The 56,873-nt window shown below is 61.2% G+C and carries 53 protein-coding genes and 1 pseudogene (2 of these 54 running past the window's edge); 33 read left to right on the top strand and 21 right to left on the bottom strand.

Annotation, left to right across the window (positions count from 1 at the left end):
* Positions 1–544: the 5' portion of a flagellar basal body P-ring formation chaperone FlgA gene (gene flgA, locus F8N66_RS25950; RefSeq protein ID WP_150772857.1), read on the bottom strand. Its footprint begins 218 nt before the window's first position; 544 of the gene's 762 nt are visible here — the first part of the coding sequence; its start codon is at positions 542–544; the stop codon falls past the left edge of the window.
* A gap of 83 nt (positions 545–627) precedes the next feature.
* Here flgA and F8N66_RS25945 point away from each other — a divergent pair, with 83 nt between their 5' ends.
* The 6 genes from F8N66_RS25945 to flgE all read left to right on the top strand — a co-directional run bounded on the left by F8N66_RS25945 (position 628) and on the right by flgE (position 5,705).
* Positions 628–1,560 (top strand): chemotaxis protein CheV, encoded by a 933-nt coding sequence (locus tag F8N66_RS25945; protein ID WP_150772856.1) that lies wholly within the window; start codon positions 628–630, stop codon positions 1,558–1,560.
* Between the two features lie 46 nt (positions 1,561–1,606).
* A complete protein-coding gene (cheR, locus tag F8N66_RS25940) occupies positions 1,607–2,434 on the top strand; it encodes a protein-glutamate O-methyltransferase CheR (RefSeq protein ID WP_150772855.1) in 828 nt (275 codons plus the stop codon).
* A 351-nt stretch (positions 2,435–2,785) separates the two neighbouring features.
* Positions 2,786–3,193, top strand: a complete 408-nt coding sequence (flgB, locus tag F8N66_RS25930) for a flagellar basal body rod protein FlgB (protein WP_150772853.1) — start codon at positions 2,786–2,788, stop codon at positions 3,191–3,193.
* 3 nt (positions 3,194–3,196) lie between these two features.
* On the top strand, positions 3,197–3,640 hold the full coding sequence (gene flgC, locus F8N66_RS25925) for a flagellar basal body rod protein FlgC (RefSeq protein WP_150772852.1): 444 nt from the start codon (positions 3,197–3,199) through the stop codon (positions 3,638–3,640).
* 15 nt (positions 3,641–3,655) lie between these two features.
* Entirely contained in the window at positions 3,656–4,375 is a 720-nt protein-coding gene (flgD, locus tag F8N66_RS25920) for a flagellar hook assembly protein FlgD (protein WP_150772851.1), read from the top strand.
* A 31-nt stretch (positions 4,376–4,406) separates the two neighbouring features.
* The gene (gene flgE / locus F8N66_RS25915; RefSeq protein ID WP_150772850.1) at positions 4,407–5,705 is read left to right on the top strand and encodes a flagellar hook protein FlgE; all 1,299 of its coding nucleotides are present in this window, start codon (positions 4,407–4,409) and stop codon (positions 5,703–5,705) included.
* Between the two features lie 245 nt (positions 5,706–5,950).
* On the opposite strand, the gene F8N66_RS25910 is transcribed toward flgE, so the two are convergent.
* Positions 5,951–8,845 (bottom strand): ribonucleoside-diphosphate reductase subunit alpha, encoded by a 2,895-nt coding sequence (locus F8N66_RS25910; RefSeq protein ID WP_150772849.1) that lies wholly within the window; start codon positions 8,843–8,845, stop codon positions 5,951–5,953.
* A gap of 732 nt (positions 8,846–9,577) precedes the next feature.
* Between F8N66_RS25910 and F8N66_RS25905 the strand changes: the two genes are divergently transcribed.
* Positions 9,578–10,300 (top strand): response regulator, encoded by a 723-nt coding sequence (locus F8N66_RS25905; RefSeq protein WP_150772848.1) that lies wholly within the window; start codon positions 9,578–9,580, stop codon positions 10,298–10,300.
* Positions 10,297–11,907, top strand: a complete 1,611-nt coding sequence (locus tag F8N66_RS25900) for an ATP-binding protein (RefSeq protein ID WP_150772847.1) — start codon at positions 10,297–10,299, stop codon at positions 11,905–11,907. Before F8N66_RS25905 ends, F8N66_RS25900 begins: the two co-directional genes overlap by 4 nt.
* A 121-nt stretch (positions 11,908–12,028) precedes the next feature.
* On the opposite strand, the gene F8N66_RS25895 is transcribed toward F8N66_RS25900, so the two are convergent.
* A complete protein-coding gene (locus tag F8N66_RS25895) occupies positions 12,029–12,754 on the bottom strand; it encodes a 4'-phosphopantetheinyl transferase family protein (protein WP_224790520.1) in 726 nt (241 codons plus the stop codon).
* Positions 12,755–12,857: 103 nt separating this feature from the next.
* Positions 12,858–13,649, bottom strand: coding sequence for a dienelactone hydrolase family protein (locus F8N66_RS25890; RefSeq protein ID WP_150772845.1), 792 nt, complete (start codon positions 13,647–13,649; stop codon positions 12,858–12,860).
* A gap of 142 nt (positions 13,650–13,791) precedes the next feature.
* Between F8N66_RS25890 and F8N66_RS25885 the strand changes: the two are divergent.
* From F8N66_RS25885 to F8N66_RS25875, 3 genes and pseudogenes are all read left to right on the top strand, one after another.
* Positions 13,792–14,091, top strand: a pseudogene (locus tag F8N66_RS25885) (hypothetical protein); the annotation flags it as partial.
* A 98-nt stretch (positions 14,092–14,189) separates the two neighbouring features.
* A complete protein-coding gene (locus F8N66_RS25880; protein ID WP_150772843.1) occupies positions 14,190–14,867 on the top strand; it encodes a response regulator transcription factor in 678 nt (225 codons plus the stop codon).
* Positions 14,864–16,210, top strand: coding sequence for an ATP-binding protein (locus F8N66_RS25875; RefSeq protein ID WP_150772842.1), 1,347 nt, complete (start codon positions 14,864–14,866; stop codon positions 16,208–16,210). Before F8N66_RS25880 ends, F8N66_RS25875 begins: the two co-directional genes overlap by 4 nt.
* A 130-nt stretch (positions 16,211–16,340) precedes the next feature.
* Here the strand turns inward: F8N66_RS25875 and F8N66_RS25870 are convergent, their stop codons facing one another.
* The gene (locus F8N66_RS25870) at positions 16,341–17,354 is read right to left on the bottom strand and encodes an AraC family transcriptional regulator (protein ID WP_150772841.1); all 1,014 of its coding nucleotides are present in this window, start codon (positions 17,352–17,354) and stop codon (positions 16,341–16,343) included.
* Between the two features lie 339 nt (positions 17,355–17,693).
* On the opposite strand from F8N66_RS25870, the gene F8N66_RS25865 reads away from it, so the two are divergent.
* Together F8N66_RS25865 and F8N66_RS25860 are read left to right on the top strand one after the other, a co-directional pair.
* On the top strand, positions 17,694–19,028 hold the full coding sequence (locus F8N66_RS25865; RefSeq protein ID WP_150772840.1) for a dicarboxylate/amino acid:cation symporter: 1,335 nt from the start codon (positions 17,694–17,696) through the stop codon (positions 19,026–19,028).
* A gap of 143 nt (positions 19,029–19,171) precedes the next feature.
* Positions 19,172–20,353: a CaiB/BaiF CoA transferase family protein gene (locus F8N66_RS25860; RefSeq protein WP_150772839.1), complete on the top strand. Its 1,182-nt coding sequence runs from the start codon at positions 19,172–19,174 to the stop codon at positions 20,351–20,353.
* A gap of 120 nt (positions 20,354–20,473) precedes the next feature.
* On the opposite strand, the gene F8N66_RS25855 is transcribed toward F8N66_RS25860, so the two are convergent.
* Positions 20,474–20,968 carry a SprT family zinc-dependent metalloprotease gene (locus F8N66_RS25855; RefSeq protein WP_030131101.1) on the bottom strand — a complete coding sequence of 165 codons (495 nt, stop codon included), beginning with the start codon at positions 20,966–20,968 and terminating at the stop codon, positions 20,474–20,476.
* A gap of 158 nt (positions 20,969–21,126) precedes the next feature.
* Positions 21,127–21,729 carry a Yip1 family protein gene (locus F8N66_RS25850; protein ID WP_150772838.1) on the bottom strand — a complete coding sequence of 201 codons (603 nt, stop codon included), beginning with the start codon at positions 21,727–21,729 and terminating at the stop codon, positions 21,127–21,129.
* Between the two features lie 374 nt (positions 21,730–22,103).
* On the opposite strand from F8N66_RS25850, the gene ttcA reads away from it, so the two are divergent.
* Both ttcA and F8N66_RS25830 read left to right on the top strand, forming a co-directional pair.
* Entirely contained in the window at positions 22,104–22,928 is an 825-nt protein-coding gene (gene ttcA / locus F8N66_RS25840) for a tRNA 2-thiocytidine(32) synthetase TtcA (RefSeq protein ID WP_015096458.1), read from the top strand.
* Positions 22,929–23,058: 130 nt separating this feature from the next.
* On the top strand, positions 23,059–23,733 hold the full coding sequence (locus F8N66_RS25830; RefSeq protein WP_150772837.1) for a DNA-3-methyladenine glycosylase I: 675 nt from the start codon (positions 23,059–23,061) through the stop codon (positions 23,731–23,733).
* Positions 23,734–23,821: 88 nt separating this feature from the next.
* Here F8N66_RS25830 and F8N66_RS25825 read toward each other — a convergent pair whose 3' ends face one another.
* The 3 genes from F8N66_RS25825 to arsC are packed head-to-tail and all read right to left on the bottom strand — an operon-like array spanning position 23,822 to position 25,196.
* Entirely contained in the window at positions 23,822–24,247 is a 426-nt protein-coding gene (locus F8N66_RS25825) for a DUF2069 domain-containing protein (protein WP_150772836.1), read from the bottom strand.
* Positions 24,248–24,249: 2 nt separating this feature from the next.
* Complete coding sequence (wrbA, locus tag F8N66_RS25820) at positions 24,250–24,846, bottom strand: NAD(P)H:quinone oxidoreductase (protein ID WP_008054817.1); 597 nt, start codon at positions 24,844–24,846, stop codon at positions 24,250–24,252.
* Positions 24,843–25,196, bottom strand: coding sequence for an arsenate reductase (glutaredoxin) (gene arsC, locus F8N66_RS25815; protein ID WP_150772835.1), 354 nt, complete (start codon positions 25,194–25,196; stop codon positions 24,843–24,845). Before arsC ends, wrbA begins: the two co-directional genes overlap by 4 nt.
* Before the next feature lie 114 nt (positions 25,197–25,310).
* Between arsC and F8N66_RS25810 the strand changes: the two genes are divergently transcribed.
* On the top strand, positions 25,311–25,778 hold the full coding sequence (locus tag F8N66_RS25810; protein ID WP_150772834.1) for a TlpA family protein disulfide reductase: 468 nt from the start codon (positions 25,311–25,313) through the stop codon (positions 25,776–25,778).
* 87 nt (positions 25,779–25,865) lie between these two features.
* Here F8N66_RS25810 and F8N66_RS25805 read toward each other — a convergent pair whose 3' ends face one another.
* The 4 genes from F8N66_RS25805 to F8N66_RS25790 form a co-directional block, all read right to left on the bottom strand.
* The gene (locus F8N66_RS25805; RefSeq protein WP_150772833.1) at positions 25,866–26,270 is read right to left on the bottom strand and encodes an META domain-containing protein; all 405 of its coding nucleotides are present in this window, start codon (positions 26,268–26,270) and stop codon (positions 25,866–25,868) included.
* On the bottom strand, positions 26,270–26,704 hold the full coding sequence (locus F8N66_RS25800) for a hypothetical protein (RefSeq protein ID WP_084321985.1): 435 nt from the start codon (positions 26,702–26,704) through the stop codon (positions 26,270–26,272). The genes F8N66_RS25805 and F8N66_RS25800 overlap by 1 nt, the downstream gene beginning before the upstream one ends.
* 77 nt (positions 26,705–26,781) lie before the next feature.
* Entirely contained in the window at positions 26,782–27,774 is a 993-nt protein-coding gene (locus F8N66_RS25795; RefSeq protein WP_150772832.1) for a 2-hydroxyacid dehydrogenase, read from the bottom strand.
* Between the two features lie 169 nt (positions 27,775–27,943).
* Positions 27,944–30,697 (bottom strand): response regulator, encoded by a 2,754-nt coding sequence (locus F8N66_RS25790; protein ID WP_150772831.1) that lies wholly within the window; start codon positions 30,695–30,697, stop codon positions 27,944–27,946.
* A 217-nt stretch (positions 30,698–30,914) separates the two neighbouring features.
* Here F8N66_RS25790 and F8N66_RS25785 point away from each other — a divergent pair, with 217 nt between their 5' ends.
* The 8 genes from F8N66_RS25785 to F8N66_RS25745 all read left to right on the top strand — a co-directional run bounded on the left by F8N66_RS25785 (position 30,915) and on the right by F8N66_RS25745 (position 40,514).
* Positions 30,915–31,634 carry a response regulator transcription factor gene (locus F8N66_RS25785; RefSeq protein ID WP_150772830.1) on the top strand — a complete coding sequence of 240 codons (720 nt, stop codon included), beginning with the start codon at positions 30,915–30,917 and terminating at the stop codon, positions 31,632–31,634.
* Positions 31,624–33,045 (top strand): sensor histidine kinase, encoded by a 1,422-nt coding sequence (locus tag F8N66_RS25780; protein WP_150772829.1) that lies wholly within the window; start codon positions 31,624–31,626, stop codon positions 33,043–33,045. Before F8N66_RS25785 ends, F8N66_RS25780 begins: the two co-directional genes overlap by 11 nt.
* Before the next feature lie 182 nt (positions 33,046–33,227).
* A complete protein-coding gene (locus F8N66_RS25775) occupies positions 33,228–34,250 on the top strand; it encodes a PDDEXK nuclease domain-containing protein (protein ID WP_150772828.1) in 1,023 nt (340 codons plus the stop codon).
* A gap of 109 nt (positions 34,251–34,359) precedes the next feature.
* Positions 34,360–35,262: a cysteine synthase CysM gene (gene cysM / locus F8N66_RS25770; RefSeq protein ID WP_150772827.1), complete on the top strand. Its 903-nt coding sequence runs from the start codon at positions 34,360–34,362 to the stop codon at positions 35,260–35,262.
* Positions 35,262–36,614 carry a 23S rRNA (uracil(1939)-C(5))-methyltransferase RlmD gene (rlmD, locus tag F8N66_RS25765; protein ID WP_150772826.1) on the top strand — a complete coding sequence of 451 codons (1,353 nt, stop codon included), beginning with the start codon at positions 35,262–35,264 and terminating at the stop codon, positions 36,612–36,614. The genes cysM and rlmD overlap by 1 nt, the downstream gene beginning before the upstream one ends.
* A 122-nt stretch (positions 36,615–36,736) precedes the next feature.
* Positions 36,737–38,980: a GTP diphosphokinase gene (gene relA, locus F8N66_RS25760; protein WP_150772825.1), complete on the top strand. Its 2,244-nt coding sequence runs from the start codon at positions 36,737–36,739 to the stop codon at positions 38,978–38,980.
* Positions 38,981–39,109: 129 nt separating this feature from the next.
* The gene (gene mazG, locus F8N66_RS25750) at positions 39,110–39,943 is read left to right on the top strand and encodes a nucleoside triphosphate pyrophosphohydrolase (RefSeq protein ID WP_150772823.1); all 834 of its coding nucleotides are present in this window, start codon (positions 39,110–39,112) and stop codon (positions 39,941–39,943) included.
* Positions 39,944–39,971: 28 nt separating this feature from the next.
* Complete coding sequence (locus F8N66_RS25745) at positions 39,972–40,514, top strand: DUF2058 domain-containing protein (RefSeq protein ID WP_020799705.1); 543 nt, start codon at positions 39,972–39,974, stop codon at positions 40,512–40,514.
* A 70-nt stretch (positions 40,515–40,584) separates the two neighbouring features.
* Here the strand turns inward: F8N66_RS25745 and F8N66_RS25740 are convergent, their stop codons facing one another.
* The 6 genes from F8N66_RS25740 to F8N66_RS25715 form a co-directional block, all read right to left on the bottom strand.
* Positions 40,585–40,773, bottom strand: coding sequence for a hypothetical protein (locus F8N66_RS25740; RefSeq protein WP_150772822.1), 189 nt, complete (start codon positions 40,771–40,773; stop codon positions 40,585–40,587).
* 392 nt (positions 40,774–41,165) lie between these two features.
* Positions 41,166–42,386, bottom strand: coding sequence for a beta-ketoacyl-ACP synthase I (fabB, locus tag F8N66_RS25735; RefSeq protein WP_015096439.1), 1,221 nt, complete (start codon positions 42,384–42,386; stop codon positions 41,166–41,168).
* Between the two features lie 11 nt (positions 42,387–42,397).
* Entirely contained in the window at positions 42,398–42,913 is a 516-nt protein-coding gene (gene fabA / locus F8N66_RS25730; protein ID WP_003179264.1) for a 3-hydroxyacyl-[acyl-carrier-protein] dehydratase FabA, read from the bottom strand.
* Positions 42,914–43,160: 247 nt separating this feature from the next.
* Positions 43,161–45,062 (bottom strand): ATP-binding protein, encoded by a 1,902-nt coding sequence (locus F8N66_RS25725; RefSeq protein WP_150772821.1) that lies wholly within the window; start codon positions 45,060–45,062, stop codon positions 43,161–43,163.
* The gene (locus tag F8N66_RS25720) at positions 45,059–45,991 is read right to left on the bottom strand and encodes an ABC transporter substrate-binding protein (protein WP_150772820.1); all 933 of its coding nucleotides are present in this window, start codon (positions 45,989–45,991) and stop codon (positions 45,059–45,061) included. Before F8N66_RS25720 ends, F8N66_RS25725 begins: the two co-directional genes overlap by 4 nt.
* 1 nt (position 45,992) lies before the next feature.
* A complete protein-coding gene (locus F8N66_RS25715) occupies positions 45,993–48,116 on the bottom strand; it encodes a TonB-dependent receptor plug domain-containing protein (RefSeq protein ID WP_150772819.1) in 2,124 nt (707 codons plus the stop codon).
* 195 nt (positions 48,117–48,311) lie between these two features.
* On the opposite strand from F8N66_RS25715, the gene F8N66_RS25710 reads away from it, so the two are divergent.
* The 9 genes from F8N66_RS25710 to F8N66_RS25670 all read left to right on the top strand — a co-directional run bounded on the left by F8N66_RS25710 (position 48,312) and on the right by F8N66_RS25670 (position 56,446).
* A complete protein-coding gene (locus F8N66_RS25710) occupies positions 48,312–49,337 on the top strand; it encodes an NAD(P)H-dependent glycerol-3-phosphate dehydrogenase (protein WP_150772818.1) in 1,026 nt (341 codons plus the stop codon).
* A 30-nt stretch (positions 49,338–49,367) separates the two neighbouring features.
* Positions 49,368–49,715, top strand: a complete 348-nt coding sequence (locus F8N66_RS25705) for a DUF4389 domain-containing protein (RefSeq protein ID WP_096509505.1) — start codon at positions 49,368–49,370, stop codon at positions 49,713–49,715.
* Positions 49,712–50,167: a phosphohistidine phosphatase SixA gene (gene sixA, locus F8N66_RS25700; protein WP_150772817.1), complete on the top strand. Its 456-nt coding sequence runs from the start codon at positions 49,712–49,714 to the stop codon at positions 50,165–50,167. Before F8N66_RS25705 ends, sixA begins: the two co-directional genes overlap by 4 nt.
* Before the next feature lie 168 nt (positions 50,168–50,335).
* A complete protein-coding gene (locus tag F8N66_RS25695; protein WP_150772816.1) occupies positions 50,336–52,003 on the top strand; it encodes an AMP-binding protein in 1,668 nt (555 codons plus the stop codon).
* Positions 52,004–52,035: 32 nt separating this feature from the next.
* The gene (locus tag F8N66_RS25690; RefSeq protein WP_150772815.1) at positions 52,036–52,479 is read left to right on the top strand and encodes a hotdog fold thioesterase; all 444 of its coding nucleotides are present in this window, start codon (positions 52,036–52,038) and stop codon (positions 52,477–52,479) included.
* Between the two features lie 229 nt (positions 52,480–52,708).
* On the top strand, positions 52,709–53,512 hold the full coding sequence (locus tag F8N66_RS25685; RefSeq protein WP_150772814.1) for an alpha/beta fold hydrolase: 804 nt from the start codon (positions 52,709–52,711) through the stop codon (positions 53,510–53,512).
* Positions 53,509–54,363 carry an alpha/beta hydrolase gene (locus F8N66_RS25680; RefSeq protein WP_150772813.1) on the top strand — a complete coding sequence of 285 codons (855 nt, stop codon included), beginning with the start codon at positions 53,509–53,511 and terminating at the stop codon, positions 54,361–54,363. The genes F8N66_RS25685 and F8N66_RS25680 overlap by 4 nt, the downstream gene beginning before the upstream one ends.
* A 166-nt stretch (positions 54,364–54,529) precedes the next feature.
* Complete coding sequence (locus F8N66_RS25675; RefSeq protein WP_150772812.1) at positions 54,530–55,336, top strand: DUF4892 domain-containing protein; 807 nt, start codon at positions 54,530–54,532, stop codon at positions 55,334–55,336.
* A 69-nt stretch (positions 55,337–55,405) separates the two neighbouring features.
* The gene (locus F8N66_RS25670) at positions 55,406–56,446 is read left to right on the top strand and encodes an AI-2E family transporter (RefSeq protein ID WP_150772811.1); all 1,041 of its coding nucleotides are present in this window, start codon (positions 55,406–55,408) and stop codon (positions 56,444–56,446) included.
* A gap of 148 nt (positions 56,447–56,594) precedes the next feature.
* On the opposite strand, the gene F8N66_RS25665 is transcribed toward F8N66_RS25670, so the two are convergent.
* Positions 56,595–56,873, bottom strand: partial view of a putative porin gene (locus F8N66_RS25665; protein ID WP_150772810.1) — the 3' end only. 1,038 nt of this gene lie beyond the right edge of the window; 279 of the gene's 1,317 nt are visible here — the last part of the coding sequence; the start codon falls outside the window, past its right edge — the gene reads right to left on this strand; its stop codon occupies positions 56,595–56,597.

The raw sequence follows: 56,873 nt of genomic DNA, 5'->3' as shown, positions 1-56,873 counted from the left end.
GATCGGCGACCATTGGTCGGGTAAGTCGTTGCCCGATCGCCTGGTCCAGGGAGGTCAGGTAGCCCTGGTTGATGACGCTGATATCGCGCTCGCGCAGGGTGACATCGCCAGGCTCGACAATGCCCGCGCGGCGCAGGGGCCGCGAGGTCGTCACGACGTCGCGAAACAGGCGGACTTGAGCGGGTACGAAGACGGTCCACGGCGATGATCCCTCGCAACGAACCTTGACTGTCACCCGCCCCAATGGCTTGGCCGGGCTCTCCAAACTGGCTGTCAATTCCTTGTCGCACATGGGCATGCGCAGGCGCGGGTCGAGCTGGTTGACCTGGATTTCGTAGCGACCCTCCGTTTGACTGGTGGCCAGATAGTCTTCTACGGTGAACTCAAGAAAGCCCTGGGTGACGCCGATAAGCATGTCAGGCAAGGTAACCGTGTCCGCGAGGGCAGGGTTGCCAGTGTTGAACAGGCACACAGCCGCCATCACGCCGAGGATTCTGCGGTAGGGTGTGACGGGGCGTCGGAAAAATGTCGGTTCTGTGTTCATGGAAAGATAAAAAGCAAGCGCCGTGCCGTTTAGAGATGAATGTGCGTCGCAACAACACTTAGCGTTGGTGTAGGAGTCTGGGCATGGCGGGTGTAATGGATTCGGTGAACCAGCGCACGCAACTGGTGGGACAGAATCGTCTTGAGCTGTTGTTGTTCCGTCTCGACGGCCAGCAGCTGTATGGGATCAACGTCTTCAAGGTTCGGGAGGTGCTGCAATGCCCCCAACTGACGCTGATGCCCAAGTCCAGTCCTGTCGTGTGCGGCGTGGCAAATATTCGGGGCGCGACCATACCGATCCTTGATCTGGCAATGGCAACCGGCTCCGGAGCCTTGAAGGACAAGAACAATCCCTTCGTGATCATCACGGAGTACAACACCAAGACCCAGGGTTTCCTGGTGCGCTCGGTGGAACGCATCGTCAACATGAACTGGGAAGAGATTCATCCGCCACCCAAGGGCACCGGCCGCGATCATTACCTGACGGCTGTGACTCGGGTCGACAATCAGTTAGTCGAAATCATCGACGTCGAGAAGGTGCTGGCGGAAGTGGCGCCGACACCGGAAGCGATTTCCGTCGGCGTGGTGGATGTCGAAACCCAGCACAAGGCGCTTTCGCTGCGTGTGCTGACGGTCGATGACTCATCGGTGGCGCGCAAGCAGGTCACGCGTTGCCTGCAAACCGTGGGTGTCGAGGTGGTGGCGTTGAACGACGGCCGGCAAGCGCTGGAATACCTGCGCAAACTGGTCGATGAGGGCAAGAAGCCGGAAGAAGAGTTCCTGATGATGATCTCCGACATCGAGATGCCGGAGATGGACGGGTACACCCTGACGGCCGAGATCCGCAACGACCCTCGCATGCAAAAGCTTCATATCATCCTGCATACTTCGTTGTCGGGCGTATTCAATCAGGCGATGGTCAAGAAAGTCGGTGCCGATGACTTCCTGGCCAAATTCCGTCCTGATGACCTGGCATCCCGGGTAGTCGACCGGATCAAAGCAGCAGACATCAGCTAGGGGCGTCCGGTCCCTGGCAGTCAACACGATTTAAGAGGCGGCAGCATTGTCTACGGGTAATTTGGATTTCGAACAGTTCCGGGTATTCCTGGAAAAAGCCTGTGGCATTTTGCTGGGTGAAAACAAGCAGTATCTGGTCTCGAGCCGTCTCAACAAGCTGATGGAGCAGCAAGGCATCAAGTCCCTGGGTGAGTTGGTCCAGCGCATCCAGACCCAGCCGCGCAGCGGGTTGCGCGAGATGGTGGTGGACGCGATGACCACCAACGAAACCCTGTGGTTTCGTGATACCTATCCCTTTGAAGTCTTGAAGAACAAGGTGCTGCCTGAATCGATCAAGGCCAGTCCCGGCCAGCGTCTGCGGATCTGGTCGGCGGCGTGCTCGTCGGGCCAGGAACCGTACTCGCTGTCGATGTCCATCGACGAGTTCGAGCGGGTCAACATGGGCCAGTTGAAGATGGGGGTGCAGATTGTGGCCACCGACCTTTCCGGCACCATGCTGAATAATTGCAAGACGGGCGAGTACGACAGCCTGGCCATCGGCCGCGGCCTGTCGCCCGAGCGCTTGCAGCGTTATTTCGACCCGAAAGGGCCGGGACGCTGGGCGATCAAGGCGCCGATCAAGAGTCGGGTGGAGTTCCGTTCCTTCAACCTGCTGGACAGCTACGCCAGCCTCGGCAAGTTCGACATCGTGTTTTGTCGCAACGTCCTGATCTACTTCTCTGCCGAAGTGAAGAAGGACATTCTGCTGCGCATTCACAGCACGTTGAAGCCGGGCGGGTATCTGTTCCTCGGCGCGTCCGAAGCGCTGAATGGATTGCCGGATCATTACCAGATGGTCCAGTGCAGCCCGGGGATTATTTACCAGGCTAAATGACGGGTGGGTGTGATCGAAGAGCGGGAGTCCTCAAGGGGCTCCCGTTTTTTTATGCCTGTCAAAATTCATGGTGGGAGCGGGCTTGCTCGCGAATGCAGTGCTTCAGTCAATGTGGATGTCGACTGACACACCGCATTCGCGAGCAAGCCCGCTCCCACGGGGTCAGGTGGTGTTCTTGAAAATGGAGTTGAGCGGCAGAAAAGCGGCATCCAGCGGAAGCCGGTTGCCGCTTTTCTGGCATTGCCGCCTTGCCGTTGCCCGCAAAGCCCCGGTTTACGGGCTTTTTTGAATTGGCATGACGCTTGCTATGTCCATGTTACGAAAAATCAGGTCACCCGAAGGTTTCCCGACATGAGCATCAGCTTCGATAACGCGCTCGGCATTCACGAAAAGGCACTGGGCTTCCGCGCCCAGCGTGCCGAAGTCCTGGCCAACAACATTGCCAACGCCGACACCCCGAACTACAAGGCCCGGGACCTGGAGTTCTCGAAAGTGCTCGAGGCGCAGAGCGATAAAGCCAAAAACGGCACGTTCGCCTTGAACATGACCAACAGCCGGCATATCGAAGCCGAAGGCCTGGGCAATGGCGACGAGTCGCTGATGTACCGCACGCCGATGCAACCCTCGATCGACCAGAACACCGTGGACGCCCAGCTGGAACAGTCGAACTACGCGGAAAACGCGGTCAACTTCCAGGCCAGCTTCACCCTGCTCAACAGCAAATTCAAAGGGCTGGTTTCAGCCCTGCGCGGAGAGTAAGCCATGTCTCTATCCAGTGTTTTCAACATTGCCGGTAGCGGCATGAGTGCCCAGACCACTCGCTTGAATACCGTCGCGTCGAACATCGCCAACGCCGAGACGGTCTCGTCGAGCATCGACCAGACCTACCGCGCGCGTCACCCGGTATTCGCCACCATGTTCCAGGGCAGCCAGAGCGGCGGCAGCGATTCGCTGTTCCAGAACCAGGACGCGGCGGGTCAGGGCGTACAGGTGCTGGGCGTGGTCGAAGACCAGAGCAACCTCGAAGCGCGCTACGAACCGAACCACCCGGCGGCCGATGCCAAGGGCTACGTCTACTACCCGAACGTCAACGTGGTGGAAGAAATGGCCGACATGATTTCCGCGAGCCGTTCGTTCCAGACCAACGCCGAAATGATGAACACCGCCAAAACCATGATGCAGAAAGTCCTGACCCTCGGTCAGTGATAAGGGGCGACTCAGATGAGTGTTTCCGATACCACCAGTGGCTTGAGCCTCAACGACATCCTGGCCAACTCCGCAGTCAAGACCAAGACCGATGACAGCCTGGCCTCGGCGGCTGGCAGTGCGACCGGCAAAAAGGCCTTGGGCAAGGATGCGTTCCTGCAACTGCTGGTGACGCAACTGAAAAACCAGAACCCGCTGGAGCCCCAGGGCAATGGCGAGTTCGTGGCGCAGCTGGCGCAGTTCAGCAGCCTGGAAGGCATCACCACGCTCAACAGCACCGTGAGCGGCATCGCCAGCAACTACAACTCGTCTCAGGCCTTGCAGGCTTCCTCCCTGGTGGGCCGTTCGGTCATTGCGCCGGGTGACAAGGCCGTGGTCGAAAGCGGCAAGAGCTTGACCGGTTCGATCGTGATCCCGCAATCGGTGGCCTCGACCACCCTGAAGATCACCGACAAAGACGGCAAGGTCGTTCGCACCCTCGAGCTGACCGACCAGAAAGCCGGCAATGCCAGCTTCACCTGGGATGGCAAGGACGAAGCCGGCAACGCGGTGGCATCGGGCACTTACACCTTCACGGCGAACACCACCATCGATGACCAGGCCGTGGCGCTGGTCACCAACCTGCCGGCGACCGTCAACAGCGTCACCATCAGCCAGACCGGCGGCGAGTTGATGCTCAATCTGGCCGGGCTGGGCAGCATCGCCCTGTCCAAAGTGCAAACCATTGGTATATAGAGCCGACTAATACGGCACAAAGGAGTGGAATATGTCTTTCAATATCGGCCTTAGCGGTCTCTATGCAGCCAACAAACAACTGGACGTGACCGGCAACAACATCGCCAACGTGGCGACGGTCGGCTTCAAATCGTCCCGCGCGGAATTCGAAGATGTGTACTCGGCAACCAAGCTGGGTACAGGCAAGAACACGGTCGGCAGCGGTGTGCGCCTGGCCAGTGTTTCCCAGCAGTTTACCCAGGGCGATATCACCAGCGGCACCGGTAACGTGCTGGACATGGGTATCAACGGCTCCGGCTTCTTCGTGCTGAACAACAACGGCTCGCTGTCCTACACCCGTGCCGGTACGTTCAAGGTCGACAAGGAAGGTTACGTCACCAACTCCGACGGCTCGTCGCGCGTGCAGGGTTACGGCGTGGATGCCAATGGCAAGATCGTCAATGGTGTGTTGAAAGACCTGCGGATCGACACCTCCAACCTGGCACCGAAAACAACGACCACGGTTTCGTCGACGATCAACCTGAATTCTTCGGAGCCGGTTATCGACCAGACTGTGGCTGCCAACAAGTTCGATCCGACCAAGGCGGCGACATTCACCAAGCAGTTCAGTACCCCGATTTACGACACTCAGGGTAATGAGCACAGCTTGGATCAATTCATGGTCAAGACGGGCCCGAACACGTGGGATACCTATACCCTGATTGACGGGCGCAACCCGAATGGCACCGACCCTACTGTCGTCGCGCCGGTTGCTTCGGTCCTGAAATTCGACACGAGCGGCAAGCTGGTGACGCCCGTTGGCGTAAGCCCTGATTTGACAATCACGGGATGGATACCGGGTAAAATGACCAACGGTGTGTGGGCGACAAACGGCGCCGCAGCTGACCCGAAAGGCATCACCATCGCCATGTCCAATACCACCCAGTTCAACGCCGATACCGCACGTTCGATTCCTGCGCAGAACGGCTACGCCACTGGCCAAATCAGCAACCTGACCATCGACGGCAGCGGTGTGATGCTGGCCAACTTCAGCAACTACCAGACCAAGCCGATCGGCCAGCTCGCGCTCGCCAGCTTCACCAACGAACAAGGTCTGCAGCAAGTGGGCGGCACCAGCTGGAAAGAAACCTATTCTTCGGGTATTCCAGGCTACGATGCACCGGAAACCGGCACCCTGGGCTCGATCCGCTCCAACTCCCTGGAAGAGTCCAACGTCAACGTGACCAATGAACTGGTCGAGCTGATCAAGGCGCAAAGCAACTACCAGGCGAACGCCAAGACCATCTCCACCCAGAGCACCATCATGCAGACCATCATTCAGATGACCTGATATTGGGTACTGCTGCATAAAGAACCCCTCGCAAGAGGGGTTTTTTTATGGCTGTTAAAGATCGAAAGATCGCAGCCTCGTTTCACTCGGCAGCTCCTACAGGGAATCGCATTCCAAGGTAGGAGCTGTCGAGTGAAACGAGGCTGCGATCTCTTGATTTGAGGGGGCAAAAGAAAACCCCCGACCCATCCAGAGGATTGATCGGGGGTTTCAAGTAAGCGCCTTTCAGCGCCTACCGGCTCAGCTTATTGGCAAGCTTCGCAATCCGGCTCGTCGATGGCGCAGGCCTTCGGCACTGGAGCAGGGCCGGCCGGTGCTGCCAGGACCGAATCGTCACCGTGGTTGCCGCCGCTGGAAACAGCGTTCAGCTTGCCGGTGTTGATGGTCGACTTCTCGGTGCTGGTCGCGGCCAGGGCACGGAGGTAGTAAGTGGTTTTCAGGCCACGGTACCAGGCCATGCGGTAGGTCACGTCCAGCTTCTTGCCCGAAGCGCCAGCGATGTACAGGTTCAGCGACTGAGCCTGGTCGATCCACTTCTGGCGACGGCTTGCCGCATCGACGATCCACTTGGTGTCCACTTCGAAGGCAGTCGCGTAGAGCTCCTTGAGTTCTTGCGGGATGCGCTCGATCTGCTGCACGGAACCGTCGTAGTACTTCAGGTCGTTGATCATCACCGAGTCCCACAGGCCGCGCGCCTTGAGGTCGCGAACCAGGTACGGGTTGATCACGGTGAATTCGCCCGACAGGTTCGATTTCACATAGAGGTTCTGGTAGGTCGGTTCGATCGACTGCGACACGCCGGTGATGTTGGCGATGGTTGCGGTCGGTGCGATGGCCATGATGTTGGAGTTACGAATACCTTTCTGCACACGGGCGCGCACCGGTGCCCAGTCCAGGGTTTCGTTCAGGTCAACGTCGATGTACTTCTGGCCACGGGCTTCGATCAGGATCTGTTGCGAATCCAGCGGCAGGATGCCTTTGGACCACAGCGAACCCTGGAACGTCTCGTAGGCGCCACGCTCGTCCGCCAGGTCGCAGGAAGCCTGGATCGCGTAGTAGCTGACCGCTTCCATCGACTTGTCGGCGAACTCGACGGCAGCGTCGGAACCGTAAGGGATGTGTTGCAGGTACAGCGCGTCCTGGAAGCCCATGATGCCCAGGCCGACCGGACGGTGCTTGAAGTTGGAGTTCTTCGCTTGCGGCACCGAGTAGTAGTTGATGTCGATCACGTTATCGAGCATGCGTACGGCGGTGTTGACGGTGCGCTCCAGCTTGGCGGTGTCCAGCTTGCCGTTGACGATGTGGTTCGGCAGGTTGATCGAGCCCAGGTTGCAAACGGCGATCTCGTCCTTGTTGGTGTTCAAGGTGATCTCGGTGCACAGGTTCGAGCTGTGGACCACGCCGACGTGCTGCTGCGGGCTGCGCAGGTTGCACGGGTCCTTGAAGGTCAGCCACGGGTGGCCGGTTTCGAACAGCATGGACAGCATTTTACGCCACAGGTCTTTGGCCTGTATGGTCTTGAACAGCTTGACCTTGCCCGGGTACTCGGTCAGGGCTTCGTAGTACTCGTAGCGCTCTTCGAAGGCCTTGCCGGTCAGGTCGTGCAGGTCCGGTACTTCGGATGGCGAGAACAGGGTCCACTTGCCGTCATCGAAGACACGCTTCATGAACAGGTCAGGGATCCAGTTGGCAGTGTTCATGTCGTGGGTACGACGACGGTCATCACCGGTGTTCTTGCGCAGCTCGATGAACTCTTCGATGTCCATGTGCCAGGTTTCCAGGTAGGCACAGACAGCGCCCTTGCGCTTGCCACCCTGGTTGACGGCAACGGCAGTGTCGTTCACCACTTTCAGGAACGGTACGACGCCCTGGGACTTGCCGTTGGTGCCCTTGATGTACGAACCCAGCGCACGCACCGGGGTCCAGTCGTTGCCCAGGCCGCCGGCGAATTTCGACAACATGGCGTTGTCGTGGATCGCGTGGTAGATGCCCGACAGGTCATCCGGCACGGTGGTCAGGTAGCAGCTCGACAGCTGTGGACGCAGGGTACCGGCGTTGAACAGGGTCGGGGTCGACGACATGTAGTCGAAGGACGACAGCAGGTTGTAGAACTCGATCGCACGGTCTTCTTTCTGCTTCTCTTCGATCGCCAGGCCCATGGCCACGCGCATGAAGAAGATCTGCGGCAGTTCGAAACGCACGCCATCCTTGTGGATGAAATAACGGTCGTACAGGGTTTGCAGGCCCAGGTAGGTGAACTGCTGGTCGCGCTCGTGGTTGATCGCCTTGCCCAGTTTTTCCAGGTCGAAGTCGGCCAGGACCGGGTTCAGCAATTCGAATTCGATACCCTTGGCGATGTAGGCAGGCAAGGCCTTGGCATACAGCTCGACCATTTCGTGGTGAGTGGCGCTCTCGGCGACGCCGAGGAAGCCCAGGCCTTCGGCACGCAGGGTGTCCATCAGCAGGCGGGCGGTCACGAACGAGTAGTTGGGCTCGCGCTCAACCAGGGTACGGGCGGTCATCACCAGCGCGGTGTTGACGTCGGTCAGGGCCACGCCGTCGTACAGGTTCTTCAGGGTTTCGCGCTGGATCAGGTCGCCGTCGACCTCTTCCAGGCCTTCGCACGCTTCGGTGACGATGGTGTTCAGGCGACCCATGTCCAGCGGAGCAAAGGTGCCATCGGCGCGGGTGATGCGGATCGACGGATGAGCGTTGACCGCTTCCTCGGCCGGTGCGTGGGCTGCGCGTTCCTTGGAACGAGCGTCACGGTAGATCACGTAGTCGCGAGCGACTTTCTGCTCGCCGGCACGCATCAGGGCCAGTTCGACCTGGTCCTGGATTTCTTCGATGTGGATGGTGCCGCCCGATGGCATGCGACGCTTGAAGGTTGCAGTGACTTGTTCGGTCAGGCGGGCAACGGTGTCGTGGATTCGCGACGAAGCGGCAGCGGTGCCGCCCTCAACTGCGAGGAACGCTTTGGTGATGGCGACGGTGATCTTGTCATCGGTGTAAGGAACGACAGTGCCGTTACGCTTGATCACGCGCAGCTGGCCAGGCGCGGTGGCGGACAGATCCGAAGTCGAATCAGCGGCCTGCGGCAAGGCGCCCTGCGGGTTCTCGCGAGTTGTGTCGGTTTGCATGGGTGTCTCCACGTTCTCTATGTTTGTTTGGGCACCTTAACGGTGCCCACCGTTCCGTCCTGAAGCACTACAACCGGCGAAGGCCGGGCATAACAACTTCGGGACAGTAGGAAGGGTGCTATTGGGCGCCGCTTCCATGCCGAAGTCTTTGGTCGCACGCCATGAGGCCTGAAACCCTGGTCCTTTGAGGTGACAGTTGGGACTGCAACACCCGTACCGTTTCCACCGCTTTGGGCCGAAATACAGTAGCCATCCGCGTGCGCGGTTTGGTCTTTTGAAAATACGTTTGGTTCAACCGGACAGAGGCAAGAAAAGCGCTTGAAATTGGTGTCCGGTTTGTGTTTGGTTTTTTGCGTAAAACCCTACATCTAGGGTTTTTTTTGCGCTGGGCTACAAGATAATGCGTTTTAGGGGGGGATTGCAACGTACTACCTGTGGATAAACCTGTGCGTAAATTGTGTGTGAAAGAGCGAATCGGCGTGTAGGCCGCGATGCTGCTGGACCGCGCTTTTTTTCATCGATTTTCAACGATCGAAAACGGCCGGGCAGATTTTTAAGGGCGCGAACCCTATCACAAAAAACCGCCCTGGCCGAACGCATTTAGCGGCTTGTGTTCTGTGCGGGCGACGTTTATACAATCGGCCAGCCCGTAGGAGATTTAACCTCTCAAAACATTACAAAAAGACGGGCAGATCCTTCCTTATTAGCGTTCTTGGCAAGTAGAGGTCACCCGTGGAGCAACAAGCCTGGCAGGTACTGATTGTGGAGGACGACCAGCGTCTGGCCGAACTGACCCGCGATTACCTGGAAGCCAATGGCCTGCGTGTGTCGATCGAGGGCAATGGCGCCCTGGCGGCGGCGCGTATTCTCAAGGAACAGCCGGACCTGGTGATCCTCGATTTGATGCTCCCTGGTGAAGATGGCCTGAGCATCTGCCGCAAGGTTCGCGACCGCTATGAGGGGCCGATCCTGATGCTCACCGCGCGCACCGACGACACCGACCAGATTCTCGGACTGGACCTGGGCGCCGACGACTACGTGTGCAAGCCGGTGCGCCCACGCTTGCTGCTGGCGCGCATCCAGGCGTTGCTGCGACGCAGTGAAGCCCCGGAGGTCGCCCCGGAAAAACAACGCCGGCTGCAATTCGGCCCGCTGGTGGTGGACAACGCATTGCGTGAAGCCTGGTTGCACGACAACGGAATCGAACTGACCAGCGCCGAGTTTGATTTGCTCTGGCTGCTGGTGGCCAACGCCGGGCGCATTCTGTCCCGGGAAGAAATTTTCACCGCGTTGCGCGGTATTGGCTATGACGGCCAGGATCGCTCCATCGACGTGCGCATATCGCGCATCCGCCCGAAAATCGGCGATGACCCGGAGCACCCGCGGCTGATCAAGACCATCCGCAGCAAAGGCTATCTGTTCGTGCCCGAGGCCTGCGTAGACCCGTCCCTGTGAACTCGATCTTCCTGCGCATTTACGGTGGCATGTGCGCCGCGCTGATTCTGGTGGCGGTGCTCGGTGTGCTGGCCTTGCACATGCTCAATCAGGTGCGCAGCGAGCAGTACCGTGAACGTCTGGCCCACGGCACGTTTTCGCTGATGGCCGACAACCTGCAACCGATGAACCCGACCGAACGCCACCGTTCGCTATTGGTGTGGGAGCGGCTGCTGGGGATTCCGCTGGCGCTGAAAACCTTCAACGAGACCGACCTCGACCTCACCCAGCGCACCCGCGTGCTGCGCGGCCAGGCACTGGTGGAACAGACCGGCCCGCATGCGGCGAAGGTTTACCGCCTGGTCAGCGACAAGGAACAGTTGGTGCTCACCGGGGAAGTCCAGCAGATCAGCGAGCAATTGGCCCGGGCGACCATTTATTTGCTGGCCGACGAATTGGTGCGCTACCCGGTGGGCGAGCAACCGGTGCGCCTGGCGCAATTGAAGCAGGACAAGGGCTTTGGCTTTGACTTGCGGCTGGTCACGGTGGAAGACGCCGACATGGACGAGGACCAGAGTCGTCGGGTGTCGGAAGGCGACACGGTGATGGCGCTGGGCAAGGGCGGTGATTCGATCCGGGTGTTCGCCGGCATGGTCGGCACGCCGTGGGTGCTGGAGATCGGCCCGTTGTATCAGATGAATCCCTATCCGCCGGAATGGCTGGTGCTGATCGCCGCGCTGGGCCTGACCCTGATCGGGCTGATCGTCTATTTACTGGTGCGCCAGTTGGAGCGCCGCCTGCGCGGCCTGGAGGCGGCGGCCACGCGCATCGCCAAGGGCAGCCTGGAAACGCGGGTGCCGACCCGAGGTGCGGACTCCGTGGGACGCCTGGCGTCGGCGTTCAACGGCATGGCCGAACACCTGCAACAACTGTTGGCGATCCAGCGTGAACTGGTGCGCGCGGTGTCCCACGAGTTGCGCACACCGGTGGCGCGCCTGCGCTTTGGCCTGGAAATGATCGGCTCGGCCACCACCCCGCAAGCCCTGGAAAAATACTGCGAGGGCATGGACCACGACATCGAGGACCTCGACCGCCTGGTGGACGAGATGCTGACCTATGCGCGACTGGAGCAAGGTTCGCCGGCCCTGATTTTTCAACGCATCGACCTGGACGCGCTGGTCAATCAGGTGATCGAGGAGCTGGCACCGTTGCGCGCCGATGTCACGGTGCAGCGGGGCTTGTGCCTGTCGGCCGCCGATTGTGACGACGCCTGGGTCGAAGCCGAGCCGCGCTACCTGCATCGCGCGCTGCAGAACCTGGTCAGCAACGCCATGCGCCACGCGCAATCACGGGTGACGATCAGCTATCAGGTGGGACAACAGCGCTGCCGGGTGGATGTCGAGGATGACGGGCCGGGCGTGCCGGAGATCGCCTGGGAGAAAATCTTCACCCCGTTCCTGCGCCTCGATGACAGCCGCACCCGCGCATCCGGTGGGCATGGCCTGGGGTTGTCGATTGTCCGGCGCATTATCCATTGGCATGACGGGCGGGCGTTGATCGGCAAGAGCAAAAGTCTGGGCGGGGCTTGCTTCAGTTTGAGCTGGCCGAGGAATCAGGAGAAGCGTTGAAATAGTGTGTTGTCTTTGGGGCCTCATCGCGGGCAAGCCCGCTCCCACAGTTTTGTGAGCGACACCAAACCTGTGGAAGCGGGCTTGCCCGCGAAGAGGCCATGACAGGCACCGAAGGGCTTCAGGCCCTGATACTGACCAGACTCAACAACTGCCCCTCCTTGACCCCGAACTGCGCCTCCAGCTCTGTGCCGTTGCGCCATTCACTGGACAGGTCGGTCAGCAACCGCAACCGCACTTCGCCGGCCTCGGTCCACTCCAGCACTTCGGCGTGTTCAAAGTAGAAACGTTGCCGGACGATCGGATAGAGCGCCTTGAACAGGCTTTCTTTCACCGAAAAGGTCAGGGTCACCAGCAGCGCCAGATGCTCGCGACGGCCCGCAGCCATGCGCCGCAATTCGGGCGGGGTGAGGATTTCCCCGGCCAGTCGTTCGGCGCGTTCGGCGTTGAGCAGGTTTTCCAGGTCCATGCCCAACCCGCGCCAATGGCTTTTGTTCGCGACAATGGCTGCCGCACGGCCGGTGCTGTGGGTAATCGAACCGGTGATATGCGCCGGCCACACAGGCGCCCGGTCCTCGCCGATGGCCGGGCTGAAGCTCAGGCCTTCCAGTTGCTGCAAAGCGGCTCGTGCGCAAATGCGTCCGGCGAGAAATTCCGCCTGACGCTTGGCGACGGAGCGCTGGATGCTGGCGGGCGCTTCGATGGCGCTGCGCTGGAAATCGTCGCTGAGCAGTCGGGAGGTATCGAAGTGGGTACTCAACAGCACCGTCTGCGGCAACACAAACGGCAGCGGCCAGTGGGCATCGAGGGGCGTGCAGCAGGCGGGCAGGGCGGGGAGGGAAGTCATGTCGGGCATTTTGCCGGGTTGCCTTGATGCTGGGTAGTGCAAAGGTGCGGATCGGCGGCGCAGCCGTTCGCGAGCAGGCTCACGAAGGCCGCGCCACGGTTGATCAGCTGAATATCTTCTTGAAAAACGCCTGCATATCCGCCCACGACGATTCATCCGCCGCTTTGTTGTAGCCAATGTCCGGCCCGCCATGATCGCCGTGGCTCAAGCGGTCGGCGTCAGGATTGCTGAAGCCGTGCTTGGCGCCTTCGAGGCTGACGAACTGGTAGTCGGCGCCGGCCTTGTCCATCTCGGCCTTGAAGGCGGCGACGTTTTCCGGCGTCACCATGCTGTCCAGCGCGCCGTGCTCGACCAGGATTTTGGCTTTCACGCTGCCGGGCCGGGCAGGCGAATTGGTCGCCAGGGCACCGTGGAAACTGACCACGCCGGCCAGCGGCACACCCTGGCGCGCGGCATTGAGCACGACGGCGCCGCCGAAGCAGTAACCGATCGCGGCGACCTTGTTCGGGTCGGTTTGCGGCTGCTTCTTCAACACGTCGAGCCCGGCCTGAAAGCGTGCGCTGGACGCGGCGCTGTCTTTGATCGCGGCCTGCATGAACGCCATGGCGTCCTTGGGATGCTCGGTGTTCTTGCCACCGCCATACATGTCGATGGCCAGCGCGCTGTAGCCAAGGCCGGCGAGGTCGCGGGCGCGGCGTTTGGTGTAGTCATTGAGCCCCCACCATTCATGCACCACCACGACACCGGGGCGCGGGCCCTTGATCGCGTCGTCGTAGGCGTAATAACCGATCAGTTTCGTACCGTCGGCGCTCTGGTAGGGGATTTCCTGGGTCTTGATGGCGGCCTGGCTGAGTCCGCTCAAGGCCAGCAAGAGGCAAGCGAGGTAAAGGCGCATGGTCAATCTCCTGTCGAAATTCATCGGAACTGTTGAATCGGGTCGATTCAGCTTAGGTTCAGAATGCGTTCAGGGGGAGTTCAGGGCGGGGTGATTAACCTTGCCGCTACCAAAACGCGAACCGCGCATGAGGAAACTCCCGATGACCGGCTTTAAACAACTGCTTCTGGCGTTCACCGTCCTGGGCGTGAGTGCCGCCGCCCATGCTTCCAACGATCACTTCACCAGGGTTACTTCTGGACAGACCAGCAACAAGGTCAAAAAGTCCGGTGTGCTGAACTGTTCCAATGTCGTCGCTGTGGTCGGCAATGAAAGTGCCTGGGGGGCGCAACTGGCCCGACCAGGCAGCCAGAATGATTATTACGCCACATACGACAACGTGTCGGTCTCGCACAATGGCATTAGACTTCGTCAAGAGGACCTCATGGGCCGTTACGATTTAACGGGTGTCAGCCGCCCGTCGTGATACCCGCCAGCGCAATGCGCGCCCCCTTGATGCAGAGTCGTGCCTCTGGAGCTGTTGATGTGCAGGAGAGCGTTATGAAATTGCTGGTCGTCGAAGATGAAGCGCTGTTGCGCCATCACCTGCAAACCCGCCTGACGGAAAGCGGCCATGTGGTCGAGTCCGTGGCCAATGCCGAAGAGGCGTTGTACCAGACCGAGCAGTTCAACCATGACCTGGCGGTGATCGACCTCGGCCTGCCGGGCATGAGTGGCCTGGACCTGATCCGTCAGCTGCGCTCGCGGGGCAAGGCCTTTCCGATCCTGATCCTCACCGCACGCGGCAACTGGCAGGACAAGGTTGAAGGCCTCGCCGCCGGGGCCGACGATTATGTGGTCAAGCCGTTCCAGTTCGAAGAGCTCGATGCCCGGCTCAATGCGTTATTGCGCCGCTCCAGCGGTTTCACCCAGTCGACCATCGTCGCCGGGCCGCTGGTCCTCGACCTCAATCGCAAGCAGGCAGCCCTCGACGACCAGCCGCTGGCGCTGACGGCCTACGAATACCGCATCCTCGAATACCTGATGCGCCATCACCAGCAAGTGGTGGCCAAGGATCGCTTGATGGAACAGTTGTATCCGGATGACGACGAGCGTGATCCGAACGTGATCGAAGTGCTGGTCGGCCGCCTGCGGCGCAAGCTCGAGGGGCCGGCCGGGTTCAAGCCGATCGATACGGTTCGCGGCCTCGGCTACCTGTTCAATGAGCGCTGCACTTGATTCGTTCGCTTCGTGTACGCCTGATGCTCGCCGCCACCCTCCTGGCGGTGTTGTTCATGCTGGCGCTGTTGCCCGCGATGCAGGGCGCGTTCAGCCTGGCGTTGCAGGATTCCATCGAGCAGCGCCTGGCGTCCGACGTGACGACATTGATCTCCGCCGCCCGGGTGGAGAACAACCGCCTGCAGATGCCGGCGCAATTACCCGACGAACGATTCAATCTCACCGACAGCCGATTGCTCGGTTACATCTACGACCGTGAAGGTCACCTGGTCTGGCGTTCCAAGGCCACCCAGGAAGAAAACATCAATTACCAGCCGCGGTATGACGGGCGTGGCAACGAGTTCGCCAGGATCAGCGAAGCCAATGGCCAGGAGTTCTTCGTCTATGACGTCGAGGTCAAGTTGCTGGGCGGCAAAAGCGCGGCATTCAGCATCGTCGCGCTGCAACCGGTTCGCGAGTACGAGCAGACCGTCGAAGGCCTGCGGGAAAATCTCTATCTGGGTTTCGGCGCGGCCTTGCTGGTGCTGCTGGCGTTGCTGTGGATCGGCCTGACCTGGGGCTTGCAGGCGTTGCGCCGGCTCAGCCAGGAACTGGACGAAATTGAAAGTGGCGCCCGCGAAAGCCTCAGCGAGCAACACCCCCGCGAGCTGTTGCGCCTGACCGGCTCGCTGAACCGCTTGTTGTACAGCGAGCGCGAGCAGCGCAGCCGCTACCGTGATTCCCTAGACGACCTGGCACACAGCCTGAAAACCCCGCTGGCGGTGCTGCAAGGGGTCAGCGAGGACATGGCGCAACGCCCCGAAGACCGGGATCAGGCATGGGTGCTGCAAACCCAGATCGAACGCATGAGCCAGCAGATCAGCTACCAATTGCAACGCGCCAGCCTGCGTAAAAGCGGTCTGGTGCGTCATCAGGTGCGCCTGCGTCCGGTGGTGCAAAGCCTGTGCGACACGCTGGACAAGGTCTACCGCGACAAGCGCGTGCGGGTGGCGCTGGATGTGCCTGACGAGTGTCATGTGCCGATCGAGCAGGGCGCCTTGCTGGAAATGATGGGTAACCTGCTGGAGAACGCTTACCGCCTGTGCCTGGGCGAAGTGCGCGTCAGCGTGCGGCAGACACTGAGCGGTATCGAGTTGTGCGTCGAGGACGATGGCCCCGGTGTACCGCCCGACCAGCGTGCGCGCATCCTGCAGCGCGGCGAACGCCTGGACCGCCAGCATCCGGGGCAGGGCATTGGCCTGGCGGTGGTCAAGGACATCATCGAAAGCTACAACGCCAGACTGACCCTGGGCGATTCACCCATGGGCGGTGCGGCGTTCAGGATTCTGTTTGCGGTGGTTTGATCCTGAAGGGATTGTGGTTTCACTGGCCTCTTCGCGAGCAAGCCCGCTCCCACATGGAGTCTGTGTCGTACACAAAACCCATGTGGGAGCGGGCTTGCTCGTGAAAGGGCCAGTCAACCCACCGCAAATCTCACTGCTCCTGCGCCCGATAAGCCCCCGGCGTCAGCCCCGTCCACTTCTTGAACGCCCGATGAAACGCAGACGGTTCGGAAAACCCCAGCGCCTCGGCGATCTGCTGCAAGGGCAGGTCGTTGCGGCTCAGGTGGTAGATCGCAATGTCGCGGCGCAGCTGGTCCTTCAATTCCTGGAAACTGGTGCCTTCTTCGCGCAGATGCCGACGCAGCGTCTGCGGGCTGATGTGCAGGTGCGCGGCCACGGCTTCCAGGTCCGGCCAGTGTGAACTGTCGCGACTGAGCAAGCGCCGCAACCGGCTGCTCAGGCTGTGGCCGTCATCCGGTTTTGACAGCAGGTCCGCAGGCGAGCGCTCAAGGTAATGCTTGAGGGTGCGTTCGTCCTGCAGCAGCGGCATCGCAAGATAACGACCGTGAAACAGCAGACTGCTCTGCGCTGTGGTGCTCGTTGATGTGGAAAAACCGAGCGGGCAAGAGAACAGCAAATCGTATTCGGCCCCGTGTTCCGGTCGCGGGTAGCTGAACGAGGCCTGCTCCAGGCGGATGCGCTGGCCGATCAGCCAACTGCCGAACCGATGCCAGATCACCAGCAGGTATTCGCTGAGAAAATGGTCCGGGTCCCACAGCGACGAATCGTCCAGGCTCAGGCGAATCATTTCGTCTTCGCGCGTCAGCGTCAGGCGCGGGGCGCCGGGGAATAGGCTATAAAACAATAAGCCGCGGTTGAGCGCCCTCTCCAGATTGCGGCTGTGGATCACGGCATGGCACATCATCGCGAAGCTGCCCGGTTTGCTCGCAGCGTGTCCGAATCCCAGGTATTCGTCGCCCAACGCCAGCCACAGTGCCTGGATCAGTTGGGTGAACTGCTCCGGCGCGATGCGCGCCCGTGGCTCGTCGAGCAGCTCGGGGCTGATCCCCAACTGCTGTAACAGGCCCGAATAGTCGTAGCCCTGCCGTTGCGCACCCCGCAGGGCGGCACGGGCGAAATGACTGGCGATGGTGCGTTCGCGCATGACAGGCAAATCCATCCATTGAGCGACGGATGGTAGCCGCGGTTTCAATCAGTGAACAAGGCGGATATCCGCCAATTTGCAGGACCGGTCTTGAGCAATGGGCGGAAATCCGCCACTGAGTCGCAAGGGGTTGCTGTCGAAGAAAAACCCGCATCCCTTGATATCAAAAGGCTTGCCGGGGATTCGCGCAAGGTGGCACGGGCTTTGCGATACAACCGGCAGATGCTTGCCGCCGCGCAGCTCGAAAAAACAAATCCCTCCAGTGCAGGAGGGTTCGCAAATGAGGTGTCGTGGGCAACAGATGGATGTTGTCCCCGCGCACTCTTGAGGAACTTTGCAATGACGACTCGTCAGCCACTGTACAAATCCCTGTATTTCCAGGTGATCGTTGCAATTGTCATCGGTATCTTGCTCGGTCACTACTATCCGCAGCTCGGCGTGGCCGTCAAGCCGCTGGGTGACGGGTTCATCAAACTGATCAAAATGATCATCGCCCCGATCATTTTCTGCACCGTCGTCAGCGGCATCGCTGGCATGCAGGACATGAAGTCGGTCGGCAAGACCGGCGGCTACGCACTGCTGTACTTCGAAATCGTGTCGACCATCGCGCTGATTGTAGGTCTGGTCGTGGTCAACATCGTGCAGCCGGGTGCCGGCATGCACATCGATGTCAGCACCCTGGACGCCTCCAAAGTGGCGACCTACGTGGCGGCCGGTGCCGATCAAAGCGTCGTCGGCTTCCTGCTCAACGTCATCCCGAGCACCATCGTCGGCGCATTCGCCACGGGCGACATCCTGCAAGTGCTGATGTTCTCGGTGATCTTCGGTTTCGCCCTGCATCGCCTGGGTGCCTATGGCAAGCCGCTGCTGGACTTCATCGATCGTTTCGCCCACGTGATGTTCAACATCATCAACATGATCATGAAGCTCGCGCCCATCGGTGCCTTCGGTGCCATGGCCTTCACCATCGGTGCCTACGGTGTCGGCTCGCTGGTGCAACTGGGTCAACTGATGGCCTGCTTCTACATCACCTGTGTGCTGTTCATCCTGATCGTGCTGGGCGGTATTGCTCGCGCCCACGGTTTCAGCGTGCTGAAAGTGATCCGCTACATCCGTGAAGAACTGCTGATCGTGCTGGGCACCTCCTCCTCGGAATCGGTGCTGCCACGCATGCTGATCAAGATGGAACGCCTGGGTGCACAGAAATCCGTCGTGGGCCTGGTGATCCCGACCGGTTACTCGTTCAACCTCGACGGCACCGCGATCTACCTGACCATGGCGGCCGTGTTCATTGCCCAGGCCACTGACGCCCACATGGACATCACGCACCAGATCACCCTGCTGGTGGTGTTGCTGCTGTCCTCCAAAGGCGCTGCGGGCGTGACCGGTTCGGGCTTCATCGTACTGGCCGCGACCTTGTCCGCTGTCGGCCACCTGCCGGTTGCCGGCCTGGCGCTGATCCTCGGTATCGACCGCTTCATGTCCGAAGCCCGTGCCCTGACCAACCTGATCGGTAATGCCGTGGCCACCCTGGTCGTGGCCAAGTGGGTCAAGGAACTGGACACCGACGTGTTGCACGCCGAACTGGCTTCCGGCGGTCGCGGTATCGCTGACGAGCCTAAAGACGATGTCCTGGGTCATGCCGAAGTGGTAACCCCGACAAACGCCAAGTAAGTCTCGTTGTACTGAAAAACCCGCTGCGGCGGGTTTTTTCTTGCCCGGGATTTGAGCCAAACGGTCATTGCATGTGGCGCATAAGGTGATTGCTGCAAAGCGCCTGGCTGCCTAGGCTGGGGCATCGTCTAGGGAGAACGCTCATGCACGGTCCACTGGCATCACTCAAGGTTCTGGATTTTTCGACACTGCTGCCGGGGCCGTTCGCCTCGTTGTTGCTGGCGGACATGGGCGCCGAGGTGCTGCGCATCGAATCGCCGACCCGCATGGACCTGGCGCGCGTGCTGCCGCCGCATGATCAGGGTGTGTCGGCCAGTCATGCCTACCTCAATCGCAACAAGCGCAGCCTGGCCCTGGACCTCAAGCAGCCGCAGGCACTGGCGGTGATCAAGCAGTTGCTCCAGGACCACGACATCGTGCTGGAGCAGTTTCGCCCCGGCGTCATGGAGCGCCTGGGCCTGGGCTATGAGGCCTTGAAGGCGATCAACCCGAGGCTCATTTACGTGTCGATCACCGGCTACGGGCAGACCGGTCCCTATAAGGATCGCGCCGGCCACGACATCAATTACCTGGCGCTGGCGGGGTTGGCGAGTTACACCGGCCGCGCCGACAGCGGGCCGCTGCCGCTGGGCGCGCAGGTGGCAGACGTCGCCGGTGGTTCGCTGCACGGGGTGATCGGCCTGCTGGCGGCGGTGATCGCCCGGCAGCAAACCGGCCAGGGACAGTACCTGGATGTGAGCATGACCGATTGCGCATTCAGCCTGAATGCCATGGCCGGGGCCGGCTACCTGGCCTGTGGCGTCGAGCCGGGGCGAGAAGACCAGGTGCTCAATGGCGGGAGCTTCTACGATTACTACCGCTCGCGCGATGGTCGCTGGTTATCGGTGGGCAGCCTGGAGCCGGGCTTCATGAAGTCGTTGTGTGTGGCGTTGGGGCTGGAAGAACTGGCAAGCCTCGGCCTTTCGCCGCAACCGGCACAGCAGAAAAAGCTCAAGGAGGCGCTGAAGGTCGAATTCGAGAAACATGACTTTGCCGAATTGTCGGCGCTGTTCGCCGAGCTGGATGCCTGCGTCGAGCCGGTATTGAGCCTTGGGGAAGCGGTGGCGCATCCGCAGTTGCGGGCGCGAGAGGTGGTGACCCAGGTGCCGCGTGGCGACGGGTCGAGTCAGGCGCAGATGGCGTGCCCTTTGAAGTTTTCACAGGGGTTGCCGCCGCCCCGGCATATCGGCGCGGCGCTGGGGGCGCACACGGATCAGGTGTTGGCGGAGTTGGGGTTCAGCCCTGAGCGGGTCGATGAGTTGCGGCGTGCCAAGGTGATTCTCTAGCGTCCATTACGCCGCCTTCGCGAGCAAGCCCGCTCCCACAATGGATCTATGTCGCAATGAAGATCCCCTGTGGGAACGGGCTTGCTCGCGAAGAGGCCGGCACAAACACAGGAAATCCATCTACTCGACCCGCATCTCGCCACTGAACACCAACGTGCTGCGACAGCGCCGACACAAATACCGCCGCCCCTGCCTTACCAGGCCATGACGCTGGGCCGAAAACGGGAAATCGCTGTCCGGGCACGGGCATCGGTAGATGTAACGCGTCACGCTGCGGCGTTTGACGTCGTAGGTGTGGCAGCGATTGGGCGGCAGTTCGTATACGCCGCGCATGATCAGTTGCCATTCCTCGCCGTGGGGTTGGATGCGGTCGCCGAACAGTTGATGGGCGATCAGGTGGGCGACCTCGTGTGCCACGGTCTGCTTGAGGAAATCTTCGGTGTTTTCCCGGTACAACTGCGGGTTGAAGCGCAGCAGGTTCTCATGCAAATGCGCGACGCCGGCTTTTTGCCCGCGCAGCTTGAGGCTCACCACGGGGCGCTTGAAAGGTCGTTTGAAAAAGGATTCGGCTTGTTGGAAACAGTCTTCGACGCGGGTATTGAGTTGCTCGGGCATGCTTGATGGATCTCCAGAGACGTCGAGTATGCCGCAACCCTCGGGCCTTGCGAATCGCCGAAGTGCCGAATGGTCGTAGCCGTTCCTGTTGCTCAAGCAGTAAAAGGCCGCCTTGCGGCGGCCTGTGTCGGCAGATCTGTTTTTTGGGTGGTGAGTTGCTAGTTGGTATAGACCGGCCCCACGCCGAGTCCCCAGACAATCACGGTAAACGCCATGATGGCCACCAGCACCACCAGGCCTACGGCGAGCACCGAGCTGGAAAACAGGAATCCCTCGTCAGTTGGAATGTTCATGAAGGTCGGTAACCCGACATAGAGCAGATACACGGTGTAGCAAATTGCCGCGGTGCCGATGATCATCCCCAGCCACAAGTGTGGATACAGCGCCGCCAGGCCGCCAATGAACAGCGGTGTCGCGGTATAGGTCGCAAACGCGACGCAGCGGGCCAGGCTTGGGTTGGCGTCATAGGTGCGGGCCATCCAGTGGATGAACGCCCCCATGACCGCAACGCCGCCGAGCATCGCCACGTAAGACATGATCGACATCCAGAGTGCGCTTTCCATCGTCAGCATCACGGGGGCACGATTGCCGATGACCCAGCCGACCTGCGTGGTGCCGATGAATGCCGATACGGCGGGAATCGCCGCCAGAATCAGCGTGTGGGTCAGGTACATGTGGCTGATGCTTTCCTCCTGGTCGCCACGGATTTCTTTCCATTCCTGGTCAGGGTGGGTGAAGAGCCCCACTACGTGATGGATCATGCCAGTCACTCCTCTTGTTTTTACCGTCGCCCCCCAGTGGAGCGCCTACGGGCCAATGCGGCCAAGTAAGTAATAGGTCTGGATTAACATGCGACCTTATGACGCAGTATAGGAAGGAGTTAACCCCACAGGTGATAGGGCTTAGAGCAAATTGCGCTGTAAAGCCCGTTGTTAATCGCGGCTGGCACTGTCAGCCGCCGTTCGTGTGGGAGCGGGCTTGCTCGCGAATGCGGAGTATCAGTTGATATCCAGGCTGGCTGACACGACCCCTTCGCGAGCAAGCCCGCTCCCACAGGGGGATAGCGGGCACTTCGCCCTGGCGGCGTTTTTGCGTAAAATGCCCGCCTTTCGTCACACCTCACGGATTTCGCGTCATGGGCACTCTTACGGTCAACCAGAACAAACTGCAAAAGCGCCTTCGCCGCCAGGCCGGTGAGGCTGTCGCCGATTTCAACATGATTGAAGACGGCGACAAGGTCATGGTCTGCCTGTCCGGCGGCAAGGACAGCTACACCATGCTCGACGTGCTGATGCACTTGCAGAAGGTAGCGCCGATCAAGTTCGAGATCGTGGCCGTGAACATGGACCAGAAGCAGCCGGGTTTCCCCGAGCACGTCCTGCCGGCTTACCTCAAAGAACTGGGCATCGAGTACCACATCGTCGAGAAAGACACGTATTCGGTGGTCAAGGAGCTGATTCCGGAGGGCAAGACCACCTGCTCGCTGTGCTCGCGCCTGCGTCGCGGCACGCTCTACACCTTCGCCGATGAAATTGGCGCGACCAAGATGGCCCTCGGTCACCACCGCGACGACATCGTCGAGACGTTTTTCCTGAACATGTTCTTCAACGGTTCGCTCAAGGCCATGCCGCCGAAACTGCGGGCCGACGACGGTCGCAACGTGGTGATCCGCCCGCTGGCGTACTGCAACGAAAAAGACATCCAGGCCTATTCGGATTTCAAGCAGTTCCCGATCATCCCGTGCAACCTTTGTGGTTCCCAGGAAAACCTGCAACGCCAGGTGGTCAAGGAAATGCTGCAGGACTGGGAACGCAAGACCCCGGGCCGCACCGAAAGCATCTTCCGCAGCCTGCAGAACGTGATTCCGTCGCAACTGGCGGACCGCAATTTGTTCGACTTCACCAGCCTCAAGATCGATGAAAGCGCGGCCTCGCGCTTCGTCAACGTCGTCAACCTTTAAACATATCCCCTGTGGGAGCGGGCTTGCTCGCGAAGGCGGTGCGTCAGACAACGATGATGTTGACTGGCATACCGCCTTCGCGAGCAAGCCCGCTCCCACATTTGGTTTTTTTTACATCTGAGGAGAGGGCATGCGCGACTACAAGTGGCTCAACGAATACTGCTTGAACCGCTTTGGTTCGGCGGCTGAACTGGAAGCCCATCTGCCCGTTCCCAAGACCCCGGCGCAATTGCGCGACATCACCGACGATCGCTACCTCTCGACCATGGCGCTGCGGGTGTTTCGCGCCGGCCTCAAGCACAGCCTGGTCGATGCCAAGTGGCCGGCCTTCGAAGAAGTGTTCTTCAGGTTCGACCCGGAAAAAGTCGTGCTCATGAGCGCCGAACACCTGGAGCGCCTGATGCAGGACGCGCGGATCATCCGCCACCTGGGCAAGCTCAAGAGCGTGCCGCGCAATGCGCAGTTCGTGCTGGACGTGGCCCAGGAAAAGGGCAGCTTCGGCGCGTTGATCGCCGATTGGCCGGTGACCGACATCGTCGGCTTGTGGACCTTCCTGAAAAAGCGCGGCAGCCAATTGGGCGGCCTCTCGGCGCCGCGCTTCTTGCGCATGGTCGGCAAGGACACCTTCGTGCCGAGCTACGATGTCGTCGCCGCGTTGAATGCGCAGAAGATCGTCGACAAGGTGCCGACCAGTTTGCGTGACCTGGCGTTGGTGCAGGACGTGTTCAATCAGTGGCATGAAGAAAGCGGTGGGCGGCCGATGAGCCAGATCTCGATGATGCTGGCGTACACCGCCAATCATTGAGACCGGGTCGCTCCTTTCGCGAGCAAGCCCGCGCCCACAGGGTTCACGCGGTTCCTGTGGGAGCGGGCTGGCTCGCGAAAGCGTCAGGTCAGGCGACGGAGATTTCGCCTTCGCCCGCCAATTTGCGATTCAACTGATACCGCCACCGCACATACAGCAGCGCCGAGCAGAACACCGCCAGGCTCGCGCCCATTTCCAGTAATCCGAACATTTGCCGGTTCGGGTCATACGCGGCCAATGCGCCCTTGATGAAATACAGGTTCACCACAAAACACATCCACGAATGTCCGCGCGGGCTGCCGACGATCATGCCGGGTGCCAGCAACAGCAGTGGCACCAGTTCGATCAGCAGAATCACCCAGGGCCGGGCGCCGTGCAGGTCGGCGACCAGCAGGTAGTAGATGCACAGCAGCCCGACCAGGCCGGCGAAACACAGCAGGCTGATGACGCGCATGGCCCGGACACGGGGTTCAAGCCACTCGATGGCGGGCAGGATCTTTGGCTTCTTGGCCACCCTCAGCCCTCCAGTTTCTGCGCAGTCTTGGCCAGGCGCATGCCCAGTGCGCGGCACAGCGCGACTTCATGGGCATCCAGGCCGCTTTTGCCGTCGGCCCCGGCGTGGTGGCTGGCGCCATAAGGCGTGCCGCCGCCCTGGGTTTCCAGCAGCGCCGACTCGCTGTAGGGCAGGCCGGTAATCAGCATGCCGTGGTGCAGCAACGGCAACATCATCGACAGCAGGGTGGTTTCCTGGCCGCCGTGCAGGCTCGCGGTGGAGGTGAACACACCGGCTGGCTTGCCCACCAGCGCGCCAGTCAGCCACAGGTTGCTGGTGCCGTCGAGGAAGTACTTGAGGGGCGCTGCCATGTTGCCGAAGCGGGTCGGACTGCCCAATGCCAGGCCGGCGCAATTTTTCAAGTCGTCGAGGCTGGCGTAGAGCGCGCCTTCGTCCGGGATATCCGGCGCCACGGCTTCGCATTCGGTGGAAATCGCCGGCACCGTGCGCAACCGCGCTTCAAGTCCGGCCTGTTCCACGCCACGGGCGATCTGCCGGGCCATTTCGTTGGTCGAGCCGCTGCGGCTGTAATACAGCACCAGAATGTACGGCGCACTCATGGCAACAGTTCCAGGATCTGCTCCGGTGGGCGACCGATGACGGCTTTGTCGCCGACTTCGAGGATCGGCCGCTCCATGAGTTTGGGGTGCGCGGCGATGGCGGCGATCAATTGCGCCTCGCCGAGGCTGGCGTCTGCAAGGTTGAGGGTCTTGTACTCCTCCTCGCCGGTACGCAACAGTTCCCGGGCGCTGATCCCCAGCTTGCTGAGCAGGCTCTGGATTTGCGCGGCGTCCAGCGGGGTTTCCAGGTATCGCACCACGGTCGGCGTCAGGCCACGGGCTTCGAGCAGTTCGAGCGCACCGCGTGATTTCGAGCAGCGCGGGTTGTGATAAAGCGTCAGATCAGTCATGAGCGGGTCGCATCTTGGGTAAGGTGGCGGCTATTCTAACTGTGCAGCGCGTAATCCAGAACCTTGGGAGGCAATGGGTCGCGGCAGTATTCTTTTTTCAACAAGGATCACGACATGACAAGGCGACTGGCAGCGGCATTGGCGATCATCGGGGCGTTGATGCTGGGGGGCTGCGGTAACGACTACGGGATCGATCAGAATGGACAGAAGGTCGCTTCCGGGCGGCTGGACAAACAATGGCTGGTGCTCAACTACTGGGCCGAATGGTGTGGCCCGTGCCGCACCGAGATTCCGGAGTTGAACACCCTGGCCGAACAGCTCAAGGGCAAGAACATCGGCGTGTTCGGGGTCAACTTCGACAACGTGCAGGGTGAAGAGCTGAAGAGCGCCAGCGAAAAGCTGGGGATCAAGTTCACCGTGCTGGCGCAGGACCCCGCCGAGTTGTTCGAGCTGCCGCGCAGCGAGGCGCTGCCCGTGACGTACATCATCGACAACAAGGGCAAGGTGCGGGAACAGTTGATGGGCGAGCAGACAGCGGCGGGGGTGATGGCGAAGCTGGAGGCGTTGCAGGCCAAGAATTAAAGCAAAAGATCGCAGCCTTCGGCAGCGCCTGCAGGTGTTCGGCAATCCATGTAGGCGCTGCCGAAGGCTGCGATCTTTTTTTGGGGATCAACCCTCTTCCAGCCACCAGCGCAGCGGCTTGCCCTCAGCCGGCCAGAAGCGCATCTGGTCGATCGACGAAACGTCCCAGCGCTGGACGTTTTCCAGGGCTTGAAGGAAACGTTTTTCCTGCTCCATCAGCGCCGGCGCACAGAGTTTGCGGGTGCTGCCGATCTTGCCGAAGCTCAGCTTGTCGCCTTCCAGCGTGTACGGTGCGAACCAGTGGTTGCAGCCGCCGTTGCCATAGGCGCGACCGTCTTCACCGAGGGTGATGGTCAGGTGGCTGTAATCCATCAGCGGGCGTTCGCCGATCCACTCCAGGATGTAGCTGCGGTTCTGTTGCAATTGCACAGGCTCGGCGGCGCAACCCATCAGGCTTGCACCGACCATGCCGGCCAGAGCGAGGTGTTTCATCACGCGGGCTCCTGGCATTTCGGGCACAGGTGTTTCTCGCCAACGGACTTCCAGCCCAACTCGGCAATCCGCGCGGTGGCGGCCGGCTTTTCAGCCTTGTTGCCCAGTTTGGCGTCGACCGCGAACTCGAAGCTCAGCTCTTTGGCGCAGCTGTCGCAGTTCACCTGCCAGGTGTGAATGGCCAGTTCGCCGAATACCGGCCCGCTGGCCACCGCGACCCATTGGCCGGGCGGGTTGATCAAGTGGCGAACCGTTTCGACGGTCAGGCGCATGGACAAGTCCTTGGCGCCCTTGAGGGTCACGACCAGCACGTCATTGTTGCGAATCGAGCCGCCGTTGCCGGTGACTTGATAACGCCCCGGCACCAGGGCGCGGCATTCGGTGAGGGTGTGTTGAGGGTTCATCAGGCTGTAGCGGAAATCGTGTTCGACCATGGGTCCTCCAAATATGCGCGATATGCTAGCACGGGCATACGCGCAGCATGGCGCGGGCAGATGACCTTCGATCAGGTTCAGTCGCCCTCGACCCGGTTCTGGGGCGTGCCCGTCATCCAGGCGGCGATGTTGTGCAAGGTGGTCGCGGCAATCGCGCCCAAGGCTTCGCGGGTCAGGAACGCCTGGTGGGCGGTAATGATCACGTTGGGAAAGGTCAGCAAGCGTGCCAGTACATCGTCCTGCAACGGCAGGTCGGAGCGGTCTTCGAAGAACAGCTGCGCCTCCTCCTCATAGACGTCCAGCCCCAGATAACCCAGCCGGCCCTCCTTCAACGCGTCGATCAGCGCGGGCGTGTCCACCAGGCCGCCACGGCCGGTGTTGATCAGCATCGCTCCCGGTTGCATGTGCGCCAGTGACTGGCGGTTGATCAAATGTTTGCTCTGTTCGTTGAGCGGGCAGTGCAGGCTGATGATCTGCGATTCGGCCAGCAGTTGCGGCAAACTCAGGTAACGCGCGCCCAGGGCTTCGACCTCCGGGTTCGGGTACGGGTCGTAGGCCAGCAACCGGCAGCCGAAGCCATTCATGATCCTGGCGAAGGTCGCACCGATCTGCCCGGTGCCGACCACGCCGACGGTCTTGCCCACCAGGTCGAAACCGGTCAGCCCGTGCAGGCTGAAATCGCCTTCGCGGGTACGATTGTAGGCGCGGTGCAGACGGCGGTTCAGCGCCAGGATCAGCGCTACCGCATGCTCGGCCACGGCATGGGGCGAGTAGGCCGGAACGCGTACAACCGCGATTCCCAGGCGTTTCGCCGCCGCCAGGTCGACATGGTTGTAACCCGCCGAACGCAGCGCGATCAGGCGTGTGCCGCCAGCGGCCAGGCGTTCGAGCACCGGGGCGCCGAGATCATCATTGATGAAGGCGCAGACCACCTCGTGATGCTCTGCCAGCGCCGCCGTGTCCAGGCTCAGTCGCGCCGCCTGAAAGTGCAGCTCGATGCCGGCCGGCAGGTCGGCGGCGAGAAAGCTGTCGCGGTCGTAGGTCTGGCTGCTGAAAAGAATCGTGCGCATGTGTCCTCCCTGAAGATTCACATCTTGACGTTTTCACACCGTTGTTGCCGCAGGCTGCGATTTTTTGATCTTTGGCGCCGCCGTGGACATGAAAAATCAGGATCAGAAGATCGCAGCCTGCGGCAGCTCCTACATTAGACGCTTCCAGCGGCTGAGGCCTTGCGCCACATCAAGCATTGATCCGCGCCTGGGCGGCCAGGCGATTGATCGCCCGGTCGAGTTCTTCCAGCGCGCCGAAGGCCTTCGGGTCCTGTTGCTTGAGCAGGGTTTCGCTGCGCTGGCAGGCCGCGCGCAGTTGCGGAACGCCGCAATAGCGGGTGGCGCCATGCAGGCGATGGACCCGTTCGATCAGGGCATTGTGGTCATGGCTTTCCTGGGCCTGGCGGATGGCTTCGCGGTCTGCCTCCAGCGATGCCAGCAGCATCGCCAGCATGTCGGCGGCCAGGTCGGCCTTGCCGGCGGCCAGGCGCAAGCCTTCCTCGTGATCGAGCACCTGCAAATCGTACGCACCGGCGTGGTGGTCACCTGAGCGTTCCGGGCCCTGATTGCGCAGCGCCAGGCCACTCCACTTGAGCACCACTTGCGCCAGTTGCCGCTCGCTGATCGGTTTGGTCAGGTAGTCGTCCATGCCGCTTTGCAGCAGCGCACGCTTTTCGTTGGCCATGGCGTGGGCGGTGAGGGCGACAATCGGCAGCGGCGTGCAATGCCGTTCGCTTTCCCACTGGCGGATCGCTTCGGTGCTCTGGCGTCCGTCCATGCCGGGCATCTGCACGTCCATCAGCACCAGGTCGAAGGTTTCGCTTTGCACGGCCTTGACGGCGGCGTACCCGCTTTCCACCGCCAGCACCTTGGCGCCCATGTCTTCGAGCAGGGTTTGCACCAACAGCAGGTTGGCCGGGTTGTCGTCGACGCACAGCACTTTCGGCGCACGGCTGGAGACCGGCTCACCGGGTTCGCTGCGCTGCTGGCGCGGGTTGACCAGATCGGACAGGGTGCGCCGCAGCTTGCGCGTGCAGGCCGGTTTGGCCTGGAGCTGGCTGTGAGGGTTGGGCACCGAAAGGTGGAACAGCGTCTGTTCCGTGGTCGGGCACAGCACCAAAACCTTGCAACCCAGGTGTTCAAGGTCCCAGATGTACTGGTTGAGGCGCTCCGGCGGCATGTCGTTACTGGTAATACCGAGCACCGCCAGGTCAATCGCCTGATCGGTCTGGTGCGCACCGGTGACGCCATTGGTCAGGCTTTCCAGGGTGCTGAACGGGGTCACGGCCAGGCCGCAGTCCTCCAGTTGATGCTGTAACGCCTGGCGGGCCAGTTCGTGGTTTTCCAGCACCGCCACGCGGCGGCCGGACAATGGCGGGCCGGGCAGGTCTTCGGCGTCGTCGCGGGTTTTCGGCAGGCTCAGGCTGATCCAGAACTCCGAACCTTCCCCTGGCGTGCTGTCGACGCCGATCTCGCCGCCCATCTGTTCGATCAGGCGCTTGGAAATCACCAGCCCCAGGCCCGTGCCGCCGGGTTGCCGGGACAGTGAATTGTCCGCCTGGCTGAATGCCTGGAACAGCGCGCGCACGTCCTGGCTGGACAGGCCGATGCCCGTGTCCTGGATGCTGATGCGCAGTTGCACGCTGTCGTCGTGTTCTTCTTCGAGCATGGCGCGGGCGACGATGGTGCCCTCGCGGGTGAACTTGATCGCATTGCTCACCAGGTTGGTGAGGATCTGCTTGAGGCGCAACGGGTCACCCACCAGCGACAGCGGTGTGTCGCGGTAAACCAGGCTCACCAGTTCCAGCTGTTTGGCGTGGGCGGCGGGGGCGAGGATGGTCAAAGTGTCCTGCAACAGGTCGCGCAGGTTGAACGGAATGTGGTCGAGCACCAGTTTGCCGGCCTCGATCTTCGAGAAGTCGAGGATCTCGTTGATGATCCCCAGCAGGCTGTCGGCGGATTTTTCGATGGTGCCCAGGTAGTCGAGCTGGCGCGGGGTCAGCTCGCTTTTTTGCAGCAAGTGCGTGAACCCGAGAATACCGTTGAGCGGCGTGCGGATTTCGTGGCTCATGTTGGCGAGGAACTCGGACTTGATCCGGCTCGCCTCCAGGGCTTCCTTGCGCGCCAGATCGAGCTCGATGTTCTGGATCTCGATGGTTTCCAGGTTCTGGCGCACGTCTTCGGTGGCCTGGTCGACGCTGTGCTGCAATTCTTCCTGGGCGTTCTGCAGGGTGCCGGCCATGCGGTTGATGCCGGACGCCAGCTCATCCAGTTCCTGGCTGCCGAGGGGGGGCAGGCGGGTTTCCAGATGACCGTCCTTGAGTTGGGCGACGGCCTGCTTGATCTGGCTCAACGGCCGATTGATCGTGCGGCCCATGCGCAACGCCAGCAACGCCGCGCCCCCGAGGCCCGCCGCGATCATCATCAGGCTGGCAAACAGGCTGCGGTAACCGCGCAGCAGCATGCCGTTGTGGGACAGTTCGAGTTCGACCCAGCCCAGCAGGCGGTCGGCTTCATCGGGTATCACGTCGCCGGCCAGGTTGCGGTGTTTGCCGAACACCGGCAGCAGATAACGGGTGGCGTCATTGCCACTGCGGCGCAGCATCTGCGCACCGTCGCCCTGTGGCGCCTGGTTGAGCATGATGGGGCCGGCGTGGGCCAGTAGCGTGCGGTCGGGGGCGAGGAAGGTCACGGCGCGCACGTCCGGTTGCTCCAGGGACTCGGTGGCAATGCGCTCCAGCATCTCGGTGTTCTTGTGCCCCATGGCGGGCGCCACCAGGGGCGCCAGCTGCTCGGCGATCATTTCCCCGCGCTGCATGAGTTGGGTTTGCAGGTCCGATTGCTGCATCCAGGTAAAATAGCCGCCCAGCACCAACGCCATCAGGCTGGTCGGCAATAGGGTCAGCAACAGCACGCGGCCTTTGATTCCCAGTTTGGTGAGCACGCCTTTCTCCTGCATCCAGCTATTAATAGACCCGCACATGCATCCGGCACGCGCCACTTGCGCAGTGTAGCGATTTGCAGGCGGGCAATCCTCGTAAAAAGTTGCAGTCGTCATTCGTCGCCTGGCTCAACCGTTTTGCGTGGGTGGCTGAGCCTTGGGTTGCCCTGAAGCGCGCAATCTTGAATAATTATCAACTGAGAATTATTTGCAGATACTCATGACTCCCATCGCTGCCGGCCATCCCCGTATCCTCGCCATCGAAGACGACCTCGTGCTCGGTGCCTATGTTCACGACCATTTGGGCCGGAGCGGCTTTCAGGTGACCTGGTGCCAGAACGGCCAGGAAGGGCTGGACGCAGCCCGCCAACAACCCTTCGATGTGGTGCTGATGGACATTCTGCTGCCTGGCCTGGACGGGTTATCGGTGCTGACGCAGTTGCGCCAGAGCCACTCCACGCCGGTGCTGCTGATGTCGGCGCTGGGGGCCGAGGCGGATCGCATCAGCGGCTTTCGCCTGGGGGCCGACGATTACCTGCCCAAGCCTTTCAGCATGGCCGAGTTGCGGGTGCGCATCGAGGCGATCCTGCGCCGGGTGGCGCTGGATCGCCGGCCGACGCCGGCGGCGATTGTCCCGGCGGCGGACAGCCTGCGTTTCGACGATGAGCTGTTCGAGGTGTTCTACGGTGAGCAGGCGGCCGGCCTGACCCGCAGTGAATTCCGTTTGCTGGAAACCCTGAACCGCAATGGCGACGAAGTGTTGAGCAAAGCCTTCCTTTATCAGCATGTGCTGCAACGGGGCTACGCGGCCCATGACCGCAGCCTGGACATGCACATCAGCCAGATCCGCCGCAAACTCAAGGCCATCGGCTACACCGAGCGCGAAGTGCGCACGGTCTGGGGCAAGGGCTACATCCTGAGTGCCGGCGATGAAATGTAAATTGCCGGGGCGGCATTCGCTGTTCTGGAAGCTGGCTTGCCTGCTGGTGGCGTTCTGTCTGCTGATGATCTGGTTGAGTTGGTCCTGGGGCCGCTACATGGAAGAGCGCAACCAGTTCCTGTCGGATGAAGCGCGCGGCACCCTGACGCGCTATGCCGCCGAAGCCGATCAGGCCTGGCAGGATCGCCAGCGTGAGGGTGTCGATCGCTGGCTGCAGAGCATGCAACATCGCGAAAAGGGCTGGGTCGGTGTCATCGGCGGTGATTTGCAATCCCTGAGCAGCCGACCGTTGACGGAAAAGGAGATCGAGCACCTGACCTTCCTGCGCGGCCTGGACTGGCCCATCCACAAGAAAGGCCGGCCGTGGATGCGCGTACCGTTTCCCCGCGACCCGTCGGCCGGCAGCCTGGTGATCGAACTGCCCGCGCGTTTCGTGCCCGGGCACTACCGGGTGTTCTGGCGCGTTATCACCAACGGCGTGATTCCGGGGCTGTTTACCTTATTGCTGTGCGTGGGCCTCTATCGCTTGCTGGTGATCCCGCTCAATACCTTGCGCGAGCAGGCCAACGCCTGGCGCGCCGATCAATTGAATGTGCGGTTGTCGAGCCGTACCACCAATCGTTCCGATGAACTGGGCGAGCTGGGCAGGGCGTTCGATCACATGTCCGAACGCCTGCAAAGCACCGTCGCCCTGCAACAGCAATTGCTGCGCGATCTGTCCCATGAGTTGCGCACGCCGCTGAGTCGCCTGCGGGTCGCCAGCGAAAGCGAGCAGGGGCTGGACGCCTTGCGCGAGCGCATCGGCCGAGAGGTCGACGGCATGCAGCGACTGGTGGAAGACACCTTGCAACTGGCCTGGCTCGACACCGAACGCACCCGCTTGCCCGACGAGGCGATCCAGGTCCAGGCGTTGTGGGAAATGCTCACGGAAAATGCCTGCTATGAAAGTTGCTGGCCGGGCGGGCAGTTGCAGTGCTCGGTGGATTCGTCCTGCTGGGTACGGGGTCACCTCAATACCCTGGCCCAGGCGCTGGAGAACATATTGCGCAACGCGATCCGCCATTCACCCCGGGGCGGTGTCGTTACGCTTGGCGGAAGGCGGGACGGCAAGTATTGGCATCTGTGGCTGGAGGATCAGGGCGGTGGTGTGGCGGAAGCGGATCTGGAACGGATCTTCCTGCCCTTTACCCGTCTCGATGGTTCGCGGCCGGGGGATGGCGGGTTTGGGTTGGGGTTGAGCATTGCCAGGAATGCGGTGCAGCGGCAGGGCGGGAAGCTTTGGGCGGAAAATGCCGGGGGCGGATTGCGGATGAATATGCGGTTGCTGGCGGATGTAAGCGGTGCTTGTGATGACGCCTTCGCGAGCAAGCCCGCTCCCACAGTGGATCTGTGCCGACCACAGTTGGTGTGAACAACCAGGATTGAATGTCGGAGCGGGCTTGCTCGCGAAGAGGCCCTCCTGACAACGATCACTTTGATTTTGCCGGGGCCTTCCCGAGATTCCGTAGGACCTTTCCCAAAGGGTATCACCGGTCATTTCAAGCATCCTTGGCGGTTTAAGCTCAGGCTTTCACACTGTTCAAGGATTCATGTATGACCGTATCCCAGTTCCCCGGCAGCCCCGCAGACGATCGCTTCAATGAAGTGCTGGACCTGATTCAAAGTGCCAGGCGACAGGCCGTGCAGGCGGTCAATACCCAGCTGATCGAGTTGTACTGGCAGGTGGGTGCTTATATCAGTCGTAAGCTGGAGAAAGCCGAGTGGGGTGATTCCGTGGTGGGTCAACTGGCCGAGCATCTGGCTCAGAGGCAGCCAGGATTGCGTGGTTTTACTCGGCGTAATCTGTTCCGGATGCGGCAGTTTTATGAGGCTTATCAGGGCAATGAGAAAGTGTCAGCACTGCTGACACAATTACCCTGGACACACAATCTGCTCATTCTGACTCAGAGTAAGCGACCACAGGAGCGTGAGTTCTATCTGCGTCTGGCCGTGCAAGAAAAGTGGTCGACACGGGAATTGGAACGACAGTTCAAGGCGGCGCTGTTTGAGCGCAGTGTGACTCAGCCGGCCAAAATTTCCGGGGCACTCCAACAAAAACACCCCAGTGCACTAGAGATTTTCCGTGACGCCTACATGGTCGAGTTTCTCGACCTGCCCGGCGCCCACGCCGAAACCGATCTGCATCAAGGACTGCTGGCACGTCTCAAGGAATTCCTGATAGAGCTTGGCCGCGATTTCTGCTTTGTCGGCTCCGAATACCCGCTACAAGTTGGCGGGCGTGATTTTGCGCTGGACTTGCTGTTCTTTCATCGCGGTCTCAACTGCCTGGTGGCCATCGAACTCAAGGTCGGGCGTTTCGAGCCGGAGTATCTGGGCAAGTTGGACTTCTATCTGGAAGCCCTGGATCGCAAAGAACGCAAACCTCATGAAAACCCTGCCATCGGTGTCTTGCTCTGTGCCAGCAAAGATGACGAGGTCGTCGAGTACGCCCTTAACCGCAGCCTGTCACCTGCACTGATCGCGGAGTATCAGGTGCAATTGCCGGACAAAGAGTTGTTGCAGGCCAAGCTGCATGAATTCTATGCCTTGAATGTGGCACAGACTGAAGAGGGCTGAGTCAGACGCTTATTCCCATAAACCATAAGCACCGCACTTTGCGTGATATGGCGTTCCGGGGTTTGCCGGTATGATAGGCGCCCCCGCAGTCTGGATTGCGAATTACGCCATGACCTTGCAGTACCCAACCATCGCCGATTGCGTCGGCAACACTCCGCTGGTCCGTTTGCAGCGCCTGCCCGGCGCCACCAGCAATACCCTTTTGCTCAAGCTCGAAGGGAACAACCCGGCGGGTTCGGTCAAGGACCGTCCGGCGCTGTCGATGATCACCCGTGCCGAGTTGCGCGGGCAGATCCACGCCGGCGATACGCTGATCGAGGCGACCTCGGGTAACACCGGGATCGCGCTGGCCATGGCTGCCGCGATCAAGGGTTACAAGATGATCCTGATCATGCCGGACAATTCCAGCGCCGAGCGCAAGGCCGCCATGACCGCCTACGGTGCCGAACTGATTCTGGTCAGCCAGGAGCAAGGCATGGAAGGCGCCCGCGACCTTGCCCAGCGCATGGAAGCCGAAGGCCGTGGCAAGGTGCTGGATCAGTTCGCCAACGGTGACAACCCCGAGGCGCACTACACCACCACCGGCCCGGAAATCTGGCGTCAGACCGAGGGCACCATCACCCATTTCGTCAGCTCCATGGGCACCACCGGTACCATCATGGGCGTGTCGCGCTACTTGAAAGAGCAGAACGACAACGTGCAGATCATCGGTCTACAACCCATGGAAGGTTCGGCGATCCCGGGCATCCGTCGCTGGCCCCACGAATACCTGCCGAAGATCTACCAGGCCGATCGCGTGGATCGCATCGTCGACATGGCCCAGAGCGAAGCCGAAGACGTGACCCGTCGTCTGGCCCGCGAAGAAGGCATTTTCTGCGGCGTATCGTCGGGCGGTGCGGTGGCCGCGATGCTGCGTCTGTCCAAAGAAGTAGAAAACGCGGTGATCGTCGCGATCATCTGCGACCGTGGCGACCGTTACCTGTCGACCGGCATTTTCGACGCGCCCAACTGATGGCCAAGCATGAGAGAGGCCTGCGCTTCCAGCCCACGGGCGGCAGCAAGGCCCCGCAAGTCCCGACCGGGAAAAAGCAGCGCCTGACCATCGAGCGCCTGGCCAATGACGGTCGCGGTATCGCGTTTTTTGAAGGTCGCACCTGGTTCGTCATGGGCGCATTGGCCGGTGAAGAGGTCGAAGCACGCGTGCTCGGCGCCCACGGCAAAGTGGTCGAGGCGCGCACCGAACGGGTGTTCAAGGCCAGCGAACTGCGTCGCCCGGCACCGTGCGCCCATGCCGGCCGTTGCGGCGGTTGCAGCGTGCAACATCTGCCGCACAACGAACAGCTTGCCCTGAAACAGCGCATGCTCGCCGAGCAATTGTCCAGGGTCGCCGGGGTCGAGCCCGAAGAATGGGCCGCGCCTTTGAGCGGCCCGGAATTCGCTTACCGCCGTCGCGCCCGCGTCGCGGTGCGCTGGGACATGAAGGCGAAAAAACTCGAAGTCGGTTTCCGCGCCGCCGGCAGCCAGGACATCGTCGCCATTGATGAATGCCCGGTGCTGGTACAGCCCTTGCAACCGATCATGACTCGCCTGCCGGAGATGCTGCGGCGGTTGAGCAAGCCGCAGGCACTCGGGCATGTGGAGCTGTTCAGCGGATCATCGCTGGCCGTTTTGCTGCGCCACATGGCGCCGTTGTCCGACGCCGACCTGACGATCCTCAAGGACTTCTGCGCGTTCCATGAGGCCCAGTTGTGGTTGCACGGTGAGGGCGAGCCACAACCGGTCGAGCCCGATCAATCGTTGGGCTATCGTTTAGAGCAATGGAACCTGGAGCTGGCGTATCGGCCCGGGGATTTTGTTCAGGTCAACGCCGGGGTCAACGAGGCCATGGTTGCCCAGGCGCTGGCGTGGTTGAAGCCGGTGGCGAGCGAGCGGGTTCTCGATCTGTTCTGCGGCCTGGGTAACTTTGCCTTGCCGCTGGCCCAGACCGTTCGCGAAGTGGTGGCGGTGGAAGGCGTGCAGGTGATGGTCGAGCGGGCAGCCGCGAATGCTGTTAGCAACAATCTGCATAATGTGAAGTTTTTTCAGGCCGATTTATCCCAGCCTTTGACGGATGCCGAATGGGCGCGCGAAGGCTTTTGTGCGGTACTCTTGGACCCACCGCGTGACGGTGCTTTCGAGGTGGTGCGCAAGCTTAAGTCGCTGGGTGCCGAACGGCTGGTGTATGTCTCGTGCAACCCGGCCACGCTGGCGCGCGACACGGTCGAATTGATCAAGCAGGGCTACCGGTTAAAACGTGCCGGGATTCTCGATATGTTTCCTCAGACGGCACATGTCGAGGCCATGGCGTTATTTGAAGCGAGCTAGGATGCTCGTCTGGTCCGACTGGCCCGCCCGTGCAGCCGCGCACCAGCCCGACGTGGGCTCATGGGCAACGAAGGTCAGCGATTCTGACGCATTGAATCTGCGTCGTAGGGAAGGTAAGCAAGATGGTACAGGTGAGAGCACACCAGCCGATCAACACCGACGGCAGTATCAATCTCGAGGCTTGGCTCGATCATGCGGTCAGTGTCGATCTGGCACTGGATCGCGAAGCCTTGAAAGAAGCCTGCGAGTACGCTCGCGAGGCCGAACAACAAGCCAATGCGGCGAAGAACCTGTGGTCCGAAGGCAACTCGAGTTTTCGCACCGGCCTTGAGATCGCCGAGATCCTCGCCGACCTCAAGCTCGATCAGGATTCGCTGGTCGCCGCGGTCCTGTACCGGGGCGTGCGCGAAGGCCAGATCCAGCTGCCGGCGGTCAGCCAGCGCTTTGGTCCCGTGGTGGCCAAACTCATCGACGGCGTGCAGCGCATGGCGGCGATCAGCGATAGCCTGAGCCCGCGCAAATCCATGGTGATGGGCACGCAGGGCCAGGTGGAAAACCTGCGCAAGATGCTGGTGGCCATGGTCGACGACGTGCGCGTCGCCCTGATCAAGCTGGCCGAGCGCACCTGCGCGATCCGGGCGGTGAAAACCGCCGATGACGAAAAGCGCAACCGCGTGGCCCGCGAAGTGTTCGACATCTACGCGCCGCTCGCCCACCGCCTGGGTATCGGTCACATCAAGTGGGAACTGGAGGACTTGTCTTTCCGTTACCTGGAACCAGACCAGTACAAGCAGATCGCCAAGCTGCTGCACGAGCGGCGACTGGATCGCGAGCGCTTCATCAGCGACGTGATGAGCCAGTTGAAAAACGAATTGCAGGCCACCGGTGTCGACGCTGACATCAGCGGCCGGGCCAAACACATCTATTCGATCTGGCGCAAAATGCAGCGCAAGGGCCTGGAGTTCAGCCAGATCTACGACGTACGCGCGGTGCGCGTGCTGGTGCCGGAAATGCGCGACTGCTACACCGCGCTCGGCATCGTCCACACCTTGTGGCGACACATCCCCAAAGAGTTCGACGACTACATCGCCAACCCCAAGGAAAACGGCTACCGCTCGCTGCACACGGCGGTGATCGGTCCCGAGGGCAAGGTGCTGGAAGTGCAGATCCGCACCCACGCGATGCACGAGGAAGCAGAACTCGGCGTTTGCGCGCACTGGCGCTACAAGGGCACCGACGTCAAGTCCGGTTCCAATCACTACGAAGAGAAGATTTCCTGGCTGCGCCAGGTGCTGGAATGGCACGAAGAGCTGGGTGACATCGGTGGCCTGGCGGAGCAGCTGCGGGTCGATATCGAACCCGACCGCGTCTACATCTTCACCCCCGACGGTCACGCCATCGACTTGCCCAAAGGCGCGACGCCGCTGGACTTCGCCTATCGTGTGCACACCGAGATCGGTCACAACTGCCGCGGCGCGAAGATCAACGGGCGCATCGTACCGCTCAACTACAGCCTGCAAACCGGTGAGCAGGTCGAGATCATCACCAGCAAGCACGGCACCCCGAGTCGCGACTGGCTGAACCCGAACCTGGGTTACGTCACCACGTCCCGGGCACGGGCGAAAATCGTTCACTGGTTCAAGTTGCAGGCGCGCGATCAGAACGTGGCGGCGGGTAAAACCCTGCTGGAACGTGAACTCAATCGCCTCGGCCTGCCGGCGGTGGATTTCGACAAGCTGGCCGACAAGGCCAACATGAAGACCGCCGAGGACATGTATGCCGCGCTGGGTGCCGGCGACTTGCGCCTGGCGCAACTGGTCAACCTGGCGCAGCAACTGGTCGAGCCGGAGCGGGGCAACGAACAGCTGGAACTGATTCCGCGCAAGGCCACCGGCTACAAGCCGGGCAAGCGTGGCGACATCCAGATCCAGGGCGTCGGCAACCTGATGACCCAGATGGCGGGCTGCTGCCAGCCGCTGCCGGGCGATGCCATCGTCGGTTACATCACCCAGGGTCGTGGCGTCAGCATTCACCGCCAGGATTGCGCCTCGGTGCTGCAACTGGGCGGCCGCGAGCCGGAGCGGATCATCCAGGTCAGCTGGGGCCCGGTGCCGGTGCTCACCTACCCGGTGGACATCGTCATCCGCGCCTACGACCGTTCGGGTCTGCTGCGCGACGTTTCCCAGGTGCTGCTCAACGAGCGGATCAACGTGCTGGCGGTCAATACCCGCTCGAACAAGGAGGACAACACCGCGCTGATGTCCCTGACCATCGAGATTCCGGGACTGGATGCGCTGGGGCGGTTGCTGGGGCGGATTTCCCAGTTGCCGAACATCATTGAAACGCGGCGTAACCGTACCCCTTAAAGACCGGCGCCAATCCAATGTGGGAGCGGGCTTGCTCGCGAATACGGAGTGTCAGTTGACAGCTACGTTGACTGATTCACCGCTTTCGCGAGCAAGCCCGCTCCCACAGGTACTTGCAGAGTTCGATAAATGTATTCACTTGAAGACCTGCTACACCTGATGAACCGCCTGCGCGACCCGCAGTACGGTTGCCCCTGGGACATCAAGCAAACCTACGCCAGCATCGTCCCGCACACCCTTGAGGAAGCCTACGAAGTCGCCGACGCCATCGAGCGCGGGGATTTCGATCACCTGCAGGGCGAGCTGGGTGACCTGCTGTTCCAGGTGGTGTATTACAGCCAGCTGGCCCGGGAAGAAGGGCGCTTCGAATTCGATGGTGTCGTCGATAGCATCACCCGCAAGCTGATCCGCCGTCATCCCCACGTGTTCCCTACCGGCGATCTGTACGCGCCGCTGGACGTGCCGCGCCTGAATGAAGAGCAGGTCAAGCAGCGCTGGGAAGCGATCAAGGCCGAAGAGCGCGCCGAGAAGTCCGCCGCGCCGCAGCAGTTGTCCCTGCTCGATGACGTTCCCGCCGCGCTGCCGGCGTTGTCGCGTTCGGCCAAGTTGCAAAAGCGTGCAGGGCAGGTCGGTTTCGACTGGCCCGATGCCTTGCCGGTGCTGGACAAGGTCCGTGAAGAGCTCGATGAAATCCTCGAAGCGATGGCCGACAACGACCCGGTAGCCATTGCCGATGAAGTCGGCGATCTGCTGTTTTCCGTGGTCAATCTCGCCCGACACCTCAAGGTCGACCCGGAAACCGCACTGCGTGGCGCCAACAGCAAATTCGAACGACGCTTCCGTTTTATCGAACAGGCATTGCGCGACACCCACCGTCCCATGGAAGATTGCACCCTCGAAGAGTTGGACGCCCTGTGGGGCGAAGCCAAACGCCAGGAAAAGAATGTGCCCAGCTGCGGTTGAGCAGTTGCCTAAGTGAGTAATAAGCACCATGAGCATTTCCCTTCGCGACCAGTTGCTCAAAGCAGGGCTGGTCAACCAGAAGCAGGCCAAGCAGGTCAGCAAAGACAAACAGAAGCAACAGCGCCTGGCCCACAAGGGCCAGATCGAACTTGACGATTCCCAGCAGCGCGCTGCCCAGGAAGCCATGGCCGAGAAGGTCAAGCGCGACCAGGAGCTCAACCGCCAGCAGCAGGAAAAAGCCGAGGCCAAGGCCCGTGTCGCGCAGATCAAGCAGTTGATCGAAGCGACGCGCCTGCCGAAGTTGACGACCGAGGACTACTACAACTTCGTCGACGACAAGAAGGTCAAGCGCCTGTCGGTCAATACGCTGATGCGCAACAAGCTCAGCAACGGCTCGCTGGCGATCGTGCATCACGCTGGCGGCTATGAGGTGATTCCTCGTGAAGCGGCCCTGAAGATCCAGGAGCGTGATCCGCAGCGTATCGTGCAGCTGAATGTGCAGACCGAGGAAGTCGCCGCGGAAGACGATCCGTACGCGGCCTATCAGATCCCGGACGATCTGATGTGGTAAGCCGTCAAAGACGGTAACAACGACAAACCCCGCTCATGGCGGGGTTTGTCGTTTTCAATGCGGTCATTGCTCAAGCGGAGCGTCGTTCTCGTTGCTGCTCCAGGGTTTCCAGTTCTGCCTTGTAGTTGTGGGCGTCTTTCTCGGAATGGAACATCCCGACCAGCAGGTCCTGTTGGTACACATCCCAGATCCGGAGGCCGGCAGCGATGCCTTCATGGGACATATGTGAATCGTCGCGTTCAGTTACTTTTACAGTCATCTGCTAGCTCCAATCTCTATTATCTGCAGCAAGGCGTGTGCAGGACTCTGTTATAGGTTTTGTTAGCCTGCTAAGTAAACGGCTGAGATTGGAAAGGGTTTCTTGCAGAAATGGAAACAGTCCTGCAGCCCGCGTAATCCGCGACATTGCGTCGCAGGGCGTTTGGTTTCATGACAAAAGCTTCATGTTCATGACGATGAAAACCTCGGACGGATGCAAAACCTGTGGGAGCGAGCCTGCTCGCGAAGACGGCGTCACATCCACCATCAATGTATCTGTCAGACCGCTTTCGCGAGCAGGCTCGCTCCCACAGGGGGTTGTGTTTTTGAAGGACGAAAAAAAACGCCCCGAACCAGTCGGGGCGTTTTCATGTACGGCTCAGCAGCGGGAGATTACTTGCCTTCCCAGCGCTTCAGTACCAGCGTGGCATTGGTGCCACCGAAACCGAAGCTGTTGCTCATCACGGTGTTGATGGTGGCGTTTTCGCGGGTCTTGGTCAGCACCGGCAGGTCGGCCACTTCAGGGTCCAGCTCGTCGATATTGGCGGAGCCGGCAATGAAGTTGCCTTCCATCATCAGCATGCAGTAGATCGCTTCGTGAACGCCGGCGGCGCCCAGGGAGTGACCCGACAGGCTCTTGGTGGAGCTGATGGCCGGCGCCTTGTCGCCGAACACTTCACGCACACCTTTCATTTCCGCGACGTCGCCGACCGGGGTCGAGGTGCCGTGGGTGTTCAGGTAGTCGATCGGGGTGTCGACCGTGGACAGCGCCTGCTGCATGCAGCGGATCGCGCCCTCGCCGCTTGGGGCGACCATGTCGTAGCCGTCGGACGTCGCGCCGTAGCCAACGATTTCCGCGTAGATCTTCGCGCCACGGGCCAGGGCGTGTTCCAGCTCCTCGACCACGACCATGCCACCGCCACCGGCGATGACGAAACCGTCACGGTCGGCATCGTAGGCGCGGGAGGCTTGTTCCGGGGTGTCGTTGCGCTTGCTGGACAGGGCGCCCATGGCGTCGAACAGGAACGACTGGCTCCAGTGTTCTTCTTCACCGCCGCCGGCGAACACGATGTCCTGCTTGCCCATCTGGATCTGTTCCATGGCGGTACCGATGCAGTGGGCACTGGTGGCGCAGGCAGAAGCGATGGAGTAGTTCAGGCCCTTGATCTTGAACGGGGTGGCCAGGCAAGCGGAAACGGTGCTGCTCATGGTCCGCGTTACACGGTATGGGCCGACGCGCTTGACGCCTTTCTCGCGCAGGATGTCCAGCGCTTCCATCTGGTTCAGCGTGGAGGCGCCACCGGAACCGGCGATCAGGCCGGTACGCGGGTTGGACACTTGCTCTTCGGTCAGGCCGGAGTCGGTGATGGCGTCTTTCATGGCCAGGTAGGCGTAAGCCGCTGCGTGGCCGACGAAGCGATAGATCTTGCGATCGATCAGTTCTTCAAGGTTAAGGTCGATGGAGCCGGAAACCTGGCTACGCAGACCCATTTCGGCATATTCCGGGTTGAACCGGATGCCAGGGCGGCTTGCACGCAGGTTGGCGGAGACGGTCTCTTTGTCATTGCCCAGGCACGAAACAATGCCCAGACCAGTGATAACGACGCGGCGCATGCGGATAACCCTTAGAAGTTGTCAGTGGAGGTGAACACGCCGACCCGGAGGCCTTCGGCGGTGTAGATTTCGCGACCGTCGACAGTGACCGAACCGTCGGCGATGGCCAGGTTCAGCTTGCCCTTGAGGACGCGCTTGATATGGATGTTATAGGTGACTTTCTTGGCGGTCGGCAGGACCTGGCCAAAGAATTTCACTTCGCCCGAACCCAGGGCGCGACCGCGGCCCGGCAGGCCCTGCCAGCCGAGGAAGAAGCCGACCAGTTGCCACATGGCGTCGAGGCCCAGGCAGCCCGGCATCACCGGATCGCCCTCGAAGTGGCAAGCGAAGAACCACAGGTCCGGAGTGATATCCAGCTCTGCGACCAATTCACCTTTGCCATACTTGCCACCCTCTTCGCTGATCAGGGTGATGCGATCAACCATCAGCATGTTCGGGGCGGGCAGTTGCGCGTTACCTGGGCCGAACAGCTCACCGCGACTGCAGCGCAGCAGGTCTTCCCGGGTAAAGGCGTTTTGTTTGGTCATGCGAGCTCCTCAATAGTCCCATGCGGCAGGTGGGGCAAATCTTCCCGGCCGATCGAAGCGTTCATGCCTCGAACCGGCAGCCTACTCATAGACTATTGCGTTGTGGTGAAAGTCACAGCACCAAGGACATGAATGTACACTTGTGCACTGAAATTTTTATTCAAGCCCCTTTTAGGGCCTGTTCGGGTGCCTAAGACTGCCGCACTTTCGCCTTTCACGCCAGTCGCAGATGCTCGAAAGGCCTGTACTACTGCACCCAGCGCTGCAGAATTTGCTGAAGATCATTACGTTTGAAGGGCTTGGCCAGGTAATCGTTCATCCCTGCCGACAAACAGGCCTCGCGGTCGCCCTGCAAGGCATTGGCGGTCAGGGCAATGATCGGCAAGTCGACGCAACCGGGCAGCCGGCGAATCTGCCGGGTGGCCTCGTAGCCGTCGATCACCGGCAACCGGCAATCCATCAGAATCGCTTCGAACGCCAGGCTCTCGGCACTGCGCACCGCCTGCGCGCCATCGACGGCGACGCTGACAGTAAAGCCCAGGCTGCGCAACATGGCTTCGATCACGGTCTGGTTGACCCGATTGTCTTCGACCAGCAGGACATTGCGGCCTTCACCCGCGCCATTGCCCGTCGGCGCGCGAGGTGCCAGCAAGGGCAGGGGCTGTTGATAGAGCGCCAGCGGAATTTCCAGGGTGAACACCGAGCCACGCCCTTCTTCGCTCTGCGCGCGCAACGTACCGCCCATGCGCTCGGCGAGGGTGCGGGCAATCGGCAGGCCCAGCCCCGTGCCGCCGTAACGTCTTGAAATTGAGCTGTCGGCCTGCTGAAACGCGTTGAACATCAACTCCAGGCTCTGGGCGGCAATGCCGATCCCGCTGTCGCGCACGGTGCAGGTGAACCACAGCAGTTCGTGATCCAGGGATTGCCACTGCGGCTCGATGGACACGCGGCCCTGCTCGGTGAACTTCAGTGCGTTGCCGACCAGGTTCACCAGAATCTGCCGGATTCGCGTCGGGTCGCCCTGAACCTGCAAGGCCTTCATGTCCTCGGGAACCTGCAATTGCAGATCAAGCCCGCGTTGTGCGGCACTGTGCTGGAACGACTGGGCGCAGGCGCCGATCAGGTCGGCGAGGTTGAACGGAATGTGTTCCAGTTCCAGTTCCGAGCGTTCGATGCGCGAGAAATCCAGAATGTCGTTGATGACTTTGAGCAGATGTTCGGTGGACTCCGACGCCAGTGCCGCGTATTCGACTTGCTCCGGGGTCATGTCGGTGGTTTCCAGCAATTGCAGCATGCCCAGTACGCCATTCATTGGCGTGCGCAGTTCGTGGCTCATCATGGCGAGGAAATCGGATTTGGCGCTGTTGGCCTTTTCCGCTTCCTCACGGGTCTGGATCAGTTGCGCCATGGCTTGATGCTGCTCGCGGCTGGCCTGTTCCAGGCCGCTGGCCAGGTTATTGATGTGCTGCGACAGGGCACCCAGTTCCGTGTCGTCGACAATCGGCAGCGGAGTTTTGTAGTCGCCATCCTGGATCGCCTTGACGGCGTTGCCGATGTCACGGATCGGTTGCGACAGGCTACCGGCCAGGCGCCGGGCGAGCACGAAGGTAAACAGCAGGGCGAACAGCGCCAGAATCCCGGCCTTGAGCAGGATCTCCTGCTGGCGCTGGCTGAAGGCATCGTTGGACAGCCCGACGATCACCCGGCCCAGGTAATCCTCGGTGGGCGCGCTGGTGGCGACTTTGCTGTTCTGGAAGAAATCATTGTGTAACGGGATCCGTTGCAGCCGCACCGGCGCCTGGAACACTTCGACCTGATGCGGCCTGGCGTGATGGGCCGACGGTTGTTCGACATACACCAGGATTCGGTTGGCGCTGTCCTGGATCTCCAGAAACCGCACGTTAGGCGTGGCCAGCGTTGCCTTGAGCAGGCTTTCCAGCACCTCATTGTTGCCGGAGATCACCCCGTACTCGGTGGCCGGGGCCAGTTGGTTGGCGATCAGTTGGCCGGTGTGATGGAGCTCCTGGCGCAGATCCTGAATGCGCACGAAGGTAAAGAAGCTGATCAACAGCAACGTCAACAGCAGGGCAGGGCCAAGGCTGATGAGCTGGGTCCGGGTGTTGATGTCCCAACGGCGACGGAAGGTCATGGGCGGCGTTCTCTCTCAGCCAACAGTGTTGCGACAGATGCTTCGTTGATCTGTTCAATACCTAATGAGCGAGCCACCTGCGGATTGCTTGAGACTTTGAAGCGAGGTGGATAATAAGTGCGCGGCCACGTGGCAGGTGGCTGGCTGAGCAGTTCATCGAGAATGGCCAGCCAATCGCTCTGATCGCTGTACGTGCTGGCCAGGCTGCCGGCCCTGACGAAGCCGGCATTGGGGCCGATCAGCGCCAACTGCCGCGAGTAGCTGCTCAGCAGCAGGTTCTTGACGGTTTTGGGGTTGTACAGGTCGGGATCATCCAGGCCCAGCAGTACATCGCTGTTGCTCAACAAGGATTGCAACGGGCGGCTGTCATGGGTGTTGTCCCAGCGCTCGGTCACCACTTCGAGCCCCAGGGCATGAGCGCTCCTGCGCAACTCGTTCAACAGGAATTCGCTGTGATCGTCATACAGCACGCCGACCCGCTTGATCTGCGGCAAGAGGATTCGGGTCAGGCGCAATTGGCGCTCCAGCGGCGGGTCGCTCCATAGCAGGCTGAGGTGCGGGGGCGGGTTTTCACCCAGGTGTTGTCGTGCTTGCAGGCGGCTGATACGCAGCACCAGCGTCGCCGGGCCCCGGGTTTCCTGAAGGCGCCAGTCCAGGCTCGGCAAGTCGAGCAGAATCAGACGCAGATCGCCCGCGAGTTTTCCCGGTGACGGCAGGTCGGCCAGCGGCTTGAAATGCACGTGATCGCCAGGGCGCAACTCGCGCAGGGCCTGGACGAAGGATTGCACGCCGGGGCTGTCTTCGGTGCCCGTCAACAGAATGTCCGCGGCGTTGGCTGGCAGACCGCTCAGCCAGCCGCTGAACAGCAGGCACAGCATCGCCAGCAGGCGACCGGCACCTGGCCTCTTGCGTGTCTGACGACGGGCCATCTTAAAACGCCAGCTCCGCGCTGACGTACATCACGCGTCGCTCATCGTAGCGATTGTCGATGAAAGTGGTGGGCTGATTGTCCAGGCGTTGCTGGAGTACGCCGGCCAGTTCCAGGCTGGCCTTGCCCAGGCCGATGCGTTTGGCGATGCGTGTGTCGACGCGCTCGAAGCGATAGCCATTGAGCGCATCATCACCATAGTAGAAGAGGGCGCTATTCCAGCCGTAACCCCAGTCTCGCAACCAACCGGCGGACCCGCTGTTGCGTGCCGTCTGCAGTTCGTCCTGCGGATTGCTCGCGTCGGCGTCGACGTAGGCATAGGTCAGGCGCAGCCGGTCGGCCTGGCCGATTCTCCAGTCAAGCTGGGTTTCGGCGCCCGAATAACGCGCCGTGTTGGCATTGCTCGCAATGAACTGATTGTTGCGCAGCGGCTCGCTGATCATGCCGGTGATCTCGTCATGGAACAGCTTCAGGTCGACCGCCAGCCGCCACTCGGCAAAGTAGCCGTTGTAGCCCAGTTCCCGTGAACGCATGTGTTCCTGATCGAGGTCGCCAGGGCCACGGGTCTTGACGAAATAGCGGGCGCTGGACTGGCCATACGCACCAGGACTGAGCCCCGTGACGCGGTAGCTCCAGTTGACGCTGTTCTCGAACATGTCCGGCGAACGGATGGCTTCGGAATACACCGCGCGCACACCGTGGCGTGGATTGATCAGGTAGTTGACCGCCACCCGTGGGGTCAGCGAACTGCCGATCAACCGGGTGTCTTCGAACATGGCGCCGCCCTGTAGCAGCCAGTGTTCGCTGGCGCGCCACTCAAGTTGGCCGAACGCCCGCCAGGTCGTGTCATCGAGGATGCCATTGAAGTAGGTCTCGGAATCTGCCCGGTCGTAACGATAGTTCACGCCGCTGACCAGCCGCAGGCTATCGGACAGGCTCAGGGTGTCCTGCAGTTCCAGGTCGTAGCGTGATTCACGGGTGCTTTGGTCGATGTTGCCGCAAACGGTCTGGCGGGCGCCGTTGCGCCATTGGTCGAGCACCTGATTGGCCAAGGCCTGGCGGGCGGGGTCGCCGGCAGGTGCAGCGGAGCCGGCGAAATGCTCGATGTTGCGTGCCAGGCGTTCGGTGTAGTTCGGGTCGAGTTGCCACAGTTCAGTCAACTGCGGGCTGAACGAAACCTCGGCATCACAGGCGCGCCAGTTTTGCTGACGGTCCCAATGCTGGGCCGAGCCCTGGATGTACAGGGTGTGATCGGGATTGATGTCGAGGTTCCAGCGCAGCGAACCGGCGTAATCCTTGGCGCTGACGTCGGAATTGTTCCCGGAACTTGTCGTCCCTGAAAACACCGGGCGGTAGGTGTAGGGACGCTGGTTGCTGCCTTCCTTGGCGTTCAATTGCCAATCGATGTTTTGCCTTTCGTTGAGTGTCTGGCTGACGGCCAGGTTGAAGCGGTTCAAGCGGCGGCTGTCACGGAAGTCGGCGCCATTACGGTCGGTGTCGAAGCCGTCGTCCTGCTGGCCGGACAGCGACAGACGCAAGTCACCGTCATCCCAACCCACGCCCTGGCTGGCGTAAAAATCGTCGATGCCGCGCTGGCCGCGGGTGACTTTCATCCGCGTACCGTGGCTGTCCGCCGGATGGCGCGTGATGACGTTGACCACCGCCATCAACGCATTGGCGCCATAACTGACGGTGTTCGGGCCGCGGAAGACTTCGATGCGCTCGATGTCTTCCAGCGCCACCGGAATTTCGCTCCAGTCCACGGTGGCCAGGCCGGCGCGGTAGACCGAGCGGCCATCGATCAGCACCTGCATGCGTCGCGCTGCGGTGGCATTGGTGCCGTGGTAGTTCACCGTCGCCTGATTGCCGCTGATGTGGCCGACCATCATGCCCGGCACCAGTCGCAGCACTTCACTGAGGTCACGGGCGCCGCTGGCGGTGATCAGGGCGTTGTCGATCACCGTCATGCTTCCCGGCACGGCCGCCGGCGACTGCTTCAGGCGCGTGGCCGTCAGCACGGGCGGCAGCGGATCGCTGTCGAGAAACAGGTCGTCGGCCAGCGATGGCGAGCTGAAGACCAGTGCCAGTACCAGCGGCGAGCGGGGTGAAGGCGAACCCAATGACACAACACATCCTTGTTTATGATGGATGGCGCGCATGTTAACCGAGACGATCCAGTTTTCCAGTCACGATGTCAGCATTTTCCTCGGTTTTATCGGTCTTCTTTCAACAGGCGCGGGTAATTCACGCGGGGGCTGGCCGCCACTGGGACGCTCCGTATAATGCCGACATCGCCACTGGTATGGATTAACGGATTGCATATGACTGAACAGCGCCCGATTGCGGTCCTGGGAGGCGGAAGTTTTGGTACCGCCGTGGCTAACCTGCTGGCTGAAAACGGCCATCAGGTCCTGCAGTGGATGCGTGATCCCGAACAGGCCGAGGCCATCCGGGTCAATCGCGAGAACCCGCGATACCTCAAGGGCATCAAGATTCTGCCCGGCGTCACGCCGGTCACCGACCTGCAAACCACCCTGGAAGCCTGCGACCTGAGCTTTGTCGCCTTGCCCTCCAGCGCGTTGCGTTCGGTGCTGGCCCCGCACGCCGAGCGGCTGCGCGGCAAGATGCTGGTGAGCCTGACCAAAGGCATCGAGGCCCACACCTTCAAGCTGATGAGCCAGATCCTTGAAGAAATCGCCCCGCAAGCGCGCATTGGCGTGCTGTCCGGGCCTAACCTGGCCCGTGAAATCGCCGAACACGCACTGACCGCCACCGTGGTCGCCAGCGAAGACGAAAAACTCTGCGAATGGGTGCAGGCCGTGCTGCATGGCCGTACGTTCCGTGTGTATGCCAGTGCCGACCGTTTCGGCGTGGAGCTGGGCGGGGCGTTGAAAAACGTCTACGCGATCATCGCCGGCATGGCGGTGGCGCTGGACATGGGCGAAAACACCAAGAGCATGCTGATCACCCGGGCGCTGGCGGAGATGACCCGCTTCGCGGTGAATCAGGGCGCCAACCCGATGACCTTCCTCGGCCTGGCCGGCGTGGGCGATTTGATCGTGACCTGTTCATCGCCCAAAAGCCGTAACTATCAGGTCGGGTTCGCCCTGGGCCAGGGCTTGAGCCTGGACGAGGCGGTCAATCGCCTGGGAGAAGTGGCCGAGGGTGTGAATACCCTCAAGGTGCTCAAGGCCAAGGCGCAGGAAGTCGGCGTGTATATGCCGCTGGTCGCCGGGCTGCACGCGATTTTGTTCGAAGGGCGCACGCTTGAGCAGGTGATCGGGCTGCTGATGCGCGGCGAGCCGAAAACCGACGTCGACTTCATTTCCACCAGCGGTTTCAACTGAGCCCTCTATTTAACAGGAACGGAGCGAGACATGAGCGATCAAAAAGTAGAAGCCAAATACGAGTCCATCCTGCTGCGGGTGCTGTGGATGGTCGTCTTTGTGCTGGTCTGGCAAGTGGCGCAATTCATTCTTGGCGCCGTGGTGCTCGTGCAGTTGATCTATCGTTTGATCTATGGTGCTCCGAGCGCCAGCCTGATGAACTTCGGCGACAGTCTGAGTCAGTTCCTGGCACAGATCGGCCGGTTCGGCAGCTTTCACAGCGACCAGAAGCCCTGGCCGTTCGCCGATTGGCCAACGCCGCGTACGCCGGAAGGTGAAGCGCCGCACGTCGTGGCGCCGGCTCCGCATCCGGCCCGAGATGAGGAACCCAAGCTATGAAACTCTGGGTATTGCGTCATGGTGAAGCCGTACCACACGGTTCCACGCCCCACGATTCGGAGCGGGAATTGACTGCCCACGGTCGGGAAGAAGTGCTGCGCGCCGCCGCCAACCTGGTTGGCCAGCCGCTGACAGCGATTTATGCCAGCCCTTACATGCGAGCGCAGCAGACCGCGCAACTGGTCAAGGATACCTTGGGTTTCGAACCGGAAATCCGCACCGTCGAGTGGCTGACCCCGGATTTCGATCCCGACCGGGTCACCGACCAATTGAAATCGGTGACCAATGTGCTGCTGGTTTCACATAACCCGCTGGTGGGCAATCTGCTCAGCTACCTGCAACATGGCGCGGGCCATCCGCCGGAAAGGGTCAGTACCGCCGGCCTGGCGGAACTCGAAAGCAATGAACTGCTGATCGGGGCGATGAAGCTCAACAGCATCAAGCACCCTTAAGTACAAAAGATCGCAGCCTTCGGCAGCTCCTACATCGGGTTGTATACCTCCTGTAGGAGCTGCCGAAGGCTGCGATCTTTTGATCTTGTTTTCACTTACAAAAAAATAACCAAGCACTTGCTTGGTTGACTACGCTTGCTCCAGACCAAAAACAAAGGAGCGAGTCGCATGCCTGCTGCTTTTCGTTTGCCGCTGGACGTGTTCTACGAGCGTGAGGCCCGTCATCCCCGCCAGCGCTTCCTGGTCCAGCCCATCGGCGGCGGGCAGGTCGAAACCCTGACCTGGGCCGACGTCGGCCACCAGGCCCGTTGCGCGGCGCACTGGCTGCGGTCTCGCGAATTGCCCCAAGGCAGCCACATCGCCCTGATTTCGAAAAACTGCGCGCACTGGATCATTGCCGACCTGGCGATCTGGATGGCCGGGCACGTCTCGGTGCCGCTTTACCCGAACCTGACGGCCGAGTCCGTGGCCCAGGTGCTGGAACACTCGGAAGCGGCGCTGGCCTTTATCGGCAAACTCGACGACTGGCCGGGCATGTCCCGCGGCGTCAGCCCGGACCTGGTGACCATCAGCCTGCCCTTGCATCCGCCGGGCGATTTCGATTTCAGCTGGAACGACCTGCAGCGCAGCTCACCGATCCAGGACGACCCCAAGCCTGGCGCCGACAGACTCGCGACGATCATCTACACCTCCGGCACCACGGGCATGCCCAAGGGGGTGATGCACAGTTTCGCTAACCTGGGATTCGCCACCACCCGCGGTACGCAGTTGTTCGGCCTGAATGAGTCGGACCGACTGCTGTCCTATCTGCCGCTGTGTCACGTCGCCGAGCGAATGTTCGTCGAACTGGCGTCGATCTATACCGGCCAAACCGTGTTCTTTGCCGAGAGCCTCGACACGTTCCTCGACGATTTACGGCGTGCCCGGCCGACGGCGATGTTTGGCGTACCGCGCATCTGGACCAAATTCCAGATGGGCGTGTACAGCAAGATCCCGGCAAAACGCCTCGACTTCCTGCTCGGTTTGCCCATCATCGGCAAGCGGGTCGGTCACAAGGTGTTGACGGGGTTGGGGCTGGACGCCTTGCGGGTTGCCTTGTCCGGTGCGGCGCCAGTGCCACTGACCTTGCTGCGCTGGTATCAGAAGCTTGGGCTCGACGTGCTGGAGGTCTACGGCATGACCGAGAGCTGCGGTTATTCGCACATCTGCCTGCCGGGGCAGTTCAAGGACGGCTGGATCGGCAAGCCATGCCCGGAAGTCGAAGTGCGGATCGACGAGTCGGGCGAAGTCCAGGTTCGCAGCGGCGCGACGATGGTCGGTTATTTCAAGGAACCGCAGAAAACCGCCGAGACCATCACCGGGGACGGCTTCCTGCGCACCGGCGACAAAGGCGAGCAAGATGCAGGCGGCCATCTGCGCCTGACCGGGCGCCTGAAGGAAATTTTCAAGACCAGCAAAGGCAAATACGTGGCCCCGGCCCCCATTGAAAATCGCCTGGCGGTGCATTCACGCATCGAGCAGGTGTGCGTGGTGGGCGATGGCCTGAGTGCGCCGCTGGGCTTGTGCGTACTCTCGGCGGTGGGGCAGCAGGACGCGGGAGGCACGGCGCGTGCGGGCTTGCACTCCAGCCTGGAAAAACTGCTGGAGGAGGTCAATGCAGCCCTCGATAAACACGAGCGCTTGCGACGCCTGGTGGTGGTCAAGGACAGCTGGGCGGTGGAAAACGGCTTTCTCACCCCGACCCTGAAGATCAAGCGCAATGTGATCGAAGCGGCCTATGGAGCCCGCTTCGAAGAATGGAGCGAGCGCAGTGAAGCGGTGCTGTGGCAGGATTAAGGTACGAATAAAACCAACAAGGAAACGCAGCGATGAGCCTTTGGCGCACCACTCCCAACATCGAACAGTTGAACGCAATCCAGAAAAACACCATCGGCGAAGTGCTGGATATCCGCTTTGAAGCCTTCGATGAAGAGTCGCTGACCGCGAGCATGGTCATCGACCATCGCACCCACCAGCCCTACGGCCTGCTGCATGGCGGCGCCTCGGTGGTACTGGCCGAGTCCGTCGGTTCCATGGCCAGTTACCTGTGCATCGACGCCAGCAAGTTCTACTGCGTGGGCCTGGAAATCAACGCCAACCACCTGCGTGGACTGAGAAGTGGGCGGGTGACCGCAGTGGCCAGGGCGATTCACATCGGCCGCACGACCCACGTCTGGGACATTCGCCTGACCAGCGATGAGGGCAAGGCCAGTTGTGTGTCGCGGTTGACCATGGCGGTGGTGCCGCTGGGTGAAAACCCGCCTGCACGTTGACCCCCGTACCTGTAGGAGCGAGCCCCGCTCGCGATGGTCGTCAACGATAACGCTGGTTGCCTGGCACCCCGCGGCGTTCGTGAGTCCATCGCGAGCAGGGCTCGCACCTACAGGACAAGGGCAACATCACCATGGCCGGACTGTCATCATTCCTGTCCGTTACAGTCATTGCCGCAGGGCGCAGTCTTACGGACAATCAACGCCTGTTCTCGCTCATGGATTTGCCGGTATGTCGCAACAGATATTTTTCGCCCACGCCAACGGTTTCCCATCGGGCACCTATGGCAAGTTGTTCGCGGCGCTGGCGCCCGAGTATCAGGTGACGCATCTGGAACAACACGCCCATGACCCGCGTTTCCCGGCGGACGACAACTGGTACAACCTGGTGGATGAGTTGATCCATCACTTGCAGCAACAGCTGGAACCGGTCTGGGGCGTTGGCCACTCCTTCGGCGGTGTATTGCATTTGCACGCCGCATTGCGCTGCCCCGAGCTGTATCGCGGGGTGGTCATGCTCGATTCGCCGGTACTGACCCGCGCCGATCAATGGGTGATCCGTGCCGCCAAGCGCTTCGGTTTCATCGATAGGCTCACACCCGCCGGCCGCACGTTGGGACGCCGCGAAGAGTTCGCCGATCTTGAGAGTGCACGCCGCTATTTCGCCGGTAAAACCCTGTTTCGCGGCTTCGATCCGGAGTGTTTCGACGCCTACCTGCAACACGGTCTGCAGCCGGTCGGCGACAAGCTGCGCCTGCGCTTTGACCCTGCCACCGAAATCAGCATCTACCGTGGCGTGCCCCACACCAGCCCCGGCCGGACCGGGCAATTGAAAGTGCCGCTGGCGCTGGTTCGCGGGCACGACAGTCGGGTGGTGATGCGTTATCACGCCAGCTCGGTCGGGCGCATGCCGCTGGGAGAAGCCCTGACCGTGCCCGGTGGCCACATGTTTCCCCTGGAACGTCCAGTGGACACGGCCTCGATGCTTAAAAACCTGTTCAGCCGCTGGGACGGTCGCCAGCGGGATTGCGCATGAATAACGTCGTCGAAGAGGTCCGCCTGAGCCTGCCGCACATCGAGCTGGCGGCTCACCTGTTCGGCCCCGAGGACGGCTTGCCGGTGATTGCCCTGCATGGCTGGCTGGACAACGCCAACAGCTTCGCCCGGCTGGCGCCCAGGCTCAAAGGCTTGCGCATCATTGCCCTGGACATGGCCGGCCACGGTCATTCCGGGCACCGCCCGCCCGGCGCAGGTTACGCCATGTGGGACTACGCCCACGATGTGCTGCAGGTCGCCGAGCAGCTTGGCCTGAAGCGGTTTGCGCTGATGGGGCATTCCATGGGCGCGATCGCCTCCTTGATCATTGCCGGATCGTTCCCGGAGCGTGTCACGCATCTGGCGTTGATCGACGGTGTCATTCCTCCTACGGACAAAGGCGAAAATGCTGCCGAGCGCATGGGCATGGCCCTGCAGGCGCAGCTGGATCTTCGGGAAAAACGCAAGCCGGTCTACAAAACCCTCGAACGGGCGATCGAGGCGCGCATGAAAGGACTGGTGGCGGTGAGCCGCGAGGCCGCCGAGTTGCTGGCCCAACGGGGCCTGATGCCGGTGCCCGGCGGTTACACCTGGCGCACCGACAATCGCCTCACGCTGCCATCGCCGCTGCGTCTGACCACCGAACAAGCCATGGCCTTCGTCCAGCGCATCGGTTGTCCTGCAAAACTGGTGGTGGCTGCCGACGGCATGCTCGCCAAACATCCGGAGTTGCTGGAGCGTCTACCCTTTAGCCGTGAACAGCTGCCAGGCGGCCATCATTTGCACCTGAATGACGAGCACGGTGCCGATCTTGTCGCAGACTGTTTCAATCGGTTCTTCGCCGTTCCTTGACTTGCGCCGGGCAACTGTCGAGGCTTGGTGGGTTGAAAAGGGAGACAACCATGATAGATCTCTACACCGCTGCGACCCCGAATGGCCGGATTGCCAACACCGCCGTGTTCGATGACGCCAGCGTCGTCAAGGATGCCCAGACCATGCTGATCCGATGAGTGCATCGATGCGTTCCCTCAGCCTGCTGGCGCTGTGCAGTTTCAGTTCCCTATCCTTTGCCGCTGATATTCCGGGCAGTCAGGACCTGCCGATCGTACCGCGCATGGTCGATGCGCAGATCGTCGACTATCGTCCTGCGGCCGAACTCGAGCGGATCTACCCGCTGGGTTCGATCCGCAAGATCAGCGGCCAGTTGCGTTTCGATGGCCAGGTCAACGCCCGTGGCAATGCCACGTCGGTGACTTACGAGTTGCCGCCCGAACATTCATCCATCGACGCGTTCACCGCAGCCCGCGAAGCCTTGCAGAAGCAGGACGCCCAGTTGCTGTTCTGGTGCCAGGCGCGCGATTGCGGCGAAAGCAGCCTGTGGGCCAACGAGGTGTTCGGCAACGCCAAGCTCTATGGCTCGGACAATGAACAGGCTTATTTGCTGCTGCGCCTGGCCGCGCCACGGGACAACACCCTGGTGGCGCTCTACAGCATTACCCGAGGCAATCGAAAAGCCTACCTGCACGTCGAGCAGTTCGAGGCTGCCGCACCATTGGGCGATTTGTTGCCGACCTCCGCGACCTTGCTGCGTGAACTCAAGAGCACCGGCGAACTCGACTTCCCCAAACTGACCAGCGCGCCCGATGACACCTGGCTGCGATTGATCTCCCGTGGCCTGAACCTGGACGCGACCCTGCGGGTCAGTGTTTCCGGGCCGAATGCCGAAGCCTGGCGGCAGGCGTTGATCGGGCAGGGCGTGCGGGCCGCCCGGATGGAAACCGGTGGTATCGAAGGCTCTGGCCTGCACTTCCAACTGCTGCGATAAGCGTTAAAAGGTGAACGCGTCCCGCGCGTTCGCCTACTCTTTTGCGGACTGACTTTTTTTGAGAATCGAATGATCAATAACGATCGGCTGTTGGTGCAGATCCTGCTCCTGGTGCTGTTTGGCGCGAGCTTCTGGGTGATGGCGCCGTTCTGGTCGGCGTTGTTCTGGGGCGCGGTGCTGGCGTTTGCCAGCTGGCCGCTGATGCGTCTGCTGACCCGCTGGCTCAAGGGGCGCGAATCCCTGGCGGCCGCCCTGTTGACCGTGGGCTGGATGGTGTTGGTGGCGGCGCCCCTGGTGTGGCTGGGGTTCAACCTGGCGGATCACGTGCGTGATGCCACGGCGTTCATCAAGGATGTACAGGTCGATGGGTTGCCGGAAGCCCCGGTCTGGCTGGGCAGCATTCCTTTGGTGGGCGCTCGCCTGGTCGGCATCTGGAACAGTATCGATCAACAGGGCGCGGCCATGATGGTCTCGCTCAAGCCTTACTTCGGGCAGGTCGGTAACTGGCTGCTGGCGCGCAGTGCGCAGATTGGCGGCGGCATTCTCGAGCTGACCCTGAGCATCGTCTTCGTGTTCTTTTTCTATCGTGACGGGCCACGGCTGGCGGCCTTTGTCCACAGCTTGCTGGAACGCCTCATCGGCGATCGCGCCGGGTATTACATCGAGCTGGTGGCGGGCACGGTGCAGCGGGTGGTGAACGGCGTGATCGGTACGGCGGCGGCCCAGGCGGTACTGGCGCTGATCGGTTTCCTGATTGCCGGCGTGCCGGGTGCCCTGGTACTGGGCATCGTCACCTTCCTGCTCAGCCTGATTCCCATGGGGCCGCCGCTGGTGTGGGTCCCGGCCACGGCCTGGCTGGCCTGGAAAGGTGAGTACGGGATGGCGATATTCCTCGGGATCTGGGGCACGTTCATCATCAGTGGCGTGGACAACGTGCTCAAGCCTTACCTGATCAGTCGCGGCGGGAACCTGCCCTTGGTGATTGTATTGCTGGGAGTGTTTGGCGGGCTGATTGCGTTCGGTTTCATCGGCCTGTTCATCGGCCCGACGTTACTGGCGGTGGCCTACAGTCTATTGACCGACTGGAGCAAGAGTCAGGCGAAGGTCTGAGACCGTTGCCGAATGGAGGAGGGCGTGAGCAGAGGTGCGTAAAACAGACTCGCGATGATCCGACGGACGGATGATGGGGACCGTCAGACCAACGCCAGGCTGTAAAAACGCCTCGGGCTTCCTTGCCCGAGCCGTGTAGCGGGATCCATCAGAACTTCGCTTCAGCATCCAGTTGCAGGGTGTTGATGTCGGAGTCTTTCAGGTTGGCGTTGGTGTAGTCGGAATTGGCCATGAAGTACGTCGCGCCGAGGGCGAAGTTCTTGTCCAGCTCGTAGCTGACTTTCAGCTTGCTGCCACGCGAACCGGTAAAGCCGTTGGCGAAGTCGGAGTCGGTGAAGGCGCCAACCACGGCGTTACGCTGCACGTCGCGGTAGTTGTAGTCCAGGGCGAAGCCGTAGAACTTGGTCTTCACGCCCGCCAGCCAGGC

This window comes from Pseudomonas fluorescens, from assembly GCF_902498195.1.
In the GTDB taxonomy this organism is placed as follows: Bacteria; Pseudomonadota; Gammaproteobacteria; order Pseudomonadales; family Pseudomonadaceae; genus Aquipseudomonas; species Aquipseudomonas fluorescens_BU.
Note: the sequence above shows the minus strand (reverse complement) of the source record. Positions and strands in the feature narration are given on the sequence as shown.

Coding starts and splice junctions, on each gene's coding strand:
- F8N66_RS25860 (WP_150772839.1), top strand. CDS start 19,172: ATGCACGGTCCACTGGCATCACTCAAGGTTCTGGATTTTTCGACACTG.
- F8N66_RS25800 (WP_084321985.1), bottom strand. CDS start 26,704: ATGGTCGAACACGATTTCCGCTACAGCCTGATGAACCCTCAACACACC.
- F8N66_RS25780 (WP_150772829.1), top strand. CDS start 31,624: ATGAAATGTAAATTGCCGGGGCGGCATTCGCTGTTCTGGAAGCTGGCT.
- F8N66_RS25890 (WP_150772845.1), bottom strand. CDS start 13,649: ATGCGCCTTTACCTCGCTTGCCTCTTGCTGGCCTTGAGCGGACTCAGC.
- F8N66_RS25870 (WP_150772841.1), bottom strand. CDS start 17,354: ATGCGCGAACGCACCATCGCCAGTCATTTCGCCCGTGCCGCCCTGCGG.
- F8N66_RS25795 (WP_150772832.1), bottom strand. CDS start 27,774: ATGCGCACGATTCTTTTCAGCAGCCAGACCTACGACCGCGACAGCTTT.
- F8N66_RS25690 (WP_150772815.1), top strand. CDS start 52,036: ATGAGCCTTTGGCGCACCACTCCCAACATCGAACAGTTGAACGCAATC.
- F8N66_RS25855 (WP_030131101.1), bottom strand. CDS start 20,968: ATGCCCGAGCAACTCAATACCCGCGTCGAAGACTGTTTCCAACAAGCC.
- F8N66_RS25710 (WP_150772818.1), top strand. CDS start 48,312: ATGACTGAACAGCGCCCGATTGCGGTCCTGGGAGGCGGAAGTTTTGGT.
- F8N66_RS25910 (WP_150772849.1), bottom strand. CDS start 8,845: ATGCAAACCGACACAACTCGCGAGAACCCGCAGGGCGCCTTGCCGCAG.
- fabB (WP_015096439.1), bottom strand. CDS start 42,386: ATGCGCCGCGTCGTTATCACTGGTCTGGGCATTGTTTCGTGCCTGGGC.
- F8N66_RS25830 (WP_150772837.1), top strand. CDS start 23,059: ATGCGCGACTACAAGTGGCTCAACGAATACTGCTTGAACCGCTTTGGT.
- flgC (WP_150772852.1), top strand. CDS start 3,197: ATGTCTCTATCCAGTGTTTTCAACATTGCCGGTAGCGGCATGAGTGCC.
- mazG (WP_150772823.1), top strand. CDS start 39,110: ATGTATTCACTTGAAGACCTGCTACACCTGATGAACCGCCTGCGCGAC.
- F8N66_RS25785 (WP_150772830.1), top strand. CDS start 30,915: ATGACTCCCATCGCTGCCGGCCATCCCCGTATCCTCGCCATCGAAGAC.
- F8N66_RS25850 (WP_150772838.1), bottom strand. CDS start 21,729: ATGATCCATCACGTAGTGGGGCTCTTCACCCACCCTGACCAGGAATGG.
- F8N66_RS25675 (WP_150772812.1), top strand. CDS start 54,530: ATGCGTTCCCTCAGCCTGCTGGCGCTGTGCAGTTTCAGTTCCCTATCC.
- rlmD (WP_150772826.1), top strand. CDS start 35,262: ATGGCCAAGCATGAGAGAGGCCTGCGCTTCCAGCCCACGGGCGGCAGC.
- F8N66_RS25670 (WP_150772811.1), top strand. CDS start 55,406: ATGATCAATAACGATCGGCTGTTGGTGCAGATCCTGCTCCTGGTGCTG.
- ttcA (WP_015096458.1), top strand. CDS start 22,104: ATGGGCACTCTTACGGTCAACCAGAACAAACTGCAAAAGCGCCTTCGC.
- F8N66_RS25695 (WP_150772816.1), top strand. CDS start 50,336: ATGCCTGCTGCTTTTCGTTTGCCGCTGGACGTGTTCTACGAGCGTGAG.
- F8N66_RS25720 (WP_150772820.1), bottom strand. CDS start 45,991: ATGGCCCGTCGTCAGACACGCAAGAGGCCAGGTGCCGGTCGCCTGCTG.
- flgE (WP_150772850.1), top strand. CDS start 4,407: ATGTCTTTCAATATCGGCCTTAGCGGTCTCTATGCAGCCAACAAACAA.
- F8N66_RS25895 (WP_224790520.1), bottom strand. CDS start 12,754: ATGACTTCCCTCCCCGCCCTGCCCGCCTGCTGCACGCCCCTCGATGCC.
- F8N66_RS25745 (WP_020799705.1), top strand. CDS start 39,972: ATGAGCATTTCCCTTCGCGACCAGTTGCTCAAAGCAGGGCTGGTCAAC.
- arsC (WP_150772835.1), bottom strand. CDS start 25,196: ATGACTGATCTGACGCTTTATCACAACCCGCGCTGCTCGAAATCACGC.
- relA (WP_150772825.1), top strand. CDS start 36,737: ATGGTACAGGTGAGAGCACACCAGCCGATCAACACCGACGGCAGTATC.
- flgB (WP_150772853.1), top strand. CDS start 2,786: ATGAGCATCAGCTTCGATAACGCGCTCGGCATTCACGAAAAGGCACTG.
- F8N66_RS25705 (WP_096509505.1), top strand. CDS start 49,368: ATGAGCGATCAAAAAGTAGAAGCCAAATACGAGTCCATCCTGCTGCGG.
- sixA (WP_150772817.1), top strand. CDS start 49,712: ATGAAACTCTGGGTATTGCGTCATGGTGAAGCCGTACCACACGGTTCC.
- F8N66_RS25725 (WP_150772821.1), bottom strand. CDS start 45,062: ATGACCTTCCGTCGCCGTTGGGACATCAACACCCGGACCCAGCTCATC.
- flgD (WP_150772851.1), top strand. CDS start 3,656: ATGAGTGTTTCCGATACCACCAGTGGCTTGAGCCTCAACGACATCCTG.
- F8N66_RS25685 (WP_150772814.1), top strand. CDS start 52,709: ATGTCGCAACAGATATTTTTCGCCCACGCCAACGGTTTCCCATCGGGC.
- wrbA (WP_008054817.1), bottom strand. CDS start 24,846: ATGAGTGCGCCGTACATTCTGGTGCTGTATTACAGCCGCAGCGGCTCG.
- F8N66_RS25775 (WP_150772828.1), top strand. CDS start 33,228: ATGACCGTATCCCAGTTCCCCGGCAGCCCCGCAGACGATCGCTTCAAT.
- F8N66_RS25945 (WP_150772856.1), top strand. CDS start 628: ATGGCGGGTGTAATGGATTCGGTGAACCAGCGCACGCAACTGGTGGGA.
- F8N66_RS25880 (WP_150772843.1), top strand. CDS start 14,190: ATGAAATTGCTGGTCGTCGAAGATGAAGCGCTGTTGCGCCATCACCTG.
- F8N66_RS25865 (WP_150772840.1), top strand. CDS start 17,694: ATGACGACTCGTCAGCCACTGTACAAATCCCTGTATTTCCAGGTGATC.
- fabA (WP_003179264.1), bottom strand. CDS start 42,913: ATGACCAAACAAAACGCCTTTACCCGGGAAGACCTGCTGCGCTGCAGT.
- F8N66_RS25740 (WP_150772822.1), bottom strand. CDS start 40,773: ATGACTGTAAAAGTAACTGAACGCGACGATTCACATATGTCCCATGAA.
- F8N66_RS25805 (WP_150772833.1), bottom strand. CDS start 26,270: ATGAAACACCTCGCTCTGGCCGGCATGGTCGGTGCAAGCCTGATGGGT.
- cysM (WP_150772827.1), top strand. CDS start 34,360: ATGACCTTGCAGTACCCAACCATCGCCGATTGCGTCGGCAACACTCCG.
- F8N66_RS25810 (WP_150772834.1), top strand. CDS start 25,311: ATGACAAGGCGACTGGCAGCGGCATTGGCGATCATCGGGGCGTTGATG.
- F8N66_RS25680 (WP_150772813.1), top strand. CDS start 53,509: ATGAATAACGTCGTCGAAGAGGTCCGCCTGAGCCTGCCGCACATCGAG.